This window comes from Novosphingobium sp. BL-S-20 (assembly GCF_055521635.1).
The window spans coordinates 118611-176281 of record NZ_CM145493.1 but is presented as its reverse complement, the minus strand read 5'-3'; the positions used below and the strand labels follow the sequence as shown (position 1 = coordinate 176281).

The following is a 57671-nucleotide window of genomic DNA, read 5'->3' as shown; positions in this document are numbered from 1 at the left end:
CGTTCTCGATCCGCGTCGAATCGGTGAGGTTCACACCTTCCAGGAACACCGAGACATGCGGGTTGATGACATAGCTCGCCGAAGCGTCGAACTGGCCGAAGGACTCGCCGAACGACGGGTTGTTGCCGCGATCGACCGCATTGATCAGGTAGCGGCTGCGCCAGTTGTACGACCCGCGAATGGCGAAGCGGCCGTCGTCGTAGAACAGCGAGGCATTGTAGCTGTTGCGCGAGACGCCGGGGAACGGCAGCGAGGCGCCGGTGAAGTAGTCCTTGCCCTCGTAGCCGCTGTCGCTGTTGAAGGTGTAGTTGGCCGTCACGCCGAAGTTGCCGAGCAGGCCGGGCAGGAAGTCCAGCCCGAGCTGCGCGCCCGCCTCGAAGCCCTGGATGGTCACGTGCTGGGTGCCGTTGACCGGCAGCCGGATCGTATAGACCTGGCCGTCGATCTCCTCTTCCTGGCTCTGCGTGTCGATGAACGACTTGATGTCCTTGCGGAACGCCGTGACCGAAACGTAGTTGGTGCGCGAAAGGTAGTATTCGAAACCGAGGTCGTACTGCCAGGCGCGATAGGGCTTGAGGCCCGGATTGCCGCGCGAGCCGGTGAGGGCGACGGAATCGAGCCGGACGTTCGGCGCCATCTGCGAAGGCGCCGGGCGGGCGAGAACGTCGGATGCCGTGGCGCGCACCACCAGCTTGCGCGGGATCACTTCGGCGCGCAGGTTCAGCGAGGGCAGCAGCACGGTATATTCGCCGCTGTAGCGAGCGGGGGTGATGACGCCGTCGGTGCTCTGGCTGCCGCTGGAAACCGTGCGCGTATGGACGAGGCGCGCGCCGACCACGCCCGAGAGGTCGAAGCCGAGGTCGGCGTTGAACGAACCCTGGAAATACCCGGCCACGGTGCTTTCCTTGACCCGGTAGGTGTCGAGCGGCGAGATGCTGGTGTAGGGATCGGGGATGCCCACGGCATTGGCCAGATTGTCGCCGAGGTTCCACCAGCGGTCGATGCCCGAGAAGCCGAGATCGCCGGTTTTGAAGAAGTTGCCGTCGCCCATGCCGCCGTATGTGTTCAGCAGGTCCCGGATATTGGTGAGCTGCGCCGCCGGGGTCGTCGTGCCGAGCACCTGGGTGCCGGTCACGCCCGAGCGGGTCAGCGTGGTCTGCCCGGTGATGCCGTTCAGCGTATAGACCGCGTTCTGGAAGCGGCTGCTGGAGACCAGCTGGTTCAGCTCGATGCCGCTCTTCAGTGAGGTCAGGAACCCGCTCTCATCGGGCTTGTATTCTGCATCGAACTTGCCGCCGGTCTCGCGCTGCTTGTTGAGGCGGGGACGGGCTTCGACCGAGAGGGTGTTGATGCCCTGGGTGGTCGTGGTGTCGATCGGCAGGATGATCTGCGGCGCGTTCTGCGAATTGTTGTAGTCGATCGTGATCCACGGCAGCGCATCCTTGCCGGAGACAGAGGCGGTCACGTCCACTTCGTCGTTCAGCACGCGCGAGGCGGCATAAGTGCCGCGCGCGGAGAACCGGAACTTGCCGGTGGTCCACTCGGCGCCGAGAATGCCGTTGAAGGTGCGGCGGTTGAGCGTGCCGATCACGCTGCGATAGTTCACGCTCGGCCCCGAACCGGCATTGGAGCCGTTGATGAAGGTCACGGTCTGTGCGGTCTCGTCCCGGATGACGACGCCGCTGGGATCGATGCCGCCGTTCGCAACCGACTGGGTGGTGCTGAGCTGAAGGTACTGGTCGTCCGAGGTCGTATCGCTGCGGGTGTAAGTGCCTTCGACATAGGCACGGAAGTCGTCATTGGGGCGCCATTCGAGGATGCCGTTGACGGCGTAGCGCTTGGTTGGTTCGGTGGCGGTGATGTAGCGCGGGATGTCGGGATAGAAGTCGCCGAAGCCGCTGCCGTCGAGGTCGACGCAGCGCGCCTGGTTGCGGCCCGAGAGGCAGTTGTGTGCAGCCGGCGTGGCGGGCTGCGTGGTCTCGACCTGGCGCCAGCCGGTGGTGCGGGCCTGATCGTAGCGGATCGTGCGGTTTTCGTAAGTGCCCGAGATCAGGACGCCGATGGTGTCATGCGCGAAGAGCTTCGAGCCGATCACCGCGAACTTGGGGTCCACCTTGTCGGCCAGCTCGTTGTAGATGCCCTGCGCGGAGCCGGCGAGGTAGCCTTCCTTGGCGTCGAAGGGGCGACGAGTTATGACGCGCACGGTGCCGCCGAGGCCGCCCTCGGTCATGTCCGGGGTGGCGGACTTCAGCACTTCGAGGCGCGAGACGAATTCGGCGGGCAAGTCGCGGAAATCGACGGCGCGGTTGCTGCCGTTGCCCGCTGCTGCCGCGATCGAGGTGGAAAGCGCCGTCTGGCCGTTGATCTCGACACGGTTGAGCGAGGCGTCGGCACCGCGGATGGTGATCGCCTGTCCTTCGCCGCCGCTGCGGGTGATCTGCACGCCGGTGATGCGCTGGAGCGCTTCGCCGATGTTCTTGTCGGGGAACTTGCCGACGTCCTCCGCCGAGATGGCATCGACAACCTGGGCCGAATCGCGCTTCACGGCCAGTGAATCGGCCAGGCTCTTGCGGATGCCGGTGACTATGATGTCGGCGCGCTGCGTGTCTTCGGCGCCCGTTCCCGACGTTTCGGTTCTCGGTTGTTGCTGGGCTTCCTGCGCGAAGACCGAGGTGCTGGTAAGGAGAAGCGCCAAGGCGCCGCTGAGACGATACACGACAATATGCCCCTTTTGTCGGACTAGAAAATCGACGCGAGGGCTAATCTCCAGTGATTTGGTTGACAAAAAAGTTTTTCTAACGTCGAGAGTAGGACATCCGGCGCCCGTGCGACGGTTGAGTAACGCAAATATCTCGATTTTCTTGCAGTTTGCCGCAGTTGCCCGGCTCAGCGGTGTTCGCGGCGGCAAGGGCAGAGGCGCAAGGTGGCACGCTGTTGTCGCACTTCAGCAATACTCATATGGTGATGCGCAAAACGCAATTAGACGGAGTAATTACGCAACTCGTGCTCCGCGACGTGGACGCATTTCTTAGGGAGCGTGCAGGTCGCCGATCCGCCGTCTGGTCGCGATCCCTTCGTTGCAGATCAGCGAATGGCTTCCGCCCGCGCAATCAAGGCGTCGAGCGCGGTGCGCCCGTGCCGCAGTTCCTCGATGATCCGGCCGAGTTCCTTGCCGGTGATTCGCGAACCGCCCTCGCTGTCCACCGCCTGGACCTCGACGATGGAATGCAGCGCCTCGACGATGGCGAGCACGGGGTCCATCGGCATCCGGGCGCTGGGCAGGGGAACCGCGCGGACCTGCCCCAGGGCCAGGAACGCATCGATCGCGCCGGGGCCGAACAGGCGCTCGATTCGCGCGAGAATCAGCGGGTCGAGACTCGTCGCCCGGCCTTTCGCATTGCGGATCGTGCCGACCGAGCAGCCCAGCCGCTCGGCCATTTGGCTATCCGACAAATCCTCGTGCTTCTGGAGGTTACGGATGATCGTCGCCACCGCCTGGCGGTAGTCCTCACTCGAAAGTGCAGCGGATCGGGCCGAGGTCATGATGTATGATCCTTCCTTGTCTTTCGAGGTGGGGACAAGAGCTTGTGGCGAACGATGCGAATCTGACCAAGACTTTGTCGACGGAATCGCTATATGGCAGCGACAATATGAAATTCAGCCGTCGCAATCTGATCGTTGCAGCCAGTGCGTTCGCAGCGTCGTCATCATCTGCCGCTCGCGCCGTTTCATCCGCATTTCCGGACCGATCGCGTGCGCCTTCGCTCGTCCAGCCGCGCAGCGGCCCGGCCATCGGGGCGATTCCTTCGGTCAGGCCTGCTGCCGAGCCGCAGCTCATGCCGATGCCGGTGCGCTTCGAACCGGATGGGGTACGCCCCGAACTGTTCGACGCGGCGATGAAGGCGCTCGATCGGCACGACCGGCGCGTGAAGGGCGACCGGATCGGGATCGTCGATTTCTCGTCTTCCTCGTCGCAGCCGCGGTTCCATCTGGTGGACCTCGAAAACCGCAAGACCACTTCGCTTCATGTCGCGCATGGCAGCGGGTCCGATCCAGCGCATACCGGCTGGTTGCAGCGATTCTCGAACCGGATGGGGTCGAACGCCAGCAGCGAGGGCGCCTATCTGACCTCGGATTATTACTATGGCGGGCACGGCCGTTCGCAGCGGCTGGTCGGGCTGGACCCCACCAACAGCAATGCGCTGGAACGGGCCATCGTGATTCACGGCGCGTGGTATGCCGAGCCGAACATGATCGGCGCGCATGGCAAGCTGGGACGGAGCCAGGGCTGCCTGGCGGTGGGCGACAGCCTGCTCAGCCGCGCGTTCGACCATCTTGGCGAAGGACGCCTGATCTACGCGGCCAAGCTGGCCTGACGGCAACAGCTCCTAGATCGTCACCAGGGCGCTGACCCGGTGCGAGAACGGGTGGTTCGGCGTCGAACCGCGGCTGATCTGCGAGAACATGCCGTCACCCAGCGCGGAAAGCTTGGCTTCGACCAGCGGCAGGTCTTCGCCCTTCTTCACGTCGAGATGGACGTGGAGCTTGCCCTTGAAATCCAGCGTGATCTCGTCCGCTTCGCCGATCCGCTCGCGCAGATCATCGAGGATCGCGGCGAGCTGGTCGTTCAAAGTCGGCTTGGACGGAGCGGTCCTGGGATTCGTGGAATCTAGCGAGTAAACCGTGGCGTCCTTCGGCATTCGTGAGTCCCATGCTGATTGCTGCGCCTGCGAGCATAGCATTTCGGCGCGGATAAAGAACGGTCTGCCGGAGCTTTCTGTGCATTTCTTTGGAGGTAGCTCGCGGATTTCCGCGATTTCCGCCTGCACAGCGCGTTCTTATTATCTGAAATCATGGGAAGTCCGGCGGTTCCCTGCCGCCGTTTCACAACCGATTGTTTTTTGCCCGGTGCGACCCGTGGGCTTCTTCAGATAGCGGCTGTTTTCGCCTTGCTGGCGGCGATGAAAGGCGCCGGATCGTAGTAGAACGGCTTGATCTCGCAGCACTTGCCGTCGCGGAAGCGGAAGCGTTCGCAGATTTCGGCGGGCGGCAGCGCGGGATCGGCAAAGCGCAGCGCAAGGATGGTCACGGCATAGTCCTTGCCCGCCGTCGTCTCGATCCGGTCCAGCGCGACGACATCGCAGAGGCCCATGACTTTGGCATAGAGGTCGCGCAGGCCGTTCCGGCCGCGATATTCGCCCGCCATCGGTAGCCCGTCCGCCTCGTGGGCGACGAAATCCTCGGTGAGCATGGCGGAGGCGGTGTCCCAGTCGCCCGCACCGGTGGCGGCATAGAGGCGATCGACGAAATCGATCATCTGGTCGGGACTCATCGTCATGGCGCTGTTCCTCTTTTCCGGTGCGAATTGTGGCAAACCCCGGAAATTCCCGAACCTAGCGTTTCGACTAGCAGTCCGCGCCGCCCGCGCGCGGTTAAGCTGCGGGGATGGGAAAGGTCAGACAGATCGTGCTGGCGCGGCGACCCAATGGGGTGCCGGTGCCGGAAGACTTCGCACTTCGGGAAACCGAAATGCCGCAGCCGGGCGCCGGGGAGTTCCTGGTGGCGATGCGGGTGGGTTCGGTCGATCCGGCGATCCGGGGCTTTCTGGACGACCGGCCGAGCTATATCGAGCCGGTCGCGCTGGGGGCGCCGATCAACGGCATGTCGCTGGGCGAGGTCGTGGTCTCCAACCATGCGGACTATCCGGTCGGCACTTTCGTGCGGGCCTTTGCCACATGGTCGGACCACTACGTGCTCTCGGGCGAGGCCTGGGGGTTGGAGAAAGTCCATCGGCAGCCCGACATGCCGCTGCATCACTACATGGGCGCGCTCGGCCCGGTGGGGTTGACGGCGTGGGTCGGGCTTTTCGCGGTGGGCGAGGCGAAGCCGGGCGAGACCGTGGTGGTCAGCGCAGCCGCCGGGGCGACCGGCTCCACCGTGGGGCAGATCGCCAGGGCCAGGGGCTGCAAGGTGATCGGTCTTGTCGGTTCGGCGGAAAAGGCGGCGGTGATCCGCGATCTCGGCTTCGATGCCGCCATCGACTATCGCGCCGCGCCCGACATCGTCGCCGAGATCGCCAAAGCGGCGCCGGAGGGGGTGGACGTCTATTTCGACAATGTCGGCGGCGAAGTTCTGGAGGCGGTACTGCCGCTGATGCGGCTGCACGGCCGCGTCGCGGTCTGCGGCATGGTCGGGCAGTACAACGATGCCGATCATCCCCACGGCGTGCGCACGCTCTGGCAACTGGTGGTCAACCGCATCCGCATGCAGGGCTTCATCACTTACGACTATCCCGATGTGCTGGCGCAGGCGCAGGCCGAACTCGATGGCTGGGTGGCGGAAGGCAAGCTGAAGCCGCTCGCCAATGTGCGCGACGGTTTCGAGAAACTCCCCGAGGCCTTCATCGATCTGATGTCGGGCCGTACCATAGGAAAGACCCTTGTCCGGATCTGAAACGATGAGCGATGTGTGGCACGCCCTGGTGGCCGAGGCGGAGTTCCCCGAGGAAGGCAAGCTGGCGGCGCGGATCGCGGGCTGGAGTGTGCTGGTCGTGCGCACGGATGACGGCTTCAATGCCGTCAACGACCGCTGCACGCATCAGGCGGCGCTGCTGTCCGGCGGCAAAGTGCGGCGCGGGGCGATCATGTGCCCGCTCCACGGCGCCCGGTTCGAGACGGCGACCGGGCGCTGCATCGGCGGCGCTTATGCCGACTTGCGCCGCTTCGATCTGCGCGTCGCGGGCGGCATGATCGAAGTCGCGGTGCCGGATGTGCCGCCGGGGCCGCACGAGCGTCCGGTCGAAGTTTGAGGAGAGAACCATGCCCTATACCGGACCTTTCGAGGACCGCCTCGCCATCCGCGAGCTGTTGGAGACTTACGCCGACGCGGTGACGCGCCGCGACGCTGAAACCTGGGGCGCGACATGGGCCGAGGATGCCGAATGGTCGCTGCCGGACTATCCCGAACTTGGCACCACTCGGGGGCGTCCGGCGATCGTCGCCATGTGGATCGAAGCGATGAAGGCCTATCCGGGGATTATGTTCGAGGCCTGGCCCGGTTCGATCGAAGTCTCGGGCGAGAGCGCGACGATGCGCAGCTATACCTCGGAAATCTACGACCGGGACGGCGTGACGATGCGTGACCGGGGCGTCTATGAGGATACTTGCGTGAAGCTGGATGGCCGCTGGCTGTTCAGGAGCAGGTCTTTCCGCAACATCCACCGCCAGCACGCGCCGAAGGGGTGTTGAGGATCGTTCTCTCCGTTATTCGAGGCGCACAGCATAGCCTTCATAACTCGTCATCCTGAACTTGTTTCAGGATCCATCGCGCAGTTGAGGCCGGAGCGCTGTTCGGCCAGCCGCGCTTTCGGTTTGCCAATTATGACAACGGCCTATCGGCCAGATGGACCCTGAAACAAGTTCAGGGTGACGGCGGGAATGGGGGCAAGGGAAGCTTCGGCAATAGGCAAAAAGAAGGGGGCCGGTCTTCCTTCGAACCGGCCCCTTCCTCACGGATACCCTCAGAACTTCTTGCTGACTTCGACCATGACCGTCCTCGGCAGCGTACCGAAGCCGAGCTGGTCGGCGCGGATGCCGCCGGGCGTGCCGGTGCCGCTGCCGGTCGAGGGGCCGTCGACCACGCCGGTGACGTAGAAGCGGTTGGTCAGGTTCTTGCCGATGACGGCGAGCTGCCAGTTGTCGTCCTCGGCGCCGAAGCGCAGCCCGGCGTCGAGCGTCACGTATTTGCCCTGGCGCGACAGCGGGTTGCCGAAGGCCGAGGCGAGATAGGAGCCGGAATACTTGGCATCGACGTTGAGGCCCAGCTTCATCGTCTGCCCCACCGACATCTCGTAATTGACCCCGAGATTGCCGGTCCAGCGCGGCGCCACCGAGAGCGTCTGGCCGCTGAGGTCCTGACGGCTATTGCCCGCCAGGTTACAGCCTTCCGCCGGAGTCTGCCCGGCATAGCAGGGCGCGAGCGGGAAGTCGGTATAGCGTGCCTTGTCGTAGTTGACCGAGCCGTGCAGGTCGAAGCCGGGAATGCCGTTGGGCGCGAACTGGAACTCGGCCTCGACGCCCTTGGTGCGGGCGTCGGCAGTCAGGGTCTGGAACGCGAAGATCGGCGAGTTGAAGAAGTCGACCTGCAGGTTCTTGTACTTGTAGTTGAAGGCGGTGACGTTGAAGCGCAGCTGGCGGTTCAGCAGGGTGGACTTGAAGCCCAGTTCGAAACCTTCCGCCTTCTCGGGATCGAAGGTCAGGTCGGCGGTCGGATCGCTGGAAAGCTTCGAGTTGATGCCGCCGTTCGAGAACCCACCGGACTTGTACGCGGTCTTGTAGGCGCCGTAGACCATGAGGTCTTCGGTCGGCTTCCAGGTCAGCGTCGCTTCCGGGGACCAGTTGGTGAAGTGCTGGCGGGCGGTCACTTGGCCGAGGCCGTCGGGGTCGAACTGATCGCGGAAGATGGTCGTGACCAGCGGGTTGTTGTAGAACTGAGTGAAGTAGCTGTCCTTGGTTTCGTCCGAATAGCGCGCGCCGCCCGCCAGTTCGAGCGTCGGCAGGATCTTGTAGGTGATCTGCCCGAAGACGGCCATCGTCTCGCCCTTGGTGAAGCTGGTCTTGGCGGTGGCGACATGCTCTAGCCCGGCAGGCGCGGCGGAATTGGAAACGCCGCCGACCAGCACGTATTGCTCGAAGTCGCGCCGGGTCTTTTGGTAGAGCATGCCCAGCATCATGTTGAACGGGCCGTCGAACTGGGTCAGCGCGCGGAATTCCTGGCTGAAGGCCTTCCATGAGGAGTTCTCGGTCGCCCAGTTGCTGCCCGGACCGCCCGCGCTGTTGCTCGACTGGAAGTCGCAGGCGCAGGCCCAGCGGTTGTTGTTCCACTGGTAGTTGGTGACCGACGACAACTGCAACTGATCGGCATCGTAAGTCACGTTCAGCGTTCCGGCTGCCGAGCGGTAGCGGTTGTAGAGCGCGCCGTCCTTCTTGGCGAAGGGGAAGCTGGCGGCGACATCGACCGGCATGTTGTTCTGGTGGGTGATGAAGTGCTTGCCGCAGGCATAGCCGTTGAGCTGCGAGGTGCTGCCGTCGCCGCAGGCAAAGGCGACGTAGTTCCACGAGGAATTGTTGACCGTGTTGAAGTCCACGCTGCCCTTGAGACTGACGGTGAGGCGGCTGGTCGGCTCCCATTTCAGGGTGCCGCGCGCGAGGAATTCCTCCTCGCCCGGCGCCTTGTGCGCGGCGGGCGCGGCGATATGCGAGGTGGGATCGCCGTTTCCGCCCGCGAGCACGCTGGCGGAATCCACTTCGGTATAGACGATGTCGTCGGCGACGTTGCGGTAGTAGCCACCCTCCATCTTCGAATAGCGCGCGGCCAGCCGGATACCGAGCGTTTCTGTCAGCGGCATCGAGGCATAGCCTTCGACGCGCCATTGCTGGCTGCGGAACTCGTAGCCGCCCTTGATCTGGAATTCCGGGGTCGGCGTGGGGTCGGCGGTGGTGATGGAAATGACCCCGGCAGTCGCGTTCTTGCCGAAGAACAGCGCCTGCGGGCCTTTCAGCACTTCGACGCGGGCAAGGTCGAAGAAGCCTTCCTGGATCACGCGGCCCTGGCCGTAATAGGCGCCGTCCACGACGACCGCGACCGACTGTTCGATGCCGATCGAGGTTGAGGACGAGCCGATGCCGCGCAGGGTGAGCTGCGCGCCCGAACCGTTGGAGGCGCGGCCGACGTTGAACTGGGGGGCGATCGCGGCGATCTTCTCGACGCTGGTGATGTCGCGCGAGGCGATCTGCTCGGCGGAAATGGCGGTGACGGCGACGGGCACGTCCTGCACGGTTTCCTGCCGCTTGCGGGCGGTGACGATGATTTCCTTGATGCCGCCGGTCGCGGCCTCGTCCTGCGGGGGCTGTTCCTGGGGCAGCGGCGCCGCCGCTTCCTGCGCGGCTGCGGGGAGGGACAGGAGCGTCATCGTCAGCATGGTCGACGTGAGCAGGGCGGATTTCGAGAATCGCATTTCAGGGCCTCCCGCATGTTTTCTTTGTTCCTGCCTTGGTAGAACCACGGGGGCACGCGAGGGCCTGTGCAAACGGATAGCCCTAGCTGTTTGGTCAGGTGGCGAGGGGGCGGGCGCGGGTGACGTTACGCGTTCACTGGGAGAGTTCATTTGACAGGCAACCGTTTCTGGCGGCTCGATCGCCATCCCGAAGGCAATCAGGACTTCGGCCGTTTTCTCAGTCTTTGCAAGGAAGCCCCGGCGCCGCTGGGCGAGGGCGAAGTGCGCATCGCCGCCGAGTGGCTGTCGATGGATGCGGGCACCCGCATGTGGATGAGCCCGCGCACCGATGGCTATCAGCCGCCACTACCGCTTGGCGCGAAGATGGTCGGGCTGGTGCTCGGCCGGGTCAGCGAGACGCGCGATCCGGCTTTTCCGGTCGGCACGCTGGTGCGCGGTTTCGGGCAATGGGCGGAGCAGGCGGTGGTCGTGCCCGCGCTGGCCGGGCTGGAGGCGGTGGACGAGACCGTCAGCGATCCGCGCCAGCATTTCGGCGCGCTGGGGATGAATGCCTGGACCGCCTATGTCGGCGTCAGGGAAGTGGCGGCGGTGCGGCCCGGTGAGTGGCTGGTGGTCTCGGCGGCGGCGGGGGCGACGGGGAGCCTCGCCTGTCAGGTCGGGCGCAATCTCGGCGCGCGGGTCGTCGGTATCGCCGGGGGGGCGGAGAAGTGCCGCTACCTGCTGGAGGACCTCGGCGTGGACATGGCGATCGACTATCGCAGCGAGGATGTCGAGGCACGGCTGTCGGCTTGCGAGGGCGGGATCGGGGCGTTCTTCGACAATGTCGGCGGGCCGATCCTCGATGCGGTGCTGCCGAACATGGCGCATTACGGCCGCGTCGCGATCTGCGGCATGGTGGCCGGTTACGACAGCGACGCGCCGATGCCGGGACCGGCGCGTTTCGACCAGATCCTGATGCGGCGGCTGCGGGTGGAGGGGTTCTTCATCCCCGACTTCCTCGAACGCGGGGCGGAATTCCTGCCGGTTCTGCGCAAGTGGCTCGATGAAGGGAAGCTCGCGGTGCGGTTCGACGAGACGCAGGGGATCGAGAACGTGCTCGATGCTTACGAGCGGATGCTGACGGGGAAGAATATCGGCAAGGTGGTGGTGCGGGTCTGATCTGGCCGAGGTTGGGAGAGCCGAGGCCGCACCCCGAAAGTCACAACCCAGAACTCAGAGCCAGGAGCCCAGCACCCAAACCTCGTCATCCCCGCGAAGGCGGGGATCCCGCTTGTTCTTGCGGCGTCGCGCGAAGGAAGCGGGGCCCCCGCCTTCGCGGGGGCGACGAGATTATATGCGCTGATGGAGGGATATGGACGGACGGGTATATTGGCGAGTGAATTCAGCGTTGCACCAGCCGCTCAACATAGCCGCTCGCTCCCCACTCACATCGCCGTCACACCGCCGTCCACCGTGAATTCCCCGCCGGTGATATAATTCGCCTCGTCGCTGGCGAGGAACAGGATCATGTTGGCGATGTCCAGCGGATGCCCCATGCGCTTCATCGGGATCGAGGCGACGATCTCCTTGAAGCCTTCCGGATTGTCGCTGCGGGCGACGTCCTGCATGGCGGTCTCGATCATGCCGGGATGGACCGAGTTGCAGCGGATGCCCTCCGCCGCGCATTCCATCGCGACCACCTTGGAGAAAATCCGCACCCCGCCCTTGGCCGCACCATAGGCCCCGCACATCGGCACGCCGACGAGGCCGCCGATCGACGAAAGATTGACGATCGATCCGCCGCCGCCGGTCTTTCGCATCAGTTCCACCGCCCGCCGCGTGCCGAGGAACACGCTGTCGAGATTGACCTTGTTCTGCTTCTCCCAGTCGGCGAGGGAAAGCGCGGCCAGCGGCTTGAGCACGGCGATACCGGCATTGTTGACCAGCACGTCGATCCGCCCATGGCCTTTCTCGATCGTCTGGAACAGGTCTTCCCAGTCTGCCTCGCTGGTCACGTCCTGCGCCAGCGCCTCGGCCTGGCCGCCCGCCTCGCGGATCGCGGCGGCAACCTTTTCCGCGCCGCCCGCATCGAGGTCGGTCAGGTAGACGAAGGCGCCTTCCTCCGCAAAGCGCCGGGCAGTGGCGGCGCCGAGGCCGCGTTCGTTCCCGGCGCCGGTAACCAGCGTGATCTTGCCTTCCAGACGACCCATGCTTCTCAACCCTTCCTTGTTTAGAACTTCACGCCGACCGTGGCGCCATACGTGCGCGGTTCGAGCGCCATGCCGAACGAGAACAGCCCGGCGACGGTGAAGGCATGTGTGGTCGTCTTCTCGTTGAGGAGATTGCGACCGAACAGGCGCACGTAGGCTTCCTTGTCGCCGATATCGAAGTTCACCGTCAGGCTGGCATCGACGAGATCCTGCGTTGTCGTACGCACCCGCGGATCGTTGCCGTTCACCACGACGCCGGTGACAGTGCCGGAACCGTCCGTGACCGGCGTCAGCGAGGCTTGCGAGATCTGCTCGTCGTAAGGGCTGATATGGCGCCAGCCCGCGGTCGCCACGACTTTGCCGAAGCTGGTGGGCACGGTGTAGTCCGCATTGACCGAGCCGGTGAACTTCGGGGCATAGATCAGCCGGTTCGCCGAATAGTCGAAGGGCACGATCAGGCCGTTATAGGCGCCGCCCGTAACGAAGTTGCGGAAGTGCGACTTCATGTAGGCGGACGAGGCGGTGATCGTCAGTTGCTGCGTAACGTGCAGCGTGGCGTCCATCTCGATACCCTTGATCATCGCGCCGCCGGGCACGTTGCCGGTGATCGTCTGGTTGCCCAACGGGCCGCCGGGAACGGTCAGGTTCTGCTGCATGTCCTTGTAGTCGGAGATGTAGCCGGCGAGGTTGATTTCCAGCTTCCGGTTGAACGCGGCCAGTTTGGCGCCGATCTCGTAGGCGTCCACGGTTTCGGGCTGGAACGGCGTGCTGGCGGTATCCGCTGTGGCGGCGCGCGGGCTGAAACCGCCGGAACGATAGCCGCGCGACCAGCTGGCATAGAGCATCACGTCACTGTTCGGGCGATAGTCGATGCCGACCTTGGGGGTGAACTTGGTGAAGTTGGCGTCGCCCGAGCCGATCAGCCCGGCCTGCGCGAAGCTGTTGGTCAGCTTCTTGTTGTCATGCGACCAGCGGCCGCCGAACGAGAGGCGCCACTTGTCGGCGAAGGCCCAGTTGAAGTCTCCGAAGAAGGCGTAACTGGTGGTCTTGCCCACATTGGTCTGAGGGTTCTGGTCGAACTCCATCGGCGGGACCGAGGGATCGAAGCCGAAGAAGCGCGTCCACTGGGTCAGGTCGTACTTCGAGTGGAAGTAGTAGGCGCCCACGACATAGTCGAAGCCGGTGAAGAGGTTTCCGGCGGCGCGCAGTTCCTGGCTCCACTGCGTGTACTTCTGGCGGCGGTCGACATAGTAGAGATCGGTAGATGAACCGTCGAAGTCCTGCGTCTGGTTTTCCTTGCTGTGCCGCCAGCCGGTGATGGAACTGAGTTTGACCGGCCCTGCATCGTAGTTCATCTGCAAGGTGGCGTTGGGGGCGCGGTACTTGCTCTTCGCGGGCAGCGTGAACACCGTGTAGAGGTCGCTGGTGTTGTTGCGGTTGCACTCGTTGGCGGGGATCAATCCGCAGAACATCTCGGTGCTGTTGGTGAGATTGCTGACCACCGGCTCGAAGCTCTGGACCACGTTCTCGACGCTGAGCTGGGCGTCGAAACCGCTGCCGGTGGGTTCGAACAGCAGGCTGGCGCCGTAGCTGTCGCCCTTGCTGCCGCCCGCGCGGGTACCCCGAATGGCGTTGCGGTAGAAGCCGTCGGACTCGTTGTGGAAGTACCAGCCCTTGATGCCCCAGGTCTCGCCGTCGCCGTAGTTGACGATGGCCTTGCCTGCCCAGGTGTTCCAGCGGCCATAGGTAAACTCGGCCTTCACGCCGGGTTCCATGGTCGGCTTGGTGCGGGTGATGTTGATGACGCCGCCGATCGTATTTGCGCCGAACAGCGTGCCCTGCGGACCGCGCAGGACCTCGATCTGGGCAATGTCGAAGGCGTCCTGGAGCTGGCCGGTATTGGTGCCGATGGTCACACCGTCCACGACGACGCCGACGGTCGGTGTCTGCGACTTCTCGATATCGGCATAAGTCAGGCCGCGGATCGAGATGTTCGCCGCCTGCGCGCCCGAGTTCTGCTGGGTGATGAGCAGGCCGGGTGCCGTGCCCTGCAAGTCGCCGATGTTCACCGCGGCCTTGTTTTCCAGCATCGCGGTGTTGACGGCGGTGATGGCGACCGGGGTCGATTGCAGGGTTTCCGAACGCCTGCGGGCAGTGACGATGATTTCGGTGGTATCGATCGTGGCCTGTTGCGGAGCGGGGGCCGGTATCGGCGCTTCGCTCTGGGCATTGGCCGGAGAAATGATGCAAGTGAGCGCGCTTGTCGAAAGTGCGACAAGCAACGCTCCGCGACGACGTGCGGATGCCATGGTTTCCTCCCTCTCCCCGACTATTCGTGTAGCCGACTTTACTGCATCACTATGCTACGAATTCGACTGATACCCGAACTGACAATTTGCACAGGTGCTGCGGGGCGGTGCGCAGATCGGCGTCAAAAAAAGGCGGCGGCCCCTGAGGACCGCCGCCAGCTCCATGTCGGAGGATGAGCTTCAGAACTGGACGCGCTTGGTATAGCCGCCGTCCACCACCACGTTGGTGCCGGTGGTGTAGGAAGAGGCCGGGCTGGCAAGGAAGACGATAGTGCGGGCCACTTCCTCCGGCCCGCCCCAGCGGCCGAGTGCGAAAGCGGCCTCGGTCGCTTGGTAGAGTTCGGGCATGGCCGCGCCGATCGCTTCCCAGTTGCCGCCGGGGAACTTGATCGGGCCGGGCGAGACGCAGTTCACGCGGATGCCCAGCGGCCCGACCATCTGGCTGAACTGGCCCGAATAGGCGATCAGAGCCGCCTTCATGGCGTTGTAGGCCTGGGGTACGATGAAGGTCTCGGTGCCCGCCGTGGAAGCCATGATGACGATCGCGCCGGAGCCGGACGCTTCGAGGTAAGGCTGCAAGGTCTCGCAGCCGAGCACGGTGCCCTTGATATCGGCGGCGAAGCAGGCTTCCCAGTCTCCGGTCGCGCCGGAGCCGGAGGCACTGGCGCCGGGGACGAACACATCGCAGCCGCCCAGCCTGTCGGCGGCGGATTTCAGCCATTCGACGTAAGCGCCGTGGTCCAGCATGTCGAGCACCTCGCCAATCACGATGCCGCCGTGGCGCGCCAGCGTTTCAACGGTTTCGGCGACTTGTTCGGCATTGCGCGAGAAAAAGGCGACGTCGCAGCCTTCCGCGGCGAAGATCTCCAGCGCGGCGCGGCCTATGCCGCGGCTGCCGCCGGTGAGAATGACCTTCCTGCCTTTCAGTCCAAGATCCATGACTGCCTGTTCCTCTGCCTTCGCGCGTTGATTTCTGTGCGAGTTGTCGCCGCTGGGCGGGCCGGGGGCCACTCCTATTTTGGTCAGGAACGGGCCTTCCATCGACGTGGTAGGCCCTTCCGCACAAGCACGGGAGATGATGATGGGACGACTGCAAGGCAAGCGCGCCGTGATTCTGGGTGCGAGCAGCGCGAACAACATGGGCCAGCACATCGCCCGGCGTTTCCTGGCCGAAGGCGCGCGGGTGCTGGTATCGGGGCGCAAGGAGGCGGTGCTGGCAGACTTCGCCGCGCAGAACGCCTGCGAATGGACCCCCTGCGACCTCACCGATGAACGGAGCGTGGAAGCGCTGGCCGAGGCGGGCGCGGCGAAACTGGGCGGCATCGACATTGCCGTGAACGCCACCGGCTGGGGGCTGCTCAGGCCCTTCCTCGACACCACGCACGAAGACGTGATGGCGATGACGATGCTCCAGTACGTCGGCCCGTTCCACTTCTTCCAGGCGATGCTGCGCCGCATGGCACGCAGCCGCGGCGGGCAGGGCGGCTCGATCATCCAGATCAGTTCGGCCACGGCGACGATCATGCTCGACGATCACGCTGCCTACATGGGCACCAAGGCGGGGACGGACCACGTGATCCGCTGCGTGGCGAACGAATTCGGCGGCGAAGGTGTGCGGGCGAACTCGATCTCTCCGGGACTGACCGACACGCCGATGACCGCGGATGCGAAGCAGGTGCCGGGCCTGTTCGATGCGTTTCTCGCCGGCTATCCGCTGGGCCGCATCGGCACTTCGGACGATATCGCCGCCGCAGCCGTCTGGCTAGCCAGCGACGAATGCTTCATGACCGGCGAAAACCTGCAGGTGAACGGCGGCCTCACCTTGCGGCGCAATCCGACGAAGAGCGAGATCGCGGCGGCGGTGGGGGCCTCTCACGCCTGATCCCCGACCGTTCCACATCGGAGAGTCTCCCATTGACCGCTGCGCCACAGGGTATAGAGCAGGTGGAACAATTGGAGTCTCGTCCCGCAAAGTGGGCCGAGCTGGGAAAGATACGCAAGATGACGGCACTTCGCGAGGACAAGCCCGAAGTCGAGGTCAAGGGCACGCAGACGCTGATGCGCGCGCTCGACATCATGGACGAAGTGATCGGCGGCCCGATCCGCGCCGCCGACCTTGCCCGCAAGCTGGGCATGAGCAAGACCACCGCCCACCGTCTGGTGCAGGCGCTGAAGTCGCGCGGCTACCTTTCGGTGACGAACGATGGCTTCGGGCTTGGTCCCAAGCTGCTCGAACTCGGCGTTATGGCCACCGAGCAGATCGACTTCGTGCGCGTGGCGCGGCCGTTCATGGAAAAGCTGTCGGACGAGACCGGTTTCTGCGTCTTCGTCGGCAAGCGCGAGGGCGACTGGTCCCGCCACCTCGACCGCGTGACCGGCCGCCAGCGCCTGCGCGTGGCGACGGCACCCGGAGACCGCCGCCCGATCGCCGAGACCGGCCTCGGCAAGGCGCTGCTGCTCGACGAGGACGAGGCGGTCTGGGAAGAGCTTTACCGTGCCGCGAACGGCGGCAAGGTCCCGGCCAAGGCGGTCAAGGAATATGTGGCGCTGATGCGCGAGCACAAGGCGCGGGGCTATGTGCTGCATGACAGCGAACTGGGCGACGGCGTGCGTTCGCTGGCCGTGCCGATCCGCGACGCCCGGCGGCAGATCTGCATCGCGATCTCGATCGCCAGCGCGGCGCACTATCTGACCGACGATATCGTCGACGATCTGGTGGCGGCGATCGTCGCCTCGGCGGGCGAGATCAGCGAAGCCGTGGGCTATCGCCCGCCGCGCGGCTAACTCGCGCCGTTCCGGATCATGTCCGGGACGATGACGGCCTGCGGGTCAATCCGGCATCGCCGTTCGCGGCTTCCTGCTCGACCAGCGGATTGCGGCCCCAGAGCTGGTCGTAGCGCCAGCCTGAAAGGTCCTCGACCACGGCCTGTGCCTCGGCGCTGGTCGGGGTGCGGGCGCCGGAGCGCAAGTGCTCGATCTCCCGCATCAGCACCGCATGGGTCGCGGGCGAGAGGCGGAAGCGCAGCGAGACGATCACGCCGAACACCAGCATGCCCACGGTGCCGATACCCAGCAGCAGGGCGATGGTGCGGATCGCCCCGTCCGACTGCTGCGTCGCGCCGGAGACGAAGCCGCCCGCCTGCATGACGAAGCCCACGCCCGCCACCGCGGCGGCCTGGGTCGCCTTGCGCACGAACGTCATGACTCCGGCGAAGCTGCCTTCGCGGCGGCTGCCGGTGACGATCTCGTCGACGTCGGCCATGTAGTTGTAGGTCGCCCAGGGGATGTAGTTGAGCGCGCCGCGTCCTAGGCCCGCCAGCACGATCGGCAGCCAGATCATATGGCTGGCGGCAGTGATGCCGAGTGCCCAGAGGCCGATAAGGGTGAGCGCGCCCGCTGCGAAGCTGGCGGCGGCGACCTGGTAGGCGCGGCTGGGCGAGGCGCGCAGGGCCATGTTGATGGCGATGATGACGGCCAGGAACTGAACGATATACATCGTCCCCAGCAGGCCGGAGGCTATCGCGGTCGTTCCCGCCAGCGCGAAGATCACGAAGAAGGTGAAGGCGGCGTTGAACACGTCCTGGCTGATGTAGCCGCCGAGGTACATGCCCAGATGCAGCCGGAAGGCGCGGATGCGCATCGTCGAGAACAGGTTGCGGTAGAGCGCCTTCAGTGCTTCCAGCGGGCTGGCCGAGTGGCGCTGTTCGGGCGGGAGAGGAATGCCGCCGGGGCCGTGGCGCTCCCAGCTGAACAGGTAGAGCATGGCCGCCGTCACCATGAACAGGGCGGCGAAGATCAGGCCCATGTAGAAGAAGGTATCGGCGCTGTCGCGGCCCAGCGCCTCGATCAGCCAGAGCGGCAGGAAGCCCGCCAGGATCGCCGAGGCCTGCCCGAACAGGATGCGCCAGCCCGCGAACTTGGCCTTGGTGCTGTAGTCGCTCGACATCTCGGCGGCGAGCGTTTCGAACGGGATGATCTCCATTGCGTAGATCAGCTCGAACAGCACATAGCTGACGAGGTAGTACCAGAAGGTCTGTCCCGGCAGCCACATGAGGCCAAAGCTGGGCAGCAGCGGGATCGCGGCGAGGATGAAGAAGCGCCGCCGTCCGAACCGGCGGCCCAGCGCGGTCGTGCCGAAGTGGTCGGAGATATAGCCGATCATCGGCGAGGCGAAGGCGTCCAGCACGCGGGCCACGGCGAAGATCGTGGCGGCCTGTCCGGCGGAAAGCCCGCAGAACTGCGTATAGAAGATCAGCACCCAGCCCGAGATGACCGCCATCGATCCGGCCCCGAGCACGTCGTTGGAACCGTAAGCGAGGTAGTTTCGCAGGCGCACGGGCCGCACGGCCGTCTTCTGGCTTTCGGGCACTACAGGATCCTTCACCGTCTTGTTCTTTGCCGGGCCTGCCTTCTTGGGCGACCCGCTTGGATACGATTATTAAGTCGGAGTATTTAACTTGTCAGCAGGTATGAAGCGGATCGCCTCGATCATTACGGCGGGATCGCCCGCTTCGAGCGAAATCTCGTGTCGGCCTGCGCCGAGCGTGCCGCTCAGGGGGCGGGCGATGCGGTTGTCCAGCACCGCCATGGCCCAGTCGCGGTCGCCGGTGCGGCGGGGTAGTTCCAGCGTCTCGGCCTTGCCGTCGATGCGGACGGTCAGGCGCAGAATGCCGTCGGTGTCGGCAGAATAGAGTGGCAGCAGGTCGATCACCGCCTGCCAGTTTCCGGCGGGCAGGGTGATCGCTGCCCGCGCGGGAGCGGAAGGCGTACCGGCACCGAGCAGCGCGCCGCTGCGGCCAAGCCCGTCGATCCGCCGCCAACCCTTTGCGGGCAGGAACTGGTTGGGGCGCAGGAGCGGTGCTGCGGCGGCGGTTGTGGGCGCCGCGGTTGAAGGCGCGACATCCGGAATCGATGCTAAAGCGGGCACGACCGGCAGGCTCTGGCGGAAGCTGCGCCATTGGCCGTCCGCCGGTTCCACTGCCATGATCCCGCGCCATTTGCCGCTGGCGATCTCGCGGTTGTAGCGGTGGGTCAGCGCGGTCAGTGTGCTGTCTGCTTCGGCAGCGATGCGGGCGCGGCGCCAGCTTTCCGCCGGATCGCGGTCGCGCAGTGCATCGTGGGCCTCGGCAGCGAAGAAGCGCCGGTTGGCGGCGGCCGAAGCGGAGACCGGATAGTCCAGCAGTTCGAAGAAACTGTCCTGACGATCCTCCGGAACCTGCGGGCGCAGCGCGGCGAGGCGTCGTTCCATGGCGGCAAATCCGGCCAGGCGTTCGTCGGCCTCGGCAATGGAGAGCGGGCTGGCGTGGGGCTTTTCGCCCGGCAGATACCACTGGAGATGTTCGGGACGGCGCGCGAAGTTGAGGCGGTAGTAGTCGCCGAGGATCGCCGCTGCCGCCGCGCCTGTCCCTGTGCCGAGGGTCTGCTCCGCCCATTGCCGTGTCCATGTCTCGGCGGACTGGCCGCGCGTTCCCTCGATATCCCAGGCGAGGCTGAGGAAGTAGTCGATCGCAAGCTCGGCGGGTTTGATATCGCCGACATTGGCGACCCACATCCGGCGCGCGCCCTTGTCCCAGGCCCGGCCCATTTCCTCGCGGATCAAGGCGGGCGGGGTGGTCGAAAGCCAGAGGTAGGATAGCGGCGCGCCGAGATAGGAGAGGTGGTAATAGACGCCGTTTCCGCCGCTGCGCGCGCGTTCGGCGGGATCGGGGAAGTGGCGGATGTAGCCGAAGTTGTCGTCGGTCCACATGAGGGTCACGTCGTCCGGCACTTTCAGCCCGGCGCGGTAGATGCCGAGAACTTCCTTGTAGGGTGTGAAGACTTGTGGAGCCTGCGCAATTCCGGCCTCCCGCAGCATAGCGCGCTGGTCGGCGAAGACCTGTTCCAGCGTGTTGCGGCGCTCCTCGTCGGTCTTCGGGCCGATCATGTCGCTGTCGTGGATACCGCGCAGCCCGAGCGTCCAGATCGTCTCGTCGGCGGCATTGCTGGCCACCCGTTCGCGCCAGTATGCGCGGATGCCGTCGCGGTTGGTCAGGTAGTTGAAGTCTTCCGCCTTGCCGGTCCACTCGCCGACATTGTTGCGCAGCATCGGTTCGGCGTGGCTGGTGCCCATGACGATCCCGTAGCGCTCCGCCAGCGCGGCATTCGCGGGATCGGCGTTGAAGGCCCAGCTGGCCTTGTGCATCGCGGGCCAGAGCGTGTTCGCCCGCAGCCGCAGCAGGAGGTCGAAGACTTTCGCGTACGTCTTCGGTCCCGGCGCAGGTTCGCCGGGAAATGCGCCTTGCGCCCAGGGGACGAGGCCCCAGTCCTCGTCATTGATGAAGATGCCGCGATACTGGACCGAGGGCGGCCCGAAGCGCTGTGCTCTGCCGGAAACATAAAGCGCATCGTGGTGCTCGGGCGGCACGTCCGCCCACCAGTGCCATGGCGATATGCCGATGGCGCGGGAGAGTTCATAAGTGCCGTAGGCGGTGCCGCGCCGATCGCTGCCGAGGATCACCAGCGCCTGCCGCACGCCGGGCGCTGGATTGGCGACCGGCACGATCAGGAAACTCTCCCAGGCGCCGCGCAGCTTTTCCGCATCGATCCTGCCGGTCGCGACCATCCGGTCGATGGCAGGACTATGGCCCAGCGTGCCGATCCAGACTTGGGTGCCCGACTGGCCCTGCGCGCCGGTGACGGAGGAGAGGTCCGCCCGCAGGCTCTCGGCGGCGATGCGGACGAGATCGTGATCCTCGGGCGCGGTCACCACTTGCGCGACCCGGCCCCGCGCCGCCAGTGCGAAGTCGCCGGGCAAGGGAGCGAAATGCACCCATGCGGCCTTGCTCTGCGCGGCATGCGCCTCTGCCGGGTGGGCGAGTGCAAGACCCGCCGCCAGCCACAGGGCGCTTGCCGCGCGCATCGTCAGATATAGGTCCGCAGGAACTCGGCCAGCGCGCAGATGGCGAGGCTCTGTCCGTAAGGCATCGAGGTGAGCGCGATGTCCTTGTAGAATTGCAGTGTGTCGCCCATGGCGGTGCCGAAGCTCACCTGCTGCAACTCGCCCGTCTCGTCGATATTGGCGAGCACGCCGCGCACGGCCCGGATGCCCACATCCTCGTACTCGCGCGGCAGGTAGCCCTTCCGCACGGCCTTCAGGATGCCATAGGCGAAGCCTGCCGTGGCGGATGCCTCAAGGTAGCTGGTCGGATCGTCGATCAGCGTGTGCCACAGGCCGGTCTCACCGTCCTGCGTGGCGGCCAGCGTGCGGACTTGCGCGGCCAGCGTATCGATCAGGAAGAGGCGCAAGGCATCGCCCGGCTCCAGATCGAGCAGTTCGATGATCTCGGGAATGGCGATCGTCACCCAGCAGTTGCCGCGCGCCCACAGCGCCTCGGCAAAGTTGTGGCGGCCGGTGAAGTCCCAGCCATGGAACCACAGGCCGGTCTTCTTGTCGGCCAGATACTTGATGTGGATGAGGAACTGGCGCTTGGCCTCTTCCACATAGTGCGGACGGTCCAGCAGCAGGCCGATCTTGGCCAGCGGCAGCACGCTCATCATCAGCGTGTCGTCCCAAAGCTCGCCCGGATTCTCGTCGTTATAGACGATGTGCTGGAAGCCGCCTTCCTCGGTCTTGGGCAGGCCGTCCGGCGCCATCAGCCACTCGGCCCAGGTGTCGAGATAGGGGATGTAGCTGGGATCGCCGTCCAGTTCGTAGAGGTAGGCCAGCGTGATGAAGGGCGCCATCGTGTTGATGTTCTTGGTGGGCGTGCCTTCGGCGAAACGGTCGGCAAACCACTGGCGGATGATGGCAAGCGCCTTCTCATCGCCGGTCTGCTCGAAATAGCGCCACATGCCGAACAGGCCGACGCCGTGGGTCCATTCCCAGCCGGCCCAGCCCTTGGTGTCGATCACGCGGCCGTCTTCCAGATGCAGCAGGAATTCGCCGGTCTCGTCCTTGATGTTGACGAGGTTGTGCATCAGCAGGTCGATCGCCGCGGTGACCTGCTGGCGGGGGATGTCATGGGTAAGGGCGGCCACTCAAGTTCTCCTGTGGGCGTAGCTGCGGCAGGGCGCGCGGTGGGTCATTTCAGGACTCCGTAATCGCGCGCCATCTGGCGATAGAGTTGCAGGAAGGCGGGATCGGCATCGTACCGGCCGCCATGGTTTTCGGATTTCGGAAGCGCGGGTGTCGCCGGTGAGGCGGGCGTCGCGCCCGGTGCTTCGGCCGCGTTCAGGCCTTGCGAAAGCAGGTCGGCGCGCGGGCCTTCGCCGGCGCTCTTGCCGTCTTTCAGGAAGATCGCTTCCTGATGCCGCGTCGGTTCCCAGATGAAGCTGCCCCAGCCGTTCGGATGGGCATGGACCAGATCGTTCAGGTAGCGCTTGCGCGACGAATACTCGATCGCGAAGAACCCCTTGTCCGGGTAGCGGCGGCTGCATTCGGCGAATGTCCGCTGCCAGTCGCCCTGCGCGGCCTGCTGATAGCAGGAGAAGCCCAGCGCATCGAACCGGACATCGCGGGCGATCAGGCTGTCGGTCCAATGCTGCACGATCGGCCAGTGGCGGCCGAGGTGGTTGTGCAGCGCCACCGGCGTGTCCGGCAGGTGATCGCGGCTGGCGGCGATCCCGGCCTTCAGCAGCGCGGCGAACTTGTCATAGCCGCCTGCGTCCCGGACATGCATGTGTTCCTTGTCGGTCACCGGATTGCCGGTGGGAATGGTCAGCGGCACGCGGCCATCGGGCCAGAGCATGCCGAACGTCGTCTCGTTGCCCAGGATCGCCAGATCGGGCGCGACGCCCGCCGCTTTCATCGCCGCGAACGTCTCTGCGGTATGGCGCTGGACGGCATCGACCAGCTGGGGGAAGGGCAGGCTCGCCCATGCCGCTGGCTTGTCCTGATGCTGCGGATCGGCCCAGGTGTCCGAATAGTGGAGCGTGAGCGAGAGGTGGAAGCCCGCTGCCTTGATCCGCCGCGCAAATTCGATCGTGCGGGGCAGGTCGCACCACGGGCCGCCGGGCTTGCCCCGCGAATAGCCGTTCGCGGGATTGACGAAGAGGCGCAGTTTGATCGCGTTGAACCCGGCATCGCGTAAGATCGTGAGCACGTCCTTGCGCTGGCCGTCTTCGTAATAGGTGGCGCCCTGCGCTTCGTCTTCGGGCACCCAAGAGATGTCGGCGCCGATCAGGTAGGGCCACGGGCGCGCGCCAGACTTCGGGGCCGCGCTCGCGATGCCCGGCAGCCCGGCAAGGCAGAGCGCGCCGGCGCTGCCGATGCCGAACTGACGGCGGGTGAGCGCGTCTCCGCTCACTTCAGCTGATCCGGGCGGGTGGGGGCGGGCACCATCTGCACGGGGAGGCCGCCCTTGACGTTGTGCAGGGTGACAAGCTTCACCGCCTCCAGCGCGTCGCCGGGGCCGCCGTCGCTCGTCACGGCCAGCGCCACGTGGTTGGTGCCGTGATGGTTTAGGATACCCTCGGGGATCGGGAACACCCGCTGCGGGCCCACATGGGCGATGAACTGGCCCATGTTCCAGCCGTTGACGAAGATCAGCACGCGGTACTTCGCGGCCGAGCGCGGGGTTTCGGTATCGCCGAAGGCCAGGGCGATGGTGGCGTCCTGGCCCTTGGGCACGGCAAGGTCGAATGCGGTGCGGAACCATGTGGTGCCGGCCTCCGCGCTGGTCGCCGGTACTTGCGCGGCAGACCACCGGCTGTCGTCGAAGGCGGGGAGGTGCCAGCCCATGCGTTCGCCATAGAGGCCGCCGTTGTTGGCGGGGCCGCGCACGGGGTCGGCAATGTCCTCGCCGCCGCGCTGGCCCTGGATCTTCCACGCGATCGGCACGGCGAAGCTGCGCCCGCCGGGCTGCGAGATCGATGCGGAGATCAGCCCGCGCGCTTCCTTGTGGAAGTCGTCGGAATCGAGGTCCCAGTTATGGCCGTTGTTGCGGACCATGACCGAAAGCACATGGCTTCCGCCAGTCTGCGCTTCGGGGGGGAGGTCCAGCGTGACGGTGCCGGTGGTGATCGGGCGGGGCAGGCCGCTCGGCGTCTCGGCCTGACCGATGAACTTGCCGTCCAGCCATGCCTGCACCAGCCCCGAGCCGCCGGCGCCGTAGAACAGCGAGACGGTTCTGGCGCCCGCATTGCCCTCGAACTTGCCGCGATACCAGACGTCGCCCTCGTGGAAGCCATAGGCGTCCATCGCCATGTTCGGCTGGCCGTCCGGGCGCTGGGTTATCGTGGCATTGGGGCGATTGCCGCCCACGGGTTGCCATGTGCTGTCGTCGAACTTCGGATCGGCCTCCGGCGAACCCTTGGCCATGCGCCAGCCGGTGAGGGCGGGAAGCACGACCGGCGTGGGGCCGGACAGCTTCTTGGTGGAGGCGATGCTGCCGATGGTGGATGACTTGGTCGCGACACGCGCGCCGTTCCACGACAGCGCGCGAACGGCGCCGGGCGCCCAGACTTCGAGACCGCCCGCCTCGCCGGTATCGCCGGTCAGCGCCAGCGCGCCGGATTTGAGCGAAGCGTGACGGACCAGCTGCGGACCGCGCACCAGAACCGGGGCTGCGGAGGAATCCACACGGGTATAGCGGGCACCTTCGGCCTCGTCGGCAAGGATCAGGATCAGGTCGCCGCGTCCGCCGCCGGTCAGGCGCAGCACGGTACGTCCCGTGTGCGTGTAGGTGACGTTCAGGTCGCCCTTGGTGTCGTTGAAGGCGGTTTCTGCCGTGCCTTCCAGAACCGTGACTTTCGGGGCCGAGGCATAGCGCAGCACGGTTTCGCCCGGCTCCCCGGCACGGCCGTAAAGCAGCAGCAGATCGGCACTTCCAGCCTTGGATACAGATTGCAGTTCGGAGGTCGAATAGACAAGCCGCTGCCCGCCAAGGTTCACCCCGGCGACCAGCCATTTGGCATCGAAGCCATTGAGACGCATCGGAAAAGTATAGCGCCCGTCGGGCAGCGCGGCGGTCACCGTGAAGCTGTCGTCGGTCTGTCCGTTCGAAGGCTTGTGCGCCACCAGCAGGAAGCGCGCATCGGTTTCCGGGCTCTTGTTGTGATAGACCTGAATATTGGACGAGGAGACCTCCACCGCACCGGCCGGGATCATGCCCGCAAGGTCCGGTACGGAGGCGATGAGCCCGCCGAGCTGCTTCATCTCCAGCGCCTTTTCGCGCAGGTTCCGCGCCTCGGAAATGGCGGCGCCATAGTCGTAGCTGGTGAATACCACCGGGGCGGGAAGCCAGCCCCAGCTGGTGCCGCCATAGGTCATGTAGAAGCTCTGGATGCCGATCCCGTTGGCCAGATTGGTGCCGTAGAACACTCGCTGGAACCGCTTTCCGCGCTGGACCGCGTTGCATTCGTAGCCGCCGTTGGAACCCCAGTAGTCGAACCAGCCGCCGCCGAATTCGGCCAGGAATCCGGGCGTTTTCGGCGAGGCGGAAGCGCCGCCTTTCGCTCCGCCGGGGCCGTAGAAGCCCCAGTCCGGCGCGGCCACGCTGCGCGTCGGCTTACCTTCCACCGTGCAGGTACCGCCGGGATACCCGTCGAACGCATACATGTCGTTGGGGCCGTGGACCACTTTGTCTACGGGTGAGCCTTCCGGCACCCAATAGCCGTTGCGGCCCTGATCATTGTGGAAGATTGGCACGGTAATGCCGTCGGCGCGCGCCTTGGCGTAGAGGTGATCCATGTAGCGGCGCTGCGCGGGCGTGGTCAGCGCCAGTTCGTTCTCGATCTGGTGGAGGATCACCGATCCCTTGTGGCCCTTGCCATCGCCGTTGATCTGGTGGCGCGCGATGATCGCGTTGATCTGCGTCAGCCACTCGTCGGCGGCGGCCAGATATTCGGGATCGTCGGTGCGGGCGCGGGCCTTCTGATTGACCAGCCAACCCGGAAACCCGCCGCGCGACAGTTCCGCGTTCACGTAAGGCCCGGCGCGGGTCATGACCCAGAGGCCCTCTTCCTCCGCCATCGTCAGCAGCCGGTCGAGGTCGCGAATGCCGCTGAAATCGTAGACGCCCTGCTTGGGCGAGTGGTAGCCCCAGTCGAAATAGAGCGCGACGGTGTTGAACCCGCTGGCCTTCATCTTCTGCAGCACGTCGCGCCAGAGTTCGGGGCTGGGCAGGCGGAACGGATGGAACTCGCCCGACCAGATGACCTGCCGCTTGCCGTCGATCATCAGCGAACGCGCATCGAACGAGACGCGGCCGAAAGTCTGGACCGGGGCGGAAAGGTCGGCGGTCGGCTTCGCATCCTGTGCCAGAGCGGGCAGCGGAACAGCGGAAAGCAGCAGGGCCGTGAGGAACGCGCGTTTCATGCCATTCAATCCATGTGGAACAGCAGCGGGAGCGGCCATTCGACCGGTCGGTTGCCCGGTTCCACTTCCATGAGCGGCGCCATATAGTCCCACCAACGGCGCATCACCGGATGATCGGGCAGGGTGTCGCGGCTGTTCTGCGGCAGCAGGCGCAGTACCGCGAAGAGGGCAAGACTGTCCTCGTCCAGAAAGATCGAGTAGTCGCGGATGCCCGCTTCGGTCAGCAGGGCGGAGAGTTCCGGCCAGATCGCGTCGTGCCGGCGGCGGTATTCCTCGACCGTGCCGGGCTTCAACTGCATCCTGAAGGCGTGGATGGACCCCGTCCCACTATCCGGCACACCGGCTCTCCCATTTGTTCCATTATGTGGATATCAATGCCGATATTTGGTAGCCTGTCCTCCCGCTTCCGTCAATCGGGATTCTGGCGGGATTCTGGCGCCATTCCCGCTCAGCTTCCTTCCGGCTTGTTTTCCTCCAGCGGCAGGCTCGGCGCGATCGTCAGAGTTTCGGGAAGGGGCGGATGGGCGGGGTTGAAGTCGCGAACAGTGACGTAAGGCGCGAGTTCGGGTATCTTCTCGGCCACCTGCCGGGCGATGGCGGCGGCGAAAAGCCAGGCGCCGTAGTTGTCGTTATGGGTTCGGTCCTTGCCGTTCTCGGCAAAGGCACGCGGGGAAATGTCCGGTCCCAATGCCTGCATGATCGCGAGACTGTCGCGGTTTAGATCGATCAGCGGCACCTTTTCTTCCGCAGCGACCTTGCGCACGGCTTCGGCATAGGCGCCGAGCGTGTCCTTGATCTTTCCGCCCGCGTCGAAGTTGCGGCGCTCGGGCGAAGTCACCAGCACGGGAAGAACGCCGCGCCTACGCGCTTCGGCGATATAGCTGCGCAAGTAGGCGGGATACGTCAGTTCGGGATCGAGATAGGTCATCGGCCATTCGGCCTTCTGGTCGTTGTGACCGAACTGGATGAACAGCCAGTCGCCCGCGCGCACCTGGGTCAGCAGTTTGGAGAAGCGGAGCTGGGCGATGAAGGACTTCATCGTTGCGCCCGACTTGGCGTGGTTGGCGACGACCACCCGGTCGTCCAGCATGGCAGGAAGCATCTGGCCCCAACTGGCGAAGGGTTCGCTGTACTGGTCGGCAACGGTCGAATCGCCTGCGAGGAAGAGACGAGGGGCCGTCGCAGGCTCGATATGGATGGCCGAGACGCGCGGCTGGCCGAGGAATTCCAGGGTCAGCTTGTCGTCCCAGCTGAAACTGGCGAGATCGCGTTCGTCGAGCAGCACGGTCCGGCCGAAGCGCGGCGCATTGGCGGGCTGGGCGGGCAGGCGGGCATCGCGCACGTCGACGAGGAAGCTGCGCTTCACGATCTGTCCGCGCCGGGTGGCGACATCCCGCAGGAACAGGCGGCGGCTCTCGGCCTTGACGGTGGTACGGCCCGCGCCGCGCTTGTCGCCCAGCGTCAGCGTCACGCGGTAAGTGCCTTCCGGAAGAGCGATCGAATAGAGAAAACCGCCTGAGGCGTCGCGCTTCTCGATGCCATTGCCGCCGGGGCGATAGCTGGGCATTTCTTCGAGCGTCTTGCCGGCCAGATCGATATCGATCGCAGGCGGCGCTGCCGGAACGCTTGTGGCGAGAGCCATAGCCAGGGCCGGGGCAAGAGCCGAACTCAGGGGCATTTCGGATGATCCTCTCTTGGGATGTACGCCGGAGCTATCGCCTCGACACATCCCACATGACGGTTTGCAACGGCATATATCGGGAGCAATCAGAGTCAATCACCGCCTGCTGGTCGCGGTGAGACGGGCCGGTGCCGGTCTGCGTGGAAATTTCGAGTGAGGACGGATTTAAAGCGATTTTGACTGGAACTGAGCGGAAATGCGGTATAATGTAGAACTCAATCCCACATAGTGGTCAATATTCGAAAAGAACAGAAATTGGGAGTGAGGAAATGGGAAGGGCCTTCTCGAAATCCGTCATGAGCAGCCGCGCTTCGGTTCCGGCGCTGATCGCGGCATGTCTCTTTGCAATGCCGCAGGCGGCGTCTGCGCAGGAGGGGGGCGCCGACAGTTCCGCGCAGGAAAGCAGTTCGCCCAGCCCTTCGGAGATCATCGTCACCGGCTTCCGCGCCTCGCTGAACGCGGCGCTTGCCGACAAGCGCGTGGAAACCGCCGCGATCGACACCATCAAGGCCGAAGACCTCGGCAAGTTTCCCGATTCCAACCTCGCGGAATCGATGCAGCGCATCCCCGGCGTGGCGCTCCAGCGTGGTGACGGCGGCGAAGGCAAGAACATCTCGGTGCGCGGCCTTGGCGCGGATTTCACCCGCGTGCGCATCAACGGCATGGAAGCCGCCGCGCAGACCGGCGGCTCGGACATCTACGGCGCGGGCAACAACGGCCGCAGCTTCGACTTCAACGTCTTCCCGACCGAGATCTTCTCGGCCCTGACCGTGCGCAAGACGCCGTCCGCCGATGTCGAGGAAGGCTCGCTCGGCGCGACGGTGGACCTCAGCGCGCCCAAGCCGATGGACCAGAACAAGGACTTCGTGTTCTCCGCCACGGGCCGCGGTGTGTGGAACGAACTGTCCAAGAAAGTCGATCCGCGGGCATCGGCGCTGGTTTCCAAGCAGTTCGGGGACAGCGGCTTCGGCATTCTCGGCTCGCTGGCCTACCAGCGCCGCCATACCCGCGAAGTGGGCTATTCGGCGGTCGATATCCTTTCCGCCAACCAGAATGGCATGTTCTGCTCGCCGCTGGGCTTCACCCCGCAGAACCCGGCGAATAGCACCGCGACCGGCGCCAGCGCGACGAACTGTTCCACCGGCAACCCGCGCACCAGCGACCCGGCGGCCTACCAGACCGTCTACGATGCCCGCCGCGACGACCTGCCGAACACGCCGGGCAGCGGCGCCTTCTTCCCGCGCATCCCGCGTTACCTGAATTCCGCGCAGACGCAGGAGCGCATCGGCGGCACGCTGACCCTGCAATACAAACCCGATGACGATACCGACATCTCGCTGGACCTGCTCTACTCCCGCTTCAACGTCACCCGCGACGACAACTATATCGAGGCGATCTCGTTCGGCCGCTCGGCGTCAAACCAGGGCTATCCGATGATGTCGCTGAAGGATGTCCAGCTTTCCGATCTCGGCTCGGTGGAGTATGCGCTGCTCGACGGTGTGGACGTGCGTTCGGAAGGCTTGCACTCCAAGTATTCGACCACGTTCAAGCAGGCGAATCTCAATTTCATGCACCGGTTCAGCGACCGGCTGACTGTCGATGCCAAAGTCGGCCTCAACGAGTCGGTGTGGAAAGACAAGGTCCGCATGCAGTACTTCATGGATGCGCTCGATACCGACAACTTCTCGATCGACTATACCGGTGGCGGGCGCACCCCGGTGCTGGGCTTCGGCTTTGACGTGTCCGATCCGAACAACTTCCTCTATGGCCCGACGCCCGGCGCGGGCGTGGTCACCGGCGGTTTCAGCCTTCAGGGCAAGCCCGCCAGCAATACCACCAAGGGCCTGCTGGGCGAGCTGAACGCGCATTACGAGTTCTCCGACGCCTTCAAGCTGCACTTCGGCGGCCAGTTCCGTTCGAGCGAATTCCAGCAGCGCTTCACGACCTACTATACCGCCGATACGCTGGTTCAGGCGCTGCCTGCGGGAACCTCGCTGGCCAGCCTGACCAAGCAGATCACCGGGGTGGACAGCCTCTGGGGCAACGGCGCCCCGGCGAGTTGGGCGACGCTCGACTGGCAGAAGCTGGCCGATACCTACAACCTCTTCGACGCCCGCACCTGCACCGGTTGCGGCGAGACCAACCCCGGCGTGGAGGAGCAGCAGAGCAGCGCCTTCGTGATGGGCACGTTCGATTTCTCCGATGCGGTGGGCTTCGGCCTGCGCGGCGATGTCGGCGTTCGCTATATCCACACCTGGCAGCGGTCCTCGGGCTTCATCAACTTGTCCGATCCGACCTCGCCGACCGGCCTTACCGGACAGTATCGCTCCGTCGCGCGCAGCTATGACGACTGGCTGCCTTCCGCAAACATCGTGATCGAGCCGGTGCAGAACCTGCTGCTGCGTCTTTCGGCAGCCAAGGTCCTGTCGCGCCCGGCACTGACCCAGCTGGTGCCGACGGTAGCGATCAATGCCGTGACCCGCTCCGGCTCGCTGGGCAATCCGCTGCTCGAACCGATCCGCGCCAATACCTTCGACGCGGCGGTGGAATGGTACTTCCGCCCCGGTTCGCTGCTCTCTGCGGCATTCTTCTACAAGGATATCAAGACCTACGTGCAGAGCGTGAACGCGCTGGTGCCGTTCAACACGCTGGGACTGCCGAATGAACTGCTGACCGGCAGCAACACCACGCCGGACGAACTGTTCAACATCGCCACGCCCACCAATACACCGGGCGGCCCGCTCAAGGGCATCGAGCTGAACGCGCAGATTCCGTTCAACTTCACATCCGGCTTCATCAGCCACTTCGGCGTGCTGGCGAACTACACGCACGTCATGTCGAAGATCAATTACTGCCTCTCCAGCGCGAACGGCGTCTGCACCGTTACTGTGAAGGACGATCTGGTCGGACTGTCGAAGGACACCGCTTCGGGCACGCTCTACTGGGAGAACGACAAGTTCTCCATCCGCGGCACGATCAACTATCGCGGACCGTTCATCCGCGGCATTCCGGCCTCTCCGGGCAGCGACCTGGTGGGCAACCATGCGACGACTTTCGTCGATGCATCGGCCTCGTACAACCTGACCGACAATGTGAAGCTGATCGTCGAGGGCACCAACCTCACCGATGAGCAGAACAGCCTCTACACCGACAGCCAGCGTCAGGACACACTGTTCCAGACCCGTGTCGGGCGCACGATCTCGGCGGGCGTCAACGTGAAGTTCTGATCTTGCAAGGTACGGCGGGGCCCTCCCAAGCCGGAACTGACGGCTCCCGGATACTCGATCCGGGAGCCGCTTTTTCAGGCGCTTTCGAGTGCGGCGAGGAGCTTGCGATCGATCCGCACCAGCGAGCCGTGACGTGCGCCTTGAGGCATGACCAGTCGATCGCCGACGTCCTGCCAATGCACCATGTCGCGCGTGGATTTCGCGCCCCAGCGGCCGTCGCGGTAGACGTCGTAATAGCAGATCAGGTCCTCGCCGATCCGCGTTGTCATTGGACCTTCCACCCACGACGGGGTGAACGGTTCGCGGAGCGGCGCAAAGGGACCGAGCGGTCCCCGTGCGGAGGCGGCGCGCAGCCATTTGCGCGGCGGTTCGACCGTCTCGTCCTTCACCACCAGCCACAGGCCGCCGTCCGGCGCATGGGCGAAGGTGCCGTCGATCACGCTGAAGCCGGGATCGTAGAGCACTTGCGGCGGAGCGAAAGTCTCGAAATCGGCGGTCGTCGTGTACCAGAGGCGGTGGTTGTAGCTGCTTTCCGACGTACCCGCCGTCTCGGTGAAACGGCCATCGACCGTGCTCGACCAGAAGATCACGGTGCGGCGTGTGGCCGGATCGAAGATCGCCTCGGGTGCCCAGCAGTTGCGCGTGCTGGGCACCGAGGCCATGACCGGGATCGCGCGTTGGGGCGTCCAGTTCACGAAGTCGCGCGTGGTGGCGTGGCCGATGGTCACGCCCTGCCACGCCGTGGTCCAGACGCAATGCCACGGCGCGTCCGGCCCCTCGCCGCGCCAAAGGTAAGGATCGCGCAGAAGCTTCTTCTCGCCGACTTGCGGCACGAGGAAAGGCTTGCCGCCACCAAGCGTGCGAAAGGCGAAGCCATCCTCGCTGACCGCCAGTTTCAGCCCGTCCGCCTCGCCCTTGCCGGTGCTGAAATAGGCGAAGAGCAGGGGGCCTTCCGGCTCGGACGGGGCGATGCGCGTGGTGGCGCAGCCCGCCAGCGCCGTCGCGCCGAGGCAGAGCGTGCGGCGGTCCAGCAGCAGGCTCATCGCCGCGCCTCCTTCGGCGGGGTGAGCCGCACATGGGTGGGGCTGTCGCGGTCCACGGTGATCACGCCGTCCTTCTCCTTCAGTTCCGCGATCTGGAGCACGCTGCGGCGGTTCCAGTCGGGGTTCGCCTTTGCCTCGTCCTCGCCGCCCTGATGCACGAAATAGACGATATAGGCGCGGTCACCCGAGACGATCACATCGGGATGCTGGCCCTTCGCGCGGTCGGTCGGTGCCTGTCCGGGGGTAGCGAGGATGTGGCCGGGCTGGGTGGTCCAGTGCTCGCCATCATCCGAGCGCATGACGAGCAGGCCTTTCCAGGCGTCGGAAACCAGCCACCAACGGCCCTTCCAGCGAAACGCCTTGGGGCCTTCGCCGGGGGTGGTGGTGAGGCGGTCCTTCACCGTCCAGTGAACCAGATCGGTGCTGTCCGCCGTGCGGATCGCCTTGCCCATGCGCTCGTCGTTGAAGAACAGCCGGTAGCCGCCTTTCGGCAGCGCGATGACGCTGGCGTCGATCACACGATCGGAGCCGAGGTCGAGGCGGTCGCCGCAAGACCACGATCTCAGGTCGTCGCTGGTGAGGTGGACGATGAAGCGCGGGGCGTTCCAGTCGCGGAATACGCCGGGCACGACCGTCAGCCACATGTGCCACTGGCCATTGAAACGCTCGATATCCGGTGCCCACAGCGTTTCGCCCGTGCAACTTGCCGGGATCGTGGCGGTGCCCCCGTAGCGCCAGTGCACGCCGTCCTTCGAGCGGGCGGTGCCGATCGCGGTGCCATGGACCCAGCGCACGTCCTTTTCGTCCTCCATCGGCAGGTCCGCGCGGCGGTTGGTGTAGAACATTACCCATTCGCGCGCGGCGGGATCGTAGACCGTGGTGGGATCGGCGGCGCCGTCGTGCACCGGGTCGCGGAACAGCGGCTTGGGCGCGACGTCGGCGACCGGAGCGGTCGCGGCGGCCAGCAGGAGCAGCGAGGCGGCGATCATGCCGTAGGTTCCAGAAGTCGAATGAATTTCAACATGTTCCGATGCATAAAGAGACCTTCCTGGGAGAGTGCAATATGTCGAATGATCGCCGTCGGTTTCTGGGTTCGTTGACGGCCTTGGCGGCTGCGCCGCTGTTGCCAGGGCAGGTGATGGCCGCGGCGCAGGGTCGCATTGCCGTGGGCGAGCGCTTTCCGATCTGGCCCGCTTCCCTGCCGGGCCTGCCCAAGGGCGGCGTGAAGCAGGAGAGCGTGCTGCGCTCCGGTCCCGCCAATCCGGACGACATCGCCTGGCCCCATGTCGCGATGCCGATGCTGACCGTCTGTCCGGCGGCGCAGCCTACCGGCGCGGCGGTGCTCATCATTCCGGGCGGCGGCTATGCCCGCGTCGCCATGGGGACGAAGCCATCCGCCATCGCACGCTGGTTCGCCGGGCAAGGCGTGACCGCGTTCGAACTGCTCTACCGCCTGCCGCACGACGGCTGGATCGGCGGTCCGGACACGCCCCTGCAGGACGCCCAGCGCGCGATGCGGGTGATCCGCGCCCATGCCGCGATGTGGAAAGTCGATCCCGCCAACATCGCCGCCATCGGCTTTTCGGCGGGCGGGCACTTGTGCGGGAGCCTCGCGACGCGCTTTGCGGCCAAGGTCTACGATCCGGTCGACGCTGCCGATGGGCAGGACGCACGGCCGATCGTGGCGGGCATGTTCTTCCCGGTCGTCAGCATGGTGCCGCCGCTCGCCCATGGTCAGTCGCGCCGGGAACTGCTGGGGGCGGGGCCAAGCGAAGACCTGTCGCGTCGGTACTCGGTGAATCTCGATATTCCGGCCAGCACGCCGCCGATCCTGCTCGGCCATGCCGCCGATGACGCGGTCGTCGATTGCGGTAACAGCCTTGCGATGTTCGAGGGATGCCGGGCGGCGAAGATTTCGTCCGAACTCTATGTGATCGAGAAGGGCGGCCACGGTGCACCTTTGTTCGAGCCGGATGGCCGCGCCGGGCTGTGGCTCACCCGCTTTGCGCGCTTCGCGGCGCGGCACGGCCTGCGAATTCCGTCGGACGGGGCGTGAGCTAACCGCCAAACACCCCGTCGTCCCCGCGTAGGCGGGGACCCCGCTTCTCTTGCTGCGTGGCGAGAAGGAAGCGGGGCCCCCGCCTACGCGGGGGCGACGAGGGGGTAGGGAGGGTGTATCGGAGGGAGCCATCCTACGGCTCCTCAGCGCCCGGTCCCGAGCGGAACGATCCGGAAATTGCGGATGCGCAAGTGGCTCTTGGTCGTGCGCAAGGCGAACCAGCCTTGGCGATAGGGTGTGGCATCGGTCATCGTGAAAAGCCGCTTGCCGCCGAAATCCACAGTCACCGTTGCGCCATCGGCGGCGAGGCGCACCGGCACCCAGCGATTGGCCATAAGCATCGCTGCTCTATCTGCCCGGTCATGCTCGGGCAGCAGCGGGCGATCGCCCGGTTTACCGACATAGCGGCGCATCCGCGTGGTCGTATTGCGATTGCCGCCGATGCCGACGTAGTAAGTCTTGAGCGTGTCGTAGGCCGAGAAAGCGCCGCTGCGGGGCCGGGCCAGGGGTGATCCGTCCGGCGCGGCGGGGTCGGTGGCCATCCAGAAGGCATTGACGTCGCTCACCGCATCGTTCGGCCCGCCTGCGGAGACGGCCATGACCTCGTATTCGATGGCGACGGGGCCGCTAAGTTCCTCTCCCCACCAGACCGAGATGCCTTCGGGCGCATCGATGCCCATCACGCCGCCCTCCACGCTGACGCGCGAGGGTGCTTCCGCCTCGACACGCCAGTGCGAGAGTCCGTGGCGGAAGTCGTCCGTTTGCGGCTTTGCCGCCGCCGATAGCAGCATGAACATCAGGGCGGCGGCGAGACGCTTCATTCCAGCGCATCCCCGATCAGCGTCAGGTTCACGGTCGCGGCGATGCCCCACTGCGCGGCATCGTTGGTGGAGACTTCATTGATCTCGTCCACCGGCTTCAGCACGGCAGCGCCGGTTATCCTGTTCGCCCCGCGCGACTGGTCTCGCCCTTCACGGTCACCAGCGCCGAAGAACTCGCCCCAGGCGCGCTTGACGAGGTCCGGCTTGCCGAGCTGCACCCCGGCATAGGCGGTGTAGCGCGAATGGGCCTGCGTCAGTGCGCGGCCCTTGCCGGAGGCGCCGGTGCGGGCGCGGAACTCCGCCTCGGGTGCGTTGTAGAGTTCGCAGTATTCCAGCCAGACTTTGCGGAAGGCCGGTTCGTCGAGGAGTTCGAGCAGTTCGGCGGTGATCTCGAACACCCCGAACACGCCGTTGAGGTGGCTCATGTTTACGGTGTCGCCGGGGCTGACGAAGCGCCCGCTGGCGAGATCGAAGACGCCGCCGCCCGCCAGCCAGCCCTTGGGCATGGCCGCGATCGAGCGCATGCCCGCGACGATCCGGTCGCGCCAGCGGGTATCGCGCGTGCGCTCCCATTCGGTCAGCCAGGCCCCCAGCATCGAACCCCAGACGGTGCCGAACTGCATGAACACCTCACCCTCGCGCAGCGGCTGGTCGGCCACCACCGCGCCGGTTCCGGCGGGCGGCTTGCTGGCATCGGCGCGGTGGAGGACCTTGCGGCCGATATCGACCGTCTTCAGGGCCTGGTCGCTGTCCACCAGGGCGCGCATCAGGTCGCCGCAGCGCTCGTCGGTGGTGAGATAGTAGTAGAAGCGGCGATAGGCGGCGTTGGATACGCGCTGCTGTTTCGAACTGTCGGCCCAGTGCTGCACACCGTGGCGGGTGCCTAGGCCCTTGAAACGCCCCGAGTGATAGACGTCCACCTCGCCGGTATGCCGCGTCATCGCCTCGGCGAGGCGGAACACGTCGGCGCGGGCGGTGCGCAGGAAGCCGTACCAGAGCCACATGTCGGTGGAGAGTTCGCTGTTATCCCACGCGAAGCCGCCGATGTCGTAGCGCCAGACGTGCCGGTCGTTGTCATAGCTGTGCATGACGTCGCCGTAGTTCCAGAAGCCGTACCAGCGGCGCTGGTCCACTTGCCCGATGTAGAAATCGAGTTCCTGTTTCGCCCGCGCCTCGATCTTGCCGCGTAGAGGCCCGCCGGAAGCGATCGGACTCCACGGACCGAACAGCCCGGCGGAATGAACCCGCGCAACATTGGCGACCAGACGCGGCGGCGTGGCAAGGCCCTTGCCCATCTCGGCCAGACGTTCGCGCGGCGGCGTTGCGGGCAGGGCCCAGATGCGAAATTCGGTGGTGCGCGCAATCCCGGAGGCATCGCCCCAGCCCGGCTCGTAGTCCTCGTAAGTCACGTCGAGGCCGAGGTTCTGCGCCTCGAAACTCTCCATGCCCATGACATCGTGATAGAAGCGCAGGTCCATCGCGGGCGCATCGGGGGCGTGATACCAGACCGTGAAGCGCGCGGTGTCGCTGGCCGCGTCGGCGATGTCCAGACCGACCGGGCAGCGCTGCCAGAAGTCGTGCATCCCGAAGGCGACGCCGCCGCTCGGACCGCCGATATAGCCAAGCCCCGGCGCTCGCCCTGCCGTATCGACATCGATCCAGCCGCAGCCCGGCTTGGTGCGCTTGACGATGGAAAAGCCGTCCGAATTGGGCTGGCGAAGGCGGAAATCGCCCCATGCGGGAATGTATTCGATGTTCTGGCGCACCGCCGCGCCCATCTGGTCGAGCGGGGGCGTGGCCGCACCCGCCACTTGCGCATCGCGGAAGGCCTTGCCCGGATCGCGGCGCAGGCCTGTCAGCGGACGCACGGCCTCGCCCCAGAGGCCGCCATTTTCGCCCGCGAAGCGGACATGGCGATCATGCAACTTGTCGCGCATCGGCACGGCGCCTTCGAGGCCCAGTCCGCGAATGAAGCGCTTGGCGGGATCGCCATCGAAGATCATCGAATGGACCAGCCGCACACTGTCCGACCCGGCGTGGAAATAGAGGCGGACGGAGAAGGGCATCCAGTCGCCCTCACTACCGCGATGGCGCCCATCGAGCTTGATGACCGCGCGGATCAGGCCGCTTTGTTCGACCGTGGCGCTTTCGATGGCGCTGGTCCAGCGAGCGATCGCGGGGGCGCCGTCCTCGTCATCCGGGCGGTCCTGCGCGCTGGCGAGCAGGCGCACCGATTGCAGCACTTCGGCCGAGCCGACTTTGGCGGAGCGGATCAGGGCCTCGCCTGAACGGCCGACCGTCCAGACGGTCTGGCCGACAGTGACGGTGATCGCATCGCCCGCCTCGCGCACGAAAAGCGTCTGTGCGGGTTTGGTAGTGCCGGGAACGACGCGCAGCGAGCCGGTGCGCGCGCCGTTGGCAGTGGTGGCATGGCCGGTCCACTTGATTGAGCCGTCCGGCCACCAGGCCATCGGCCAGGTCTGCACCGCTTCCCGCGTGCCGCCTACGCCTTCGAGAATGTAACCGCGCTTGTCGAGCCGAGTGCCGCGTGGCCAGGGCTGGCCCCACGACTGGCCCTCGTGCGCGGAGGGAGCATTGCCGTCGAGCCAGACCACGTCGTCGTCCGGCGCAATGCTCGATCCCAGCGGCTCTCGCGTGGCCACCGGTGCGGCGCTTGCGCGATCGGCTGTAAGTGCGATGGACCCGGCTATGGCAGAAGTCGCCAGAGTTTGGGCCAGCATCTCGCGGCGGCTCCAGACCAGCTTGCTCATTGTCTCTCCCTTGGGTGCGGCGTCTCGTGGCATGCCTTATATGGGATGATATTTCACCATGTGGATCGAATCGTCAACCGAGATGAAGCGTTTGCGGTAGCGTCATTCGCCTGCCTTCAAGCACTCGTCATCCTGAACTTGTTTCAGGATCCATCGTGCCGAACAGACTGTCGCTGATGGTCAGAAATGGATCCTGAAACAAGTTCAGGATGACGGGGGAGCATGGGCCAACGATGCGTTCTCTAACGCTCCCCGTTCGGCCCGGCGCCGAGATAAAACCCGGTATGCGGCGGCTGGTTGTAGGCGGTGTTCTGCCAGGCGACGCCGAGGCGGTAGACCGGGTCCTGCATCAGCGTGACGAAACGGTGCGTCGTAGCGAAGGGCGTCGTGTAGATGCGCAGTTCGCGGTTGTCGGCGCGGCGCCAGATCACTTCCTCGCGCCAGTCGCCGATGAGATCGGCCTGGAGCGCCGGATTGGCCTTGGTGCCGTTGTTCGAGGCAAGGCCCTCCGGCGAGAGCAGCGGGACCGAAGTGCCGCGCTCCCAGTCCCACTTCGAGATCGTGGTGCCGTCCAGCAGTTCGCGCAGTAAGTCTCCGTCCCACCAGATCGCGAAGTTCATCTGGCGCGGGCGCGGACCGATTTCCCGGCCTTTGGTGTCGTAGAGCCGGTCGGAGTTGGAGGCCCAGAACTCTGCGCCGTAGTGGCGCGGATCGATGTCGGCAGCCACGCCGCGCCCGGTGTCCTGCTCGGCGGGCGTGGTCCAGAGCACTTCGCCGGTGCTCGCATCGAGCAGAGCCGAGCCGAGCCCGCCATTGCTGCGGATATCCTCGAAGACGCCGAACTTTTCGAGACCCGGACGTGCCGGATCGAGATCGCTGACATGCATGGTGTCGCCGTGGAACAGCGGCTTGGTCCAGAGACCCTTGCCGTCGTCATCGACGGCCATGGAACCGTAGATCACCTCGTCGCGCCCGTCGCCGTCGACGTCGGCGACCGAAAGCTGGTGGTTGCCGCGTCCTGCATAGTCCGCGTTGCCGGGTGCGGAACTGTCGAACAGCCAGCGCTGGGTCAGCTTGCCATCGCGCCAGTCCCAGGCGGCCAGCGCGGTGCGGGCATAGTAGCCGCGCCCGAAGACCATGCTCGGCAAGTGTCCGTCGAGATAGGCAACGCCTGCGAGGAAACGGTCGGAGCGGTTGGCATAGCCGTCGCCCCATGTCGCCGCGAGTTGTTCGGGCGTCGGGTTACCGCCGGGATAGCGCGGCGGATCGTAAGGCGCGGTGGCGAGCGCTTTGCCGGTCAGCCCTTCGAACACGGTGAGATATTCCGGCCCCTTGACGATGCGACCCTGCATCGGCGCGACCTTGGTGCCGTCCGGCAGCACCTTGGCGCCGGTCTTGTCCTGCTGCGGCACTTCGCCGCCGCTGCTGCGCCAGTCGGCTGAGGCATCGCCGATGACCTTGCCGGTGCCGTCGACCGTGCCGTCGCCGGTCTTCATCGCCACTTCGGCGCGGCCGTCGCCGTCGAAATCGAAGACCAGGAACTGCGTGTAGTGCGCCCCGGCGCGGATATTGCGGCCAAGATCGATGCGCCAGAGCCGCTTTCCGTCGAGGCGATAGGCATCGAGGAAGACGTTGCCGGTATAGCCGGTGTGGGCATTGTCGTGACTATTGGTCGGGTCCCACTTGAGCAGAATCTCATACTGCCCGTCTCCGTCGAGATCGCCCACGCTGGCGTCGTTGGCGGTGTAGGAATAGGCCTCTCCGGCGGGCGTGACGCCATCCGCAGGCGGTTCGAGCGGGATCGAGAGATAGCCCTTGTCCCAGAGCATGGCACTCTTGGGGCCGGTACGATCGCCGATGCGTTCGACGGCGTAGCGGCTTGCGGCGGTTCCGGATGTGTCGACGAAAGTCGTCGCCTCGCCGGACTTGGTGACATGCAGCGGCTTGCCGTCACGCAAGACGCGGAAGCGGGCATTCTTCGGATCACTCCTCAGATAACGCCAGCTCACGAGGATGCCGCCGTCCTTCGCGGGAACCGCCACGGCGCCGCGATCGAGCGTTTCGGCCGCTGCGCGCGAGGTCGGCTTCGGGGCCTGAGTCGCAGCCTGCGCGGGCAGGGCGGAAAGGAGCGAGGGCAGCGGCGCCGCCAGCAGCGCGAGAGCGCGGATTTTGGCCGTCATGGGCATCGTTCTCCCGAGGTGGAACCGGTGTGGTCCAAATTATAGCATTGCATCCCACATATCGGTTCAACTAGTGTCCGTCTAGAAACTGATTCGATCGGTGCCCGCAAAAACCGGGCAGACAGTATCGACAGGGCTAAAAGAGGGGATCGGATATGCGTAAGCATGCCATTGGTAATACGCGAAATTCATCGATTTCAAAGTACTCGCGCCGCGCTTTCTCAGGGGCATCGGCACTGGCTTTGGCGGGATCTCTCGCGGTTTCCTTCCCCGCAGTTGCTCAGACTAATTCGGATGCGGAAGGCCCGTCAGGCGAAGAACAGACGCCTTCGCGCATCGATGACAAGACTGCCGAAAAGATCATCACGACCGCCAACGACATCGTCGTGGTCGGTACCCGCGCCTCGCTGCAATCGGCCATCAACCGCAAGAAGCAGGCCAGCACCGTGGTCGATTCCATCGTAGCCGACGATATCGCCAGCTTCCCGGACAAGAACATCGGCGACTCGCTGGCGCGCATTACCGGCGTGCAGCTCAGCCGAGACTTCGGCGAGGGGACAGCCGTTTCCATTCGCGGCGTCGAGCCCGATCTCAACCGTGTCGAGATCAACGGCGTCAGCCAAGTCAGCGCCACGGGTTCTCGCGCCGGCGATTTTCGTGAACTGGCAACCGAACTCGTCAAGTCGATTGATGTCTACAAGGGATATGCGGTCGATCTGACCGAAGGCGGTATCGGCGGCACCGTGCGGGTCGAAACGCGCAAGCCGCTGGACTTGCAGAAGCCGCTCATGACGGGCGTCGTATCCTATCAGAACCTCGATACGGCCGAGACCTGGAAGCCGCGTGTCACGTTCGTTGCCGGCACGCCGAAATTCCTGATCGACGGCCTGGGCGTCCTGGTGAACGTCACGTATAGCGACGTGGACACCCGCCAGGATTATATCAGTAACACGAACTGGTCTCGACTGGCGGACTTCGATCATTCGACGGAAAAGACCGTCGCAAACCCGCTGTACAACAATTACTCGACATATGAGAGCTGTGCCGGTGTCGGCGGCGCGACCACGGCGGCGGCTACCGCCAATCGCCTGGCTTGCGAAACCCAGTTCTTCGATTGGGCGCCGACCGTTCCGCGCTATCGCAGCTGGGTTCGCAACGATAAGCGCATCTCCGGCGATCTGGCCCTGCAATACCAGGTCGCCCCCAATTTCCGCGCATACGGTCAGGTGCAGATCAACAAGCGTAACCAGAATCTTCAGGACACGAACTATTCCGTCGATTTGGGCCGCATCGAGCGCTTCAATCTCGATCCCGCACTGGCGGCCGGGGCGAACGGAGCGACTTCACGCCCGAGAGTGCAGCTCGGAACCTCGACGGTGAATGAGAACCATGTCGTCACGAGCCTCGTTACAGCTCTAAATGCTGTGAATATCGGCACGGCGGCCAATCCCAACTGGAACGGCGCCGCCAACATTATTGGCGTGCAACGGCGCGACTTCAGTTACGATCAGGATTCGAAATACTTTACCGGAGGGTTCAACTGGGAACTTAACCGGCTCAGGATCGATTTCCTGGGATCCCATGCCAAGGCGACGACCGTTTCCGAGAGCAACCTGATCTCGCTGGGTACCAGTGTGGCGGGGATCACCGTAGACCGCAACAATGCCCAAGGCATCCCGGCATTTTCCTTCCCCTCGAATTTCGACCCAGCCGACCCTTCCGTCTACGCGGATTTCACGCGAACGGGGGCTAATGGGCAGCTCCTGCCGGTCTATGGTCCCGCACTCCAGTACCGCCCCTCGCAGGCGAGCAACTCGGAAGACCAGCTCAAGTTTGATGCGGACTGGGAAATCGATCATCCGATCGTCAGCAAGATCGAATTCGGCATGCAGGCCCGGCGGCAGAAGTACGTCAGCTATCAGGGTGGCGGTTCGCGTCTGATCGACCCCGCCACGGGAACTTACCAGTCGACTGCCAACGTTTCTTATACGACTGTCATCCAGAACAATCCGGCGCAGACCCAGAACGGGAATACCTGGTACATCACGCCGACGCAGTATCAGGCCTTGATCTCGTCGCTTGGGGGGACTCTCGGCGGGGCACCGCTGTTCAGCGGACTGAAGAACGCGCCTTCGGGCATGCCTTCCAACATAGCCTTCCCGAATTTCGATGCCGACGTGCTGTCACAGTACTATGACCTGTCAGGGTTCGACCAGGATCTCGTCCGTACCGCGAATGGACTGCCGCAGATTCCGGCCTATCTTATCAAGGAAACCGTGCTTGCCGGCTACATCATGGCCGATATCGACACGGAAGTCTTCGGCATGCGGCTGACCGGTAATGCCGGTCTGCGCTGGACGCAGACTAAGGATACCGGCCTCGGCACCAATATCAGCCGCGTGACCCGGCTGAACGCCACGGGTGGCTCCGAAACCGTCACGATTTCGGCCCAGGAAGCACGCCTGTCCAATACCTACACCGACTTCCTGCCGGCCTTCAACGCGAACCTCGCCATCACGCCCGAATTGTCGCTGCGCGCCAACTACGCCAAGAACCTGGCTCGACCGCGTCCGACCGATCTCGTACCCAACATCAACTGCCTTGATGACCAGACCTTGACCGGCATCGATGATGTCTGCACGGCGGGCAACCCGGACCTCAAGCCCTACCGCGCGGATCAGTGGGAAGTGAACCTGGCCTGGTATCCGAATGCCGACACAATGCTCAGCCTCGGCTACTACAAGAAATACGAATCCAGCTTCGTGATCCCGAATGTCACGCGCAGCGGGGTCGATCTCTTCCATGACGGCACGACTTATACGGTACGTCAGGCGGTCAATGGTTTCGGGGCATTGCTGGATGGGATCGAGGCGAGCGCCCAGACCGTCTTCACCTTCCTGCCGCAACCGTTCGACGGTCTCGGACTCACCGGAAACGTCACTTATGCCCGCGCGATCCGGACGAACCTGACCAACAGCGCCACGGGTGAGGAACTGAAGCAATACCCCGGTCTTTCCAAGTATACCTACAATGCCAGCGTTTTCTACGACAAGGGCTTCCTGAATGCCCGCCTGAGCTACAACTATCGTTCCAGCTGGCTCGATACGGTGCTGAGCGCAACGAACGGGAACAACCCGCTTTATCGCAAGGGCGAGGGCTATCTTGATGGCAAGGTGACGCTGCGCTTCCCGAAGTATCACTTCAACGTGTTCTTCGAGATGCAGAACATCGCCAGGGAATATTCGAAGATCTACATCAACAAGGACATGCCGGTGGATCTCTACTACCCCGGCCGCCGCATGTTCATCGGCCTTCAGGCCAAGCTCTGAACCGAAGTCGGGGGAGAGCGGGAACTCTCCTCCTTCATCCCACCGCACCGTTTGTCGAGGGACCGCGGCGTTGGGGCGGTGGGAGTTTGGGCCCGGACAGATGCGGCAGCCTCCAGCCGCGTCTGTCCGGGTTCTTGCTTCAGAACGCGGTGCGCAGGCCGAACACGAAGTTGCGTCCGCGTAGCGGCGAGGCGTCCTTCACGAAGGAGGCATGGTTGAGCGCGAACGAATTCGTGAGGTTGGTACCGCGCGCGAAGAGTTCGGCCCAGCGGTCGGTGCCGAGGTCGAGCTTGTAGGACAGCGTCAGGTTCAGCATGTCGTAACCCGGCGTTTCGGTCTCGAAATCGGCGATGCGATCCTGCTTGAAGGTCCGGTAATATTCTGCCTCCGCCGTGAATGGCCCGCTTGCGGCATCGATGCGCGTACCGAGGCGGCCCGGCGGAATGCGGGGCAGGTTGCCGAAATCGTTCTTCAGCTTAGCGCGTACGTAATCGCCGAAGAGGGCGACGCCCACTTGCGGGATCACCTGTTGACGGATTTCGCCGTCCACGCCGGTAAAGGTGGCATCGGCCGCGACGTAGTGGATCAGACGGAAGTCCTCGTACTGGTCGAGGGTCTGGCCGTAGATGTAGTTGTCCACCTTCTGGTGATAGGCGCCGAGGGTGAACGTCGTATCGCCGCTGGTCTTGCGGAAAGTCAGGTTGACCGACTTGCCGGTTTCGAGGCGGTTCTCGGTAGAGGCCATGCCTTCGAAGGTACGGCCCGTCACCATGCCGATCTCATACGTGTTCGAGGCGAAGTGCGGGCCGAAGGCGTAGAGTTCCTGCACGTTCGGCGCGCGCTGCGAGCGGGCGAGCGACAGGGCCAGCGAGTAGCCGTCCGTCACCTTCCACAGCGCCGAGGCCGAGACCGAGAAGGGATCGTGCGAGGTCGTTGGCATGAAGGCGGTCAACGAAGTCTGCGGGCGGATGCGCTGCCATTCCTGGCGCACGGCGGCTTCGATGCGGACCGGGCCGAATTCGCGGCTCTCGTGGAGGAACAGCGCGGTATTGCTGATGTCGAACGGCGTGTAGGTGGTTACGTCGTCCTGCACCACCGAATGGATGCCGCTGAAAGTGCTGTCCGAATGCTGGACGCCGAAGACGCCGCGGAAGCCCCCGACGGCCTTGTGGGTCAGTTCGAAACGCAGGTCCATGGCCTTGTTGCGATAGGCGGTGGCGACTTCGTCGTGCTCGATCTCGTCATGGCGGTAGTTGGTATGCGCCATGCGGAAGCGGACGCGTTCGAAGCCGGGCAGGGGATCGCGGTACTCGCTGCGAATGTCGAAACGCTCGCTGCGCATCTTCACGAAGATGTTTTCCTCTTCGTGCTCATGATCATGGGCTTCCTCGCCATGGTCATGGTCGTCGTGATCGTCGTGCGATCCGCAGTGGAGGCTGGGGCCGTGGGTGTGGCAGCTTTCGTATTCGTGGCTATGGCCGGGCAGGCCGTACCGGCCGGTCACGCGGGTATAGGCGACGCCGAGATAGCCGTCCGCACCGATCCACGAGCCGCCTGCGGTGAAGGTCGAGCTTTCGCTCCACGATCCGGGCACGTGGCGCTCTCCGAACGCGCCGGGAACGCGGTAATCGTCCGTCTCGCGGTGCGCGCCTTCGAGGCGCAGGGCCAGCGCGCCGCTGCCTACGGTGACGCCTCCGACGACCGAGCGTTCGTCATCGCCGGTGCCGAGCCGGGCCTCGCCCGCGCCGGAAATGCCGTTCGCCGGAATTGCGGTCGGGATCTTGGTGTCGAGCAGGTTCACCGCGCCGCCGATCGCGCCGCCGCCGTAGAGCAGGGCCGCCGGGCCGCGCAGCACTTCGATGCCGCGCAGGAGCAGCGGTTCGCCGGTGATGGCATGGTCTGCCGAGATGCCCGAGGCGTCCTGGACATTGGTGCTGTCCGACAGGACCTGCACGCGCGGCGAAGTCTGGCCGCGGATCACCGGACGGCTGGCGCCGCCACCGAAGTTGTCGAAATGGATGCCCGGCTGACCGGCCAAGGTCTCGCCGAGCGTGCCCTGGCGGCGGTGCGCGAGTTCGTCGCCGGAGAGAGTCACGACCGGGGTGGCCGTCTCGTCGGCGCGCTCTTCGAGCGGAGCAGAAGTGACGAGGATCTCACGCGATTCCGGGGCGGGTGCCTCGGCGAAGGCGGTAGCCGGGATCAGCGCGAGCAGGGAAACGGCGGATCGATGCAGGATACGGACGGACAAGGAAACCCCCTGGGATCGGAAAGGAGGTTTCGTTTAGTGTTATGTAATAACATTACACAACAGGTCAAGTTGTCTGTTATCAATATGTTACAATGTGGAAATCTAGGCGGCCATAATCAGCCTGCGCTGCTCGGCGCATCGTCATCCTTGGCGGTGGCGAGTTCCGGGGCGGGGCCGCTGCTGCCATAAATGAAACCGAACGTGGGATTTTCGCGCGAGCCGAGCGAATGGCTGGGGCCGTACCAGACGCGCACGTTGCTCCAGTCGCCCGCTTCCGAGACGTCTTCCGCCAAGGCGTTGCGTTCGATCATTCCAGGACCGGACCAGTTGGCGTGATCGAGCATGACATGGCGGGAATCCACCACTTCGCGGATCATCGCGACATGGCCGTAAGGCATTGCGCCGGTGGACTTGAACACCAGTACCGAACCCGGCTCGGGCATGTGGCCGCGCTTGTAGGTGCCCTTGGCCTGTTCCCACCAGGTCGCTGCATTGCCGTGAATGCCGATCCCGGACTGCGCGCGGGCATAGGGCACGCATTGCAGATGCTGGGCCATTGCCGGAGTGGCGAAGGCCTGGAGAGCGAGGGAAAGGATGGTGGCTGCGACCAGGGAAACCTTTTTCATAGAGAGACGTTATAACGTCTCTGGTTTCCGAAGGTACCCCGGTCCCGGCGATGTGATCGCACGGGACGCACCGTTCGTCGTGCCCGGTGGAACCGGGGCGACGAGGCGGCGCTTAACCGCTTCCGATCGAGTCGATAACCAGCACGAGCCGGGATTCGCCCGAGTCTGCGATGGGCGGAGACCGATGCAGGATGGACGGTTCGGCCTGAAGCGAAGGGCGCCCGAACAGGCGTCCCTTGAACAGCCCGACCTCTCCGGGGAGTAGCTCTTCGGCAGGTTGTCCGTCCGGCGCGCCGATGCGCTGCCATTGCGTTCCCCGGCCCCGATAGGTCGTGATGGTCCGTGCCGTCACGAAATCCGCATGGAATTTGCGACAGGCATCGGTCTCGACCACTTCCAGCCTGATCCTGACGCGCGCTACGCCAAGCAGAGCGGCATGACGCGCGGCCAGTGCCCCGATGTCCGCCAGCAGGAGCGGAGATCGCGGATAACCGCTGTCTCGCAGCAAGGCGGGGAGCTGCGCACCCACGTCTGCGGTATCGCAGACAAGCAGAAGGTCGTCGATCTCGCCGAGATCCAGTGCCGCGATTTCCTGCAGCAGGTCCGAATCCAGCCGGCGTCGCCAGAGGGCAAGATCGATCCCGTCGCGGGTGATCTCCCGCAGAATGTCGGCCTCGGGGCCTGTCGAGACGGCGATTTCAGCGGGTGGAAGCGTGGCGGAGTCATTTTTCATGGCGAGGCCTTTTCAACGGGAAATGCATCGCCATGTAATGTTGTAACATAACTCAATCAAGCAGGAGCCTATATCGATGAGCGAGCGTTGCGCAGCCCGCAGCCATCAGGACAGCAAGCGGGACGGCCTTCAGGGACGTCTTCTGGCGGACCTCGTGGAATCGACGGCGATTTCGGCATCGACGCTTTGTATGGTGCATTGTCTCGCCCTGCCGCTCCTGCTGTTCCTGCTTCCGGGACTGCTCGGAGCGTTCTTCCAGTCGGAGGCATTTCACCTCATGGCGCTTGCTCTGGTGGCACCGGCGGCGCTGGTGGCATTCCTGCTGGGCTATCGGCGGCATGGCGGCGCGGGGCCGGCATTGCTCGGCGTGGCGGGGATCGTGTGTCTGCTACTGGCGCTGCTCCACGCCGATCTCTCGCTGGGGGAGACCGGGTTGACCGTTGTCGGTAGCGTTCTGCTGGTCGCCGGCCATGCCTGGAACTGGCGCAGGCGGCTCGGTTGATCGGGGAGATTTCCTACCGAGACTTTGCCGCCGTAGCCTCGATTTCCACCAGGAAAGCGGGATTGGCGAGGGCGGCGACCTGCACGGTCGAACGGGCGACGATATTGGGCTGGGCGCTCGTGCCGAAGAACTCGGAATAGGCCTGCTGGAAGCCCTGGAAGTCCTGTTTTCCGCCTAGTTTCGGGTCTCCGACAAGGAAGACGGTCAGTTTTACGACATCGCCCAGCGTGTACCCCTGGGCCTTGAGCAGCGTTTCGATCTTGCGGAAGACGCTGGTGGCCTGTGCCCTGGTGTCGCCATAAGCGGCGGGATCGTTCGGCGCTTTGGAGGTATCCGCCGCGCTGGGCACTTGTCCGCTGAGGTAGAGATAGGTGGCGTCAGCGGGTACGGTGACGCCGGCGAGGATCGGCGATTCCGCTGCGCCGCGATGGCGGACGATCTCGCCGGCATGGGCGCTGCCTGCGGCCAGGAGGCCCAGCAGGGCGGCGACACCGGGAACTGCGTGCTTCATGTCTCTTCTCCTCGTTTCAAGCCGATCGGCGTTCGCTTGTCGCCAGTGTGGCGGCGCGGTGTGCAGAGAGTATCGCGCCTTCCTGCCAGTGGCCGGAATAGGCGGACAAGTGGGACCCGGCGAACAGGAACGGCCCGTCTCCGGCATTGAGCAGGGCGGCGGCGGCAATGTCGTTGCCGGGATCGGCCCACTCTATCCAGGGGCCTTCGCTGAACGGAACCCGTTCCCAATGGACGCGGACGGGCGCGGCAAGATCCTGTCCATGGCCGGGATGCAGCCGTTCCACGGCGGTGCGGGCCAGGTCGATCTGCGCGGCGCGGCCCAGCTTCGCCAGGCTGCGTGCTTGCGGCCCGGCGCTGTAGGCGGCCAGCAGGACTTCGCGCTTGGCCTGGAACGGGCCGCTTGGATACCAGACCAGCGAGGTATCGCCGCCGACGAACGAGATACCGCCGTATATCTGGTCCTTTTCCCAGAAAGGCGCGCTTTCGAAGCCGATCTTGATCGAATCAGAATAGCGCACCCCGGCAATCGCGGCCTGTACCGCGGGGCTGAAATCGCTGGGGGTGCGCGCCAGGATCGGCAGCGGCGTGGTGATGATCGCGCGGTCGGCCTCTATCGCGATGTCACGCCGTTTGCGGTTGTCGCGATAGAGGATGCGCACGCCCTCTCCGGAACGCCGGATTTCGCGCACTTCCGCATGGAGCCTCGGCGGGCTGCGCAAGGCGGCGGCGATGGCGACCGGCAGCCGGTCCATGCCGCCGACGGGATGCAGCATGGTGGGTTGCATGAGGATGTTCTCCTCGAACAGCAGAGTGGAGAGTTCCGGGTTCGCCAGCAGGGCATCGAGCGTGACCGGCGGCACCGCCACGGCCTGTTCGATCGTTGCTCCGGGGACTTGCGCAAGGCCCGAGCGTTCCGACCCGCGATAGGAGAGGTCTTGCGCCAGATCGCCGTAAGTCTTCAGAAATTCTGCCAGCTTGCCCCGCGTGGCCGGATCGAGTTCCTGATCGAGCGCGCCGCTGCGCAGGGCCTTTTCGAGCAGCGCGGAAAGATGGCCGCGCAAGTCGTTGGCGGCCTGCCGCAGCCGGATCGGCCGGTGGGCGCCGTCCTGGGTTCCGGCAACGAAGCTGCTGCGGCTGGTATTGACGAGGACTTCCAGAGGGACCTGCAATTCGCGGGCGAGGCCCAGGTACTGGTCGTGATGGCTGGGAATGCGCGCCGGGCCGACATTGAGGTAAAGGCCTTGCGAAAAGCCGACCTGCTGGTCGTCCTCGCCGATATGGCTGACGCGGTCGCCGCCGCGCACCGTCCAGGCGCGTCCCCCGACCCGGTTCCGCGCTTCGAGCAGGATAGCCTCGCCGCCCAGCCGCTCGATCTCACGCGCCGCGACGAGACCGGCAATACCAGCACCGATCACGACGACGCGGCGGCCGGGCACCGCCGGGCGGGCGACTACGGCGCCGGGAAGCAATCCGGCAGCGGCTATCCCCCCCATTGCGCCAAGCAGCGCACGGCGATTCAGACGAACGAACATCGGATCGGTCATGAGAAGTCCACCGTTATGCAGCCATAGTGACGGCCGCAGTTGAAGACGCGAGCAGCCTACGTCAGCAGATCGCCGCAGACGAGCGAATTGTTCGGCTATTTCAAATAAGTCATCGCGCCGGGAGAAGGATTGGCGATGCTCATCAGGGGGCGAGAAGAACTCATTTGTCGGCAAGGTGCAGTGCGATCAGAACCGGAACCCTGAGAACCCGTTTGAAAATCTCCCACGGGATCTGGTCGGATACAGGGACATCTGCGTCGGCAATGGACAGCGACAACTTCAGACTGGATCGCCGTGCGGCCCTGGTCGGCGGCGCAGCGGTGCTTGCTGCGGCGCTTGCCGGATGCTCCGGAGCCGAGCGCGATAGCGGCCCGCTGAGGGTCGCCATCACCGGCAAGGGCGATAGCGATTGGCGGCTGCTGTTTCGGCATGCCGGCCTGAAACCGGACTTTCCGGTAAGCTATTCCGAGTTCCAGTCAGGCCATCTCGTGGTCGAGGCGTTCAATTCCGGCTCGATAGATTTCGGCGGTATGAGCGAAATTCCGCCCGTCTTCGCTGCGGCTTCGACGATCCAGAGCTTTCGCCAGATCGCGGTCAACCACGGCGACGTCAACAACCAGGTCGTGCTGGTCCCGGCCGGTTCGCCGATCCGCGATCTTGCCGGTCTCAAGGGGCGGCGCGTGGGCTATGTACGGGCGACGACCTCGCAGTATTTCCTGATCCGCATGTTGGAATCGGTAGGGCTGGCATGGTCGGATATCGAGCCTGTGGCGATGACGGTTTCCGACGGGGCTGCGGCTTTTGCGCGCGGGTCGCTCGATGCCTGGGCGATCTACGGCTTTCCGATCCAGCGCGCGCTCGCCACCGAGGGTGCGCGTGTCCTGCGCACCGCGCTCGGGTTTCTGTCCGGGAACTATATCGTCTGTGCCCAGGAAAAGGCACTCGCCGATCCGGAGAAGGCGCGGTGGATCGAAGCCTATTTGGGCCTTCTTGGGCATGGGCAGGCCTGGGCGGCGCAGAACCGCGATCGCTGGGCCGCTGCGATCGCCGGGCAGATCGGTGTGCCGGTGGACTATGTGCGCGACCAGTTCCGCCGGCAGAGTGCGCGCTATACTTTGCGTCCGGTCACGCCGGAGGCCGTAGCCTCGCAGCAGGAAGTCGCCGACGTGTTCACCGGCGCGGGCCTCATCCCCCGCCATGTTGACGTAAGCCCGCTTTGGACCGATCGTTTCAACAGCATCATCCCCAAGGAGGCCTGAATGGCCGACCACGCCGCGCTCGCGCCGCCCGATACGACGCCCAACAATACACCGGCCAACGATACGCCGCTTCCAGTGCCGCGTCGGTTGCCGAATGATCAGGACCTTCGCCGGATCACCGCAGCGCTTGCGGCAACCGCCGAACACTACGATCGCACCGGCGAGTTTCCCCGTGCGAATTTCGACCTCCTGGCGCGGGAGGGCCTGATCGGGCTTACCGTCGAGAGCGATCTGGGCGGTTCCGGCAGCGGCTATGTCGATGTGCTGCGGGTGCTCGGCGCGGTGGCGCGGGGGGAGCCGTCTACCGCGCTGATCCTGTTCATGACTTATGCCTTTCATGCGGCACCGGAAAAGACCGGGCGCTGGCCGCGTGCGCTCTACGAAAGGCTGGCGCGCGAAGCGGTCGCAGGGAGAGGTCTGGTGGGCACCTTCCGCGTCGAACCGGAACTGGGAACCCCAGTACGCGGCGGATTGCCGAAGACGGTCGCCCGGCGCGCGCCGGATGGCTGGCGGATCAGCGGCGAGAAGATCTATTCGACCGGCTCGACCGGGCTGGACTGGTTCCTGGTATGGGCGCGGACCGATGACGAAGTGCCGATGGTCGGCAATTTCCTGGTCGATCCCAAGGCGGCGGGAATTGCCATCGTGCCGGAGTGGGATCATCTCGGCATGCGGGCGACGGTCAGCCACAAGGTCGTGTTCGACGATGTACTGATCCCGGCCGGTCATGCGGTCGACGTGCGCGGGCCGGAAGAATGGGTGCCGCGCGCGGGCAGCGGCGATGCCGGGAGGCAGGCCTTGTGGAATGCGCTGGCCATCGCCACGATCTATGACGGCGTGGCCCGCGCCGCGCGGGACTGGCTGGCGGCTTATCTCAACGAACGGGTGCCGAGCAACCTTGGCGCCGCGCTGGCGACGCTTCCACGCGTTCAGGAAAAATTCGGCGAGATCGAGGCGCGGCTCTATGCCAATCGCGTGCTGATAGACAGTGCCGCCGCGGCGGCGGACCGGGGCGAACTGCCGTCTCCGGTGGAGGCGAACCTCATCAAGCACTTGGCCAATAGCAATGCGATAGAGGCGGTTGCGATCGGCCTCGAACTCACCGGAAATCCCGGCATCAGCAGGCGCAATCCGCTCGAACGGCATTATCGCGACGTGCTGTGCAGCCGCATTCATTCGCCCCAGGCGGATACCGTGCTGGTGGCCGCTGGCCGCGCCGGGCTGGGAATCTGAGACGATGTCGCTCGTCATCGCCAGCCAACTCGATGCCGATTTCAACGAGGGTCTCGCCCGCCATCCCTCGCGCCCGACCATCGTTGGCGTGGAGGAGGACGCGCCCTGGGACGCCGCGCGCGAGGCGGACATCCTGCTGGTCGTGCCTTCGCCGACCTGGAAACGGCGTCCGGCGCCGCGTCCCGACATCTGGCCGGGGCGGCTGAAATGGGTCTACAGCGGATCGGCGGGGATCGACTTCTATCCCGACTGGCTGCTCGACGCGCCGCTGGTGACATGCGGTCGCGGCGTCGCCTCCGATGAGATCGCGGACTATGTGATAGCGGCCATCTACGCCCATGCGAAAGGGCTGGAGGCAGCCGCCGTCCGCTCGCGCGAGGAATGGGGGCCGAAAGTCCTGGGACGGGTTTCCGGCTCGACGATCGGCATCGTCGGCCTGGGGGCGATCGGTGCGCAAGTCGCCCGGCGGGGTCTGGCCCTCGGCGCAAGGGTCGTGGCGGTGCGGCGGTCCAGCGTGGCGGGTGGCTCCGGTCTTGCAGGCGTGGAACTGGTCGCGGATCTGGCCGAATTGGCAGGGCGGGCAGACCATATCGTGCTGGCCGTGCCTGCCACACCCGAGACGCGGGGTCTCATCGGCGCGGAGTTCCTCTCGCGGGTGCAACCTCATGCGCACCTGATCAATGTGGCCCGCGGCTCGGTCGTCGATCAGGAGGCCTTGCTGGAAGCGCTCGATGCCGGGAGTCTGGCTTTCGCGACGCTGGACGTCACCGAGCCGGAGCCGCTGCCGGACGGACACCGTCTCTATACCCATCCGCGGGTGCGCCTGACGCCGCATATTTCCAGCAATTACCTGCGCGTAAGACACCGCCTGCTGGAAAAGGTGCAGGACGATCTCAGCCGCTACTTGCGCGGCGAACAGCCTCGCGACGTCGTCGATCGCGAGCGAGGGTACTGACCTTCGCGATTTTCGGCGAGAACCCTGAACCTTTGCGCCCGAGGCCTGCCGCTTCGGGCGCTTTTTTGTGAGCGACCGGGCAGACCTATTCGCAGCAGTGATAGCTCGCGGGAAATACTCATTTGATCGGTCGCAGAATTGCATGTCTTCTACAGGCAATATGTTCATCCGCGGCGATTGCGAGATACAGTGCAATCGCGCGTGGCTTTGAGGAAACGTGCATCATGGCTACGGCCTTCGCAGACGACCGGATAGGCAGGCAGGGCATCACCGATGCCGAATGGGAAGTGCGCGTGGACCTCGCGGCGTTCTATCGGATCGCCGCGCTCTACCGTTTCGACGACTTCCTCTACACGCATATTTCCGCCCGAGTGCCCGGCCCAGACCATCACTTCCTGATAAACCCCTTCGGCCTGACTTTCGACGAGATCACGGCGTCGAGCCTCGTGAAGGTGGACATCGACGGCAATATCATCGGTGAGAGCGCGTATGGCATCAATTATGCGGGTTACGTGATCCACTCGGCCATCCATGCCGCGCGGGATGATGCTCACTATATCGCGCACTTCCATACACGTGACGGCATGGGCGCATCGGCCCATGCCGAAGGACTGCTGCCAGTCAGCCAGCGGGCGCTGATGATCATTCCGCAGCTGGCCTATCACGATTACGAAGGTGTCGCCCTGAATCTCGACGAGCGCGAGAGACTGGTCCGCGATCTTGGCGACCATCCGCAGATGCTGCTCCGTAATCACGGAACGCTTGCGCTGGGGGCGACGCCGGGTGAGGCCTGGAGCCGGATCTATCAGCTCGAAGCGGCCTGTTCGGCGCAAGTCGCAGCGCTGGCGGGCGGGCGCGAGCACATCCTGATCGCACCCGAAGAAGCACAGGAAGAGGCGCGGCGGCAGCTTGCGACAAGGCCTGCGGTGGCTACGGCCAAGGCGGGCGCGAAACCGCATCACCAACTGGCATGGGAAGCGGTGCTGCGCCGGGTCTCGCGGGAGCTGCCGGGTTTCGACGACTAGAAATACGTCATGATATCGGTGATCCGGCGTCCGTTTCCATCCGAAACGGGCGCCAATTGCGTTGCGGATCGGCGGATTTGTATTCATAATTATTGTGATGGAATTGTATTGCTACAGGCATCAATAGATAAAATTCATCGATGAGATGATTAAAGCCAGTTTTCGATGAATCTCATTGGTCGCATTTCCTCCTCCTGACTACCCCTCTGGCAAGTATCGATGAGGGGCGACAAGATCATGAGGACGCAAAGGACCATCCTTCTTGCCGGGGCTGCTGCGGCGGCACTGGCCACGGCTGCCGCGAGGGCGGAAGACAACGGAGCAGAAGCGGTAGCGCCGCTGGGCACGCCCGAAAAGGACATCATCGTCACCGGGGTAAGGGGCGCGCCCCGTACCGTGACGGAAAGTCCGGCCCCGGTCGATGTCGTCGGCGGAGAGAAGCTGGCCGGAACCGGCGCCGCCGAAATCGGCGAGGCGCTGACGAGGCTGCTGCCGTCGCTCAACTTTTCCGCCACCCATGCCGGGGTCTTCTCGGTGGTGCGGCCGGTCACCAATCGCGGTCTCAGCCCGGCCTACACGCTGGTGCTGGTCAATGGGAAGCGCAGGCACAACAGCGGTTTCCTGACCAATACGTCCCAGGATACCAGCGGCGTCAACGCCGTCGATCTGGACCTGATCCCGGCCAGCGCGATCTCGCGGATCGAGGTGCTCAAGGATTCGGCAGCGGCGCAATACGGCACCGATGCGATTGCCGGGGTGGTCAACATCCAGCTCAACCGCGCGGAAGGTCTGGATGCCAGTTTCCGCTATGGCAGCCAGTACATCGGCCGGGGTGACCGGGACAGCTGGCAGGGTCAGATCGGCTATGGCACCGCGATCGGTGACGGCGGTTTCCTGCGCCTGAGCGCCGACTATCGCAAGCGCGGCGGCAACTGGTGGAACCTGAAGGCGACCGATACCAATATCTATGGTCGCCCGAGCGGGCGGACGGCGGCGCAAGTCGCCTCCAGTTCCGGCCAGACCGCCGCGCAAGTCCAGGCCAACAGCGACGAGGCTGCCGCCCGCAATGCCGCGTGGGACGGTGACGGCGCCCACAACGGCGACCCGCAGATCAAGGCCTTCAACCTTTCGTACAACACCGAAGTGCCGCTGGGCGCGGAGCTGGCGTTCTACTCCTTCGGGACTTACGGCGAACGCGACGTGCAGATCGGCAACAACTTTCGCCGTCCCAACAGCAATGCCAATTTCACCGCGCTGTTTCCGGACGGGTATTACCCGCTCAACAATATCCACGAGACGGATTTCCAGTTCGTCGCCGGGGTGAAGGGCGATGTGGCGGGCTGGGACGTGGACCTGTCCAGCAGCTTCGGCCGCAACCGCAGCCGCCAGTTCTCCAAGCTGTCGATCAAGCCCTCGCTCGGCCCGACCAGCCCGACCGAATGGCCGAATCTCGCCAATTTCGAGTTCCGCCAGTGGACGCACAATCTGGACGTGACCCGCGAGTTCGAGATCGGCCTCGCCCGGCCGGTGCAGGTCTCGTTCGGGGCCGAGTACCGGCTCGATCGCTTCCGCACTTTCGCGGGCGACGCGCTGGCCTATACGCCCGCGACTTACGTGTTCCAGCCGGGCGACCAGCAATACGACTGGAACGTCGGCGTCGCCGCCTCGCCGGTGGTACAGGGGGCCATCGTGCTCTCGCCCGAGGACGAGGCCGATGCGACGCGCCGGGTCTATGCGGGCTATCTGGATCTCGGCATCTATCCGCTCGACCAGTGGTACTTCGGTGCGGCCCTGCGCGCCGAGCACTATAGCGACGGTTCGGGAAGTCCGGTCGGTCTGAAGCTCAACACCCGCTACGAATTCAGCCCGGTGGTGGCGATACGCGGCACCGTGGGCACGGGCTTCCGCGCGCCCTCGCTGACCCAGTCCGCCTACGCGCAGACCGATGGGCGCACCGCGCTGGTCTTCAATCCCGTGAGCGGACAGACCGAACTGACGCCCACGGTCGCCAAACTGGTCACGCCGGGTTCCGCCATCGGCGCCCTGTTCGGCGCCAAGCCCCTCAAATCTGAGCGTAGCTGGAATGTCGGGGCCGGCGTGGTGGTCACTCCGGCGCCCAATCTCAGCCTGACCGCCGACGGCTACTACATCAAGATCAGGAACCGCATCGAGCGGACCGGGCGCCTCTACGGCGCCGGGATCACCGCATTGCTCAATGCCAACGGGCTGACCGGGATCGAGCAGATCGAATACTTCTTCAACGCCGTGGACAGTTCCACCCGCGGGCTGGACGTGGTGGCGGACTGGACGGTGTCGCCCGGCGGCTTCGGCAAGCTCAACCTCAACGCGGCGTTCAACTACAACAAGACCAAAGTGGACCGGCTGCCCACGGTGCCCGCCCAGCTTTCCGATGCCAGTGGCAATTCGCTGCTGGCCACCGGCTCTGCCTATTTCGGCGGCGACCGCATCGGCGAACTGGAAGTCATCAACCCGCGCACCAAGATCGTGCTCAATGGCAACTGGTCGCGGGGCATCTTCGGCATCGCGCTGACCACTATCCGCTACGGCAAGTATACCCAGCGCACCGCCGCCGGGGACGACCGGCATTTCGGCGCGAAGTGGATCACCGATGCTTCCGTTTCCGCGCAAGTGACCGCGTTCGCGACCTTGCAGGTCGGTGCCACCAACATCTTCAACGTGCGCCCGGAAACCAACGGCCCCGGCAGTCCGCAGACCGGCCAGGGCTATTACGGACCTTCGCCCTACAACCCCAATGGTGGATATTACTATGGACGTATCGCAGTCAGCTTCTGACCGGCGCGGATTCCTTGCCGGTACTCTCGGCGGGTTTGCCCTGCTGTCCGGCTGCGGCAGGAGCGCGAAAGCCGGTACCCATGTCGTGCTGGGCGATCAGGTCCATCTGCTGGAGACCAAGCTCTCGGCAGCGGGCCAGCTCAGCGGCCTTTCCTACGGGATGAGCTGGGGCAACTTCCCCGGCGCCGCGCCTCTGCTGGAGGCGCTCAATGCGGGCGCGGTCGATACCGCACCCGCCGGGGACCTGCCGATCATCCTTGCCGCCGCCGCCGGGTGCCGGTTGAAGATCGCCGGGGTGAA

General features: G+C 64.9%; 42 protein-coding genes (2 of these 42 cut by a window edge). 17 read left to right on the top strand and 25 right to left on the bottom strand.

The features are described 5' to 3' along the window. Together ACZ1II_RS00765 and ACZ1II_RS00760 are read right to left on the bottom strand one after the other, a co-directional pair. On the bottom strand, nucleotides 1-2716 hold the 5' portion of the coding sequence (locus ACZ1II_RS00765; protein WP_465143933.1) for a TonB-dependent receptor. Its footprint begins 77 nt before the window's first position; only the first 2716 of its 2793 coding nucleotides appear in the window; its start codon is at nucleotides 2714-2716; the stop codon falls past the left edge of the window. 368 nt (nucleotides 2717-3084) lie between these two features. After that, nucleotides 3085-3543 (bottom strand): XRE family transcriptional regulator, encoded by a 459-nt coding sequence (locus ACZ1II_RS00760; RefSeq protein ID WP_465143932.1) that lies wholly within the window; start codon nucleotides 3541-3543, stop codon nucleotides 3085-3087. Nucleotides 3544-3650: 107 nt separating this feature from the next. Here ACZ1II_RS00760 and ACZ1II_RS00755 point away from each other — a divergent pair, with 107 nt between their 5' ends. Next, nucleotides 3651-4376 (top strand): murein L,D-transpeptidase catalytic domain family protein, encoded by a 726-nt coding sequence (locus tag ACZ1II_RS00755; protein ID WP_465143931.1) that lies wholly within the window; start codon nucleotides 3651-3653, stop codon nucleotides 4374-4376. Nucleotides 4377-4388: 12 nt separating this feature from the next. Here ACZ1II_RS00755 and ACZ1II_RS00750 read toward each other — a convergent pair whose 3' ends face one another. Both ACZ1II_RS00750 and ACZ1II_RS00745 read right to left on the bottom strand, forming a co-directional pair. Further along, nucleotides 4389-4631, bottom strand: coding sequence for a hypothetical protein (locus ACZ1II_RS00750; protein ID WP_465143930.1), 243 nt, complete (start codon nucleotides 4629-4631; stop codon nucleotides 4389-4391). 296 nt (nucleotides 4632-4927) lie between these two features. After that, nucleotides 4928-5338 (bottom strand): nuclear transport factor 2 family protein, encoded by a 411-nt coding sequence (locus ACZ1II_RS00745; protein ID WP_465143929.1) that lies wholly within the window; start codon nucleotides 5336-5338, stop codon nucleotides 4928-4930. Between the two features lie 107 nt (nucleotides 5339-5445). Between ACZ1II_RS00745 and ACZ1II_RS00740 the strand changes: the two genes are divergently transcribed. Genes ACZ1II_RS00740 through ACZ1II_RS00730 form a run of 3 tightly spaced genes read left to right on the top strand, consistent with a single transcriptional unit; the run spans nucleotide 5446 to nucleotide 7247 of the window. Then, nucleotides 5446-6453 (top strand): NADP-dependent oxidoreductase, encoded by a 1008-nt coding sequence (locus ACZ1II_RS00740; RefSeq protein WP_465143928.1) that lies wholly within the window; start codon nucleotides 5446-5448, stop codon nucleotides 6451-6453. After that, nucleotides 6440-6808 (top strand): Rieske (2Fe-2S) protein, encoded by a 369-nt coding sequence (locus ACZ1II_RS00735; RefSeq protein WP_465143927.1) that lies wholly within the window; start codon nucleotides 6440-6442, stop codon nucleotides 6806-6808. Before ACZ1II_RS00740 ends, ACZ1II_RS00735 begins: the two co-directional genes overlap by 14 nt. Before the next feature lie 10 nt (nucleotides 6809-6818). Continuing rightward, a complete protein-coding gene (locus ACZ1II_RS00730) occupies nucleotides 6819-7247 on the top strand; it encodes a nuclear transport factor 2 family protein (protein ID WP_465143926.1) in 429 nt (142 codons plus the stop codon). Nucleotides 7248-7519: 272 nt separating this feature from the next. On the opposite strand, the gene ACZ1II_RS00725 is transcribed toward ACZ1II_RS00730, so the two are convergent. Next, entirely contained in the window at nucleotides 7520-10015 is a 2496-nt protein-coding gene (locus tag ACZ1II_RS00725) for a TonB-dependent receptor (RefSeq protein WP_465143925.1), read from the bottom strand. 150 nt (nucleotides 10016-10165) lie between these two features. Here ACZ1II_RS00725 and ACZ1II_RS00720 point away from each other — a divergent pair, with 150 nt between their 5' ends. Continuing rightward, entirely contained in the window at nucleotides 10166-11173 is a 1008-nt protein-coding gene (locus tag ACZ1II_RS00720) for an NADP-dependent oxidoreductase (protein WP_465143924.1), read from the top strand. Between the two features lie 266 nt (nucleotides 11174-11439). Here the strand turns inward: ACZ1II_RS00720 and ACZ1II_RS00715 are convergent, their stop codons facing one another. From ACZ1II_RS00715 to ACZ1II_RS00705, 3 genes are all read right to left on the bottom strand, one after another. Beyond that, on the bottom strand, nucleotides 11440-12204 hold the full coding sequence (locus tag ACZ1II_RS00715) for an SDR family NAD(P)-dependent oxidoreductase (RefSeq protein WP_465143923.1): 765 nt from the start codon (nucleotides 12202-12204) through the stop codon (nucleotides 11440-11442). Nucleotides 12205-12224: 20 nt separating this feature from the next. After that, nucleotides 12225-14513: a TonB-dependent receptor gene (locus tag ACZ1II_RS00710; protein ID WP_465143922.1), complete on the bottom strand. Its 2289-nt coding sequence runs from the start codon at nucleotides 14511-14513 to the stop codon at nucleotides 12225-12227. A gap of 180 nt (nucleotides 14514-14693) precedes the next feature. Further along, nucleotides 14694-15452, bottom strand: coding sequence for an SDR family NAD(P)-dependent oxidoreductase (locus tag ACZ1II_RS00705; RefSeq protein ID WP_465143921.1), 759 nt, complete (start codon nucleotides 15450-15452; stop codon nucleotides 14694-14696). A gap of 142 nt (nucleotides 15453-15594) precedes the next feature. Here ACZ1II_RS00705 and ACZ1II_RS00700 point away from each other — a divergent pair, with 142 nt between their 5' ends. Together ACZ1II_RS00700 and ACZ1II_RS00695 are read left to right on the top strand one after the other, a co-directional pair. Beyond that, nucleotides 15595-16395 carry an SDR family NAD(P)-dependent oxidoreductase gene (locus ACZ1II_RS00700; RefSeq protein ID WP_465143920.1) on the top strand — a complete coding sequence of 267 codons (801 nt, stop codon included), beginning with the start codon at nucleotides 15595-15597 and terminating at the stop codon, nucleotides 16393-16395. Nucleotides 16396-16514: 119 nt separating this feature from the next. Next, nucleotides 16515-17297 carry an IclR family transcriptional regulator gene (locus ACZ1II_RS00695; protein WP_465143919.1) on the top strand — a complete coding sequence of 261 codons (783 nt, stop codon included), beginning with the start codon at nucleotides 16515-16517 and terminating at the stop codon, nucleotides 17295-17297. 16 nt (nucleotides 17298-17313) lie between these two features. On the opposite strand, the gene ACZ1II_RS00690 is transcribed toward ACZ1II_RS00695, so the two are convergent. The 7 genes from ACZ1II_RS00690 to ACZ1II_RS00660 form a co-directional block, all read right to left on the bottom strand. Beyond that, nucleotides 17314-18897, bottom strand: coding sequence for an MFS transporter (locus ACZ1II_RS00690; RefSeq protein WP_465143918.1), 1584 nt, complete (start codon nucleotides 18895-18897; stop codon nucleotides 17314-17316). 54 nt (nucleotides 18898-18951) lie between these two features. Continuing rightward, nucleotides 18952-21411 (bottom strand): glycosyl hydrolase 115 family protein, encoded by a 2460-nt coding sequence (locus tag ACZ1II_RS00685; protein WP_465143917.1) that lies wholly within the window; start codon nucleotides 21409-21411, stop codon nucleotides 18952-18954. Nucleotides 21412-21413: 2 nt separating this feature from the next. Beyond that, the gene (gene bglB / locus ACZ1II_RS00680; protein ID WP_465143916.1) at nucleotides 21414-22529 is read right to left on the bottom strand and encodes a beta-galactosidase BglB; all 1116 of its coding nucleotides are present in this window, start codon (nucleotides 22527-22529) and stop codon (nucleotides 21414-21416) included. A 44-nt stretch (nucleotides 22530-22573) separates the two neighbouring features. Further along, a complete protein-coding gene (locus tag ACZ1II_RS00675) occupies nucleotides 22574-23797 on the bottom strand; it encodes a glycosyl hydrolase 53 family protein (protein WP_465143915.1) in 1224 nt (407 codons plus the stop codon). Continuing rightward, nucleotides 23794-26808 (bottom strand): glycoside hydrolase family 35 protein, encoded by a 3015-nt coding sequence (locus tag ACZ1II_RS00670; RefSeq protein WP_465143914.1) that lies wholly within the window; start codon nucleotides 26806-26808, stop codon nucleotides 23794-23796. Before ACZ1II_RS00670 ends, ACZ1II_RS00675 begins: the two co-directional genes overlap by 4 nt. Nucleotides 26809-26813: 5 nt before the next feature. Further along, on the bottom strand, nucleotides 26814-27107 hold the full coding sequence (locus tag ACZ1II_RS00665; RefSeq protein WP_465143913.1) for an L-rhamnose mutarotase: 294 nt from the start codon (nucleotides 27105-27107) through the stop codon (nucleotides 26814-26816). A 149-nt stretch (nucleotides 27108-27256) separates the two neighbouring features. Then, the gene (locus tag ACZ1II_RS00660; RefSeq protein WP_465143912.1) at nucleotides 27257-28486 is read right to left on the bottom strand and encodes a rhamnogalacturonan acetylesterase; all 1230 of its coding nucleotides are present in this window, start codon (nucleotides 28484-28486) and stop codon (nucleotides 27257-27259) included. 299 nt (nucleotides 28487-28785) lie between these two features. Here ACZ1II_RS00660 and ACZ1II_RS00655 point away from each other — a divergent pair, with 299 nt between their 5' ends. After that, a complete protein-coding gene (locus ACZ1II_RS00655; protein WP_465143911.1) occupies nucleotides 28786-31716 on the top strand; it encodes a TonB-dependent receptor in 2931 nt (976 codons plus the stop codon). A 74-nt stretch (nucleotides 31717-31790) separates the two neighbouring features. Here the strand turns inward: ACZ1II_RS00655 and ACZ1II_RS00650 are convergent, their stop codons facing one another. Together ACZ1II_RS00650 and ACZ1II_RS00645 are read right to left on the bottom strand one after the other, a co-directional pair. Continuing rightward, nucleotides 31791-32759, bottom strand: coding sequence for a glycoside hydrolase family 43 protein (locus ACZ1II_RS00650; RefSeq protein ID WP_465143910.1), 969 nt, complete (start codon nucleotides 32757-32759; stop codon nucleotides 31791-31793). After that, complete coding sequence (locus ACZ1II_RS00645; RefSeq protein ID WP_465143909.1) at nucleotides 32756-33748, bottom strand: family 43 glycosylhydrolase; 993 nt, start codon at nucleotides 33746-33748, stop codon at nucleotides 32756-32758. Before ACZ1II_RS00645 ends, ACZ1II_RS00650 begins: the two co-directional genes overlap by 4 nt. 74 nt (nucleotides 33749-33822) lie before the next feature. On the opposite strand from ACZ1II_RS00645, the gene ACZ1II_RS00640 reads away from it, so the two are divergent. After that, nucleotides 33823-34815, top strand: a complete 993-nt coding sequence (locus ACZ1II_RS00640) for an alpha/beta hydrolase (RefSeq protein WP_465143908.1) — start codon at nucleotides 33823-33825, stop codon at nucleotides 34813-34815. 146 nt (nucleotides 34816-34961) lie between these two features. On the opposite strand, the gene ACZ1II_RS00635 is transcribed toward ACZ1II_RS00640, so the two are convergent. From ACZ1II_RS00635 to ACZ1II_RS00625, 3 genes are all read right to left on the bottom strand, one after another. Then, nucleotides 34962-35639, bottom strand: coding sequence for a DUF6250 domain-containing protein (locus ACZ1II_RS00635; RefSeq protein ID WP_465143907.1), 678 nt, complete (start codon nucleotides 35637-35639; stop codon nucleotides 34962-34964). Next, on the bottom strand, nucleotides 35636-38410 hold the full coding sequence (locus ACZ1II_RS00630; RefSeq protein ID WP_465143906.1) for an exo-rhamnogalacturonan lyase family protein: 2775 nt from the start codon (nucleotides 38408-38410) through the stop codon (nucleotides 35636-35638). The genes ACZ1II_RS00635 and ACZ1II_RS00630 overlap by 4 nt, the downstream gene beginning before the upstream one ends. A gap of 242 nt (nucleotides 38411-38652) precedes the next feature. Beyond that, complete coding sequence (locus tag ACZ1II_RS00625; RefSeq protein WP_465143905.1) at nucleotides 38653-40590, bottom strand: rhamnogalacturonan lyase; 1938 nt, start codon at nucleotides 40588-40590, stop codon at nucleotides 38653-38655. Between the two features lie 242 nt (nucleotides 40591-40832). Between ACZ1II_RS00625 and ACZ1II_RS00620 the strand changes: the two genes are divergently transcribed. Beyond that, nucleotides 40833-43919, top strand: coding sequence for a TonB-dependent receptor (locus ACZ1II_RS00620; protein WP_465143904.1), 3087 nt, complete (start codon nucleotides 40833-40835; stop codon nucleotides 43917-43919). Between the two features lie 139 nt (nucleotides 43920-44058). Here ACZ1II_RS00620 and ACZ1II_RS00615 read toward each other — a convergent pair whose 3' ends face one another. The 3 genes from ACZ1II_RS00615 to ACZ1II_RS00605 form a co-directional block, all read right to left on the bottom strand. Then, a complete protein-coding gene (locus ACZ1II_RS00615) occupies nucleotides 44059-46167 on the bottom strand; it encodes a TonB-dependent receptor domain-containing protein (protein ID WP_465143903.1) in 2109 nt (702 codons plus the stop codon). 116 nt (nucleotides 46168-46283) lie between these two features. Next, on the bottom strand, nucleotides 46284-46793 hold the full coding sequence (locus tag ACZ1II_RS00610) for a CHAP domain-containing protein (RefSeq protein WP_465143902.1): 510 nt from the start codon (nucleotides 46791-46793) through the stop codon (nucleotides 46284-46286). A gap of 112 nt (nucleotides 46794-46905) precedes the next feature. Next, nucleotides 46906-47526, bottom strand: a complete 621-nt coding sequence (locus ACZ1II_RS00605; protein ID WP_465143901.1) for a DUF1826 domain-containing protein — start codon at nucleotides 47524-47526, stop codon at nucleotides 46906-46908. Between the two features lie 76 nt (nucleotides 47527-47602). Here ACZ1II_RS00605 and ACZ1II_RS00600 point away from each other — a divergent pair, with 76 nt between their 5' ends. Beyond that, on the top strand, nucleotides 47603-48028 hold the full coding sequence (locus ACZ1II_RS00600) for a MerC domain-containing protein (protein ID WP_465143900.1): 426 nt from the start codon (nucleotides 47603-47605) through the stop codon (nucleotides 48026-48028). A 13-nt stretch (nucleotides 48029-48041) separates the two neighbouring features. Here the strand turns inward: ACZ1II_RS00600 and ACZ1II_RS00595 are convergent, their stop codons facing one another. Together ACZ1II_RS00595 and ACZ1II_RS00590 are read right to left on the bottom strand one after the other, a co-directional pair. Further along, complete coding sequence (locus tag ACZ1II_RS00595; protein ID WP_465143899.1) at nucleotides 48042-48539, bottom strand: RidA family protein; 498 nt, start codon at nucleotides 48537-48539, stop codon at nucleotides 48042-48044. A gap of 16 nt (nucleotides 48540-48555) precedes the next feature. Continuing rightward, complete coding sequence (locus ACZ1II_RS00590; RefSeq protein ID WP_465143898.1) at nucleotides 48556-50085, bottom strand: flavin monoamine oxidase family protein; 1530 nt, start codon at nucleotides 50083-50085, stop codon at nucleotides 48556-48558. A gap of 263 nt (nucleotides 50086-50348) precedes the next feature. On the opposite strand from ACZ1II_RS00590, the gene ACZ1II_RS00585 reads away from it, so the two are divergent. From ACZ1II_RS00585 to ACZ1II_RS00560, 6 genes are all read left to right on the top strand, one after another. Then, on the top strand, nucleotides 50349-51344 hold the full coding sequence (locus ACZ1II_RS00585; protein WP_465143897.1) for an ABC transporter substrate-binding protein: 996 nt from the start codon (nucleotides 50349-50351) through the stop codon (nucleotides 51342-51344). Beyond that, nucleotides 51345-52577 (top strand): acyl-CoA dehydrogenase family protein, encoded by a 1233-nt coding sequence (locus ACZ1II_RS00580; protein ID WP_465143896.1) that lies wholly within the window; start codon nucleotides 51345-51347, stop codon nucleotides 52575-52577. Between the two features lie 4 nt (nucleotides 52578-52581). Further along, the gene (locus ACZ1II_RS00575) at nucleotides 52582-53532 is read left to right on the top strand and encodes an NAD(P)-dependent oxidoreductase (RefSeq protein WP_465143895.1); all 951 of its coding nucleotides are present in this window, start codon (nucleotides 52582-52584) and stop codon (nucleotides 53530-53532) included. Between the two features lie 224 nt (nucleotides 53533-53756). Further along, nucleotides 53757-54557, top strand: a complete 801-nt coding sequence (locus ACZ1II_RS00570) for a class II aldolase/adducin family protein (protein WP_465143894.1) — start codon at nucleotides 53757-53759, stop codon at nucleotides 54555-54557. A gap of 237 nt (nucleotides 54558-54794) precedes the next feature. Beyond that, nucleotides 54795-57371 carry a TonB-dependent receptor plug domain-containing protein gene (locus ACZ1II_RS00565; RefSeq protein WP_465143893.1) on the top strand — a complete coding sequence of 859 codons (2577 nt, stop codon included), beginning with the start codon at nucleotides 54795-54797 and terminating at the stop codon, nucleotides 57369-57371. Further along, nucleotides 57346-57671 carry the 5' portion of an ABC transporter substrate-binding protein gene (locus ACZ1II_RS00560; protein ID WP_465143892.1) on the top strand. Its footprint extends 646 nt past the window's final position, so only the first 326 of its 972 coding nucleotides appear in the window; it begins with the start codon at nucleotides 57346-57348; its stop codon lies off the right edge, out of view. The genes ACZ1II_RS00565 and ACZ1II_RS00560 overlap by 26 nt, the downstream gene beginning before the upstream one ends.

Coding starts and splice junctions, on each gene's coding strand:
- ACZ1II_RS00760 (WP_465143932.1), bottom strand. CDS start 3,543: ATGACCTCGGCCCGATCCGCTGCACTTTCGAGTGAGGACTACCGCCAG.
- ACZ1II_RS00755 (WP_465143931.1), top strand. CDS start 3,651: ATGAAATTCAGCCGTCGCAATCTGATCGTTGCAGCCAGTGCGTTCGCA.
- ACZ1II_RS00745 (WP_465143929.1), bottom strand. CDS start 5,338: ATGACGATGAGTCCCGACCAGATGATCGATTTCGTCGATCGCCTCTAT.
- ACZ1II_RS00740 (WP_465143928.1), top strand. CDS start 5,446: ATGGGAAAGGTCAGACAGATCGTGCTGGCGCGGCGACCCAATGGGGTG.
- ACZ1II_RS00730 (WP_465143926.1), top strand. CDS start 6,819: ATGCCCTATACCGGACCTTTCGAGGACCGCCTCGCCATCCGCGAGCTG.
- ACZ1II_RS00725 (WP_465143925.1), bottom strand. CDS start 10,015: ATGCGATTCTCGAAATCCGCCCTGCTCACGTCGACCATGCTGACGATG.
- ACZ1II_RS00715 (WP_465143923.1), bottom strand. CDS start 12,204: ATGGGTCGTCTGGAAGGCAAGATCACGCTGGTTACCGGCGCCGGGAAC.
- ACZ1II_RS00710 (WP_465143922.1), bottom strand. CDS start 14,513: ATGGCATCCGCACGTCGTCGCGGAGCGTTGCTTGTCGCACTTTCGACA.
- ACZ1II_RS00705 (WP_465143921.1), bottom strand. CDS start 15,452: ATGGATCTTGGACTGAAAGGCAGGAAGGTCATTCTCACCGGCGGCAGC.
- ACZ1II_RS00700 (WP_465143920.1), top strand. CDS start 15,595: ATGGGACGACTGCAAGGCAAGCGCGCCGTGATTCTGGGTGCGAGCAGC.
- ACZ1II_RS00695 (WP_465143919.1), top strand. CDS start 16,515: ATGACGGCACTTCGCGAGGACAAGCCCGAAGTCGAGGTCAAGGGCACG.
- ACZ1II_RS00685 (WP_465143917.1), bottom strand. CDS start 21,411: ATGCGCGCGGCAAGCGCCCTGTGGCTGGCGGCGGGTCTTGCACTCGCC.
- ACZ1II_RS00670 (WP_465143914.1), bottom strand. CDS start 26,808: ATGAAACGCGCGTTCCTCACGGCCCTGCTGCTTTCCGCTGTTCCGCTG.
- ACZ1II_RS00665 (WP_465143913.1), bottom strand. CDS start 27,107: ATGCAGTTGAAGCCCGGCACGGTCGAGGAATACCGCCGCCGGCACGAC.
- ACZ1II_RS00660 (WP_465143912.1), bottom strand. CDS start 28,486: ATGCCCCTGAGTTCGGCTCTTGCCCCGGCCCTGGCTATGGCTCTCGCC.
- ACZ1II_RS00655 (WP_465143911.1), top strand. CDS start 28,786: ATGAGCAGCCGCGCTTCGGTTCCGGCGCTGATCGCGGCATGTCTCTTT.
- ACZ1II_RS00650 (WP_465143910.1), bottom strand. CDS start 32,759: ATGAGCCTGCTGCTGGACCGCCGCACGCTCTGCCTCGGCGCGACGGCG.
- ACZ1II_RS00645 (WP_465143909.1), bottom strand. CDS start 33,748: ATGATCGCCGCCTCGCTGCTCCTGCTGGCCGCCGCGACCGCTCCGGTC.
- ACZ1II_RS00640 (WP_465143908.1), top strand. CDS start 33,823: ATGTCGAATGATCGCCGTCGGTTTCTGGGTTCGTTGACGGCCTTGGCG.
- ACZ1II_RS00635 (WP_465143907.1), bottom strand. CDS start 35,639: ATGAAGCGTCTCGCCGCCGCCCTGATGTTCATGCTGCTATCGGCGGCG.
- ACZ1II_RS00630 (WP_465143906.1), bottom strand. CDS start 38,410: ATGAGCAAGCTGGTCTGGAGCCGCCGCGAGATGCTGGCCCAAACTCTG.
- ACZ1II_RS00625 (WP_465143905.1), bottom strand. CDS start 40,590: ATGACGGCCAAAATCCGCGCTCTCGCGCTGCTGGCGGCGCCGCTGCCC.
- ACZ1II_RS00610 (WP_465143902.1), bottom strand. CDS start 46,793: ATGAAAAAGGTTTCCCTGGTCGCAGCCACCATCCTTTCCCTCGCTCTC.
- ACZ1II_RS00605 (WP_465143901.1), bottom strand. CDS start 47,526: ATGAAAAATGACTCCGCCACGCTTCCACCCGCTGAAATCGCCGTCTCG.
- ACZ1II_RS00600 (WP_465143900.1), top strand. CDS start 47,603: ATGAGCGAGCGTTGCGCAGCCCGCAGCCATCAGGACAGCAAGCGGGAC.
- ACZ1II_RS00595 (WP_465143899.1), bottom strand. CDS start 48,539: ATGAAGCACGCAGTTCCCGGTGTCGCCGCCCTGCTGGGCCTCCTGGCC.
- ACZ1II_RS00590 (WP_465143898.1), bottom strand. CDS start 50,085: ATGACCGATCCGATGTTCGTTCGTCTGAATCGCCGTGCGCTGCTTGGC.
- ACZ1II_RS00585 (WP_465143897.1), top strand. CDS start 50,349: ATGGACAGCGACAACTTCAGACTGGATCGCCGTGCGGCCCTGGTCGGC.
- ACZ1II_RS00580 (WP_465143896.1), top strand. CDS start 51,345: ATGGCCGACCACGCCGCGCTCGCGCCGCCCGATACGACGCCCAACAAT.
- ACZ1II_RS00575 (WP_465143895.1), top strand. CDS start 52,582: ATGTCGCTCGTCATCGCCAGCCAACTCGATGCCGATTTCAACGAGGGT.
- ACZ1II_RS00570 (WP_465143894.1), top strand. CDS start 53,757: ATGGCTACGGCCTTCGCAGACGACCGGATAGGCAGGCAGGGCATCACC.
- ACZ1II_RS00565 (WP_465143893.1), top strand. CDS start 54,795: ATGAGGACGCAAAGGACCATCCTTCTTGCCGGGGCTGCTGCGGCGGCA.